We start from the raw sequence: 56,789 nt of genomic DNA, 5'->3' as shown, positions 1-56,789 counted from the left end.
ATTGCCGCGGCCATGGACAGCTTGCCTGACTGGCCCTGGCTGCAAGCACTCAGCTGGTTGTTCTGGCTGCTGTACGGCGGCGTGGTGGTTCTCATGCTGGCCTATGGGTTTGTTATTCTGGCGAATCTGATCGGGTCGCCGTTTTACGGCTACTTATCCGAACTGACCGAAAAACATCTGACCGGACAAGAGGTGGGGGTTGCCGGTGGCTGGGGCCAGATTGTGCGCGACGTTCCGCCAGCGCTGTGGCGTGAAGTGCAAAAAATAGCCTATTACCTGCCCCGGGCGCTGGGGCTTTTTATCATCGGGCTGATTCCCGTGGTTAACCTGGTGGCGGTGGTGTTGTGGCTAATGTTTAACAGCTGGATGATGGCCCTGCAGTACGTGGACTACCCGGCGGACAATCACCGCATGAGTTTTTCCTTGTTGCGGCGCCAATTGGCAAAGCGGCGCTTGGCCGCTCTGGGGTTCGGAGTGCCGGTGACTCTGGCAGCGATGGTGCCGCTGCTGAACCTGCTGGTGGTACCCGCTGCGGTGTGCGGTGCCACCGCCTTCTGGGTGCGCGAGCCAGAATTGTTATCAACCATGAAAAGTAATGGCCGGGAGGTTTTTTGAATACGTCAGATTTTGCAGTGGGTCAGCGGTGGGTGAGTCACAGCGACACCGGGCTTGGCCTGGGGATCGTTACCGAAGTTTCCGGCCGACGGGTGACCCTCGGATTCCCCGCCGCCGATGAAGAGCGGACCTATGCGATAGACAATGCACCCCTGGCTCGGGTGGTGTACCAGATCGGTGAGCAGATCGAGACTTTTGATGGCGACACCCTGACGGTGCGTGCGGTTGAAGACATGGACGGGGTGCTGTTGTACCACGCCGACGATGGCAGTGGTGACCTCAAACCGGTCTTTGAAGTCCGCCTCAGCAGCACGGTCAATTTTTCCGCGCCCCATCAGCGGCTGTTTGCCGGACAGTTTGATCGCAATGGCGCCTTCCGGTTGCGGGTCGCCGCCTTGCAGCATCTGGACCGGTTGCGCGCATCACCGGTGCAGGGGCTGATCGGAGCCAGGACCCAGCACCTGCCCCACCAGATCCACATTGCCCATGAAGTCGCCCGTCGGTACGCCCCGAGGGTATTGCTGGCCGATGAGGTGGGGCTGGGGAAAACCATCGAAGCAGGGCTCATTTTGCATTATCAGCTGCACACCGAGCTGGCCCGCCGGGTGCTGATTGTGGTGCCGGATTCCCTGGTGCATCAATGGTTGGTGGAAATGCTGCGGCGCTTCAATCTGCGCTTTGCGATCATCGATGAGAACCGTTACGCGGTGCCCCCCACCTCAGACGAGGACGTCGCCACTGCCGACGCCCAACCCCAGAATCCGTTTGAGACGGAGCAACTGGTGTTGTGCAGTCTTGGGTTCTTGAAAACCCATACACGTGCGCACCAGGATGCGCTGGCTGCGGGCTGGGATTTGATGGTCGTGGATGAAGCCCATCATCTGGTGTGGAGCCCGGAAGCGGTCAGTGAGGAATACCGGTTGATTGAGCGTCTGGCGGCGATTACCCGCGGGCTGTTGCTGCTGACCGCCACCCCTGAACAGGTGGGCGTCGCCAGTCACTTTGCACGGCTGCGGTTGCTGGACCCCGCCCGGTTTCATGACCTGGCCAGTTTCCTTGCGGAGGAAGCGAGCTATGACCAGGTCAACCAGGTGGTGCGACGGCTACTGGCAACCGGTACACCGGCGCCGGAAGACCTTGCGGTTCTGCACACCCTCCTGGGGGAGGATCTGGCGCCGTTACTGGCGTTGCCGGATGCCGCCACGCAGATCATTGAGGCTCTGCTGGACCGGCACGGGACCGGCCGGGTGTTGTTCCGCAACACCCGGGCGGCGATTCAGGGTTTCCCGGCGCGCGCACTGCACGCCTATCCGTTGCCGTGTCCGCCATTGTACAGCGACCAGGGAATGCGTTTCGGCCGCCCCGGGCTGACCCCCGAGCAGGCGGTGTCAGCCGAGCAATGGCTGGCCGAGGACCCACGGGTGGGCTGGTTGCGCCAACAATTGAGCAGTCTCAAACCCCACAAGGTTGTGGTGATCTGTGCGCGGGCGGAAACGGCGATGGCGCTGGAGGAGTATCTGCAGTTGCGCGCGGGCATTCGCAGTGCCGCGTTCCACGAGCACCTGAACCTGCTGGAGCGGGATCGTGCCGCCGCCTACTTCGCCGAAACCGAGCAGGGTGCCCAGGCGCTGATCTGCTCCGAGATTGGCAGTGAAGGGCGCAATTTCCAGTTCGCCCAGCACCTGATTCTGTTCGACCTGCCGGAAAACCCGGACTTGCTGGAACAGCGCATTGGCCGGCTTGACCGGATTGGCCAGTCCGACACCATTCATATCCATGTGCCCTATCTGCAGGATACCGCCCAGGCGGTGCAGTTCCGCTGGTTTGACGAAGGCCTGGGTGCGTTCACCGAAAGCTGTGCGGTGGGGGTGACGGTCAAGGGGCAGGTGGAGGACGCCTGGCAGGCGGCGCTTGCCGGCGATGAAACCGGGATGGAGGGACTGATCGAGCAGACCGCGACCCGTACCCGGGAACTGCAGGCCTTGCTGCATAAGGGGCGGGATGCGTTGATAGAAATCAACTCCTGCCGCCCGGACAGTGCCCGTGGGCTGATTCGCCAGATCGAGCAGGAAGAATCGTCCGCGCGGTTGCATGAGTTCCTGGTGGAGGCCTTTGATATTCTGGGAGTGGATATGGAAGACCACTCCGAGCACGCGGATGTGCTCAAGCACAGCGACCACCGTCAGACCGGTCATGTGACCGAGCTGCCAGACGAGGGGCTCACCGTGACCTGGAGCCGGGAGCAGGCGCTGCAGCGGGAAGACATGGCGTTCATGAGCTGGGAGCACCCGCTGGTGACCGGCATCCTCGATTCGGTCACCAGTACCGGGCTGGGCAAGGCAGCACTGGCGAGCATTGCGGTGAAAGGCCTGCCCGCCGGCACCTTGTTGCTGGAGGCGCTGTACACGGTGCATTGTCCGGCCCCGGACAGCCTGCAGTTGTCCCGTTACCTGCCCATTTCGCCGGTGCGGCTGCTGGTGGATGTCAATGGGCGCGATCTGACCGCCGCTTTGCCCCATGATCGGCTCAACGAACTCTGCGCCAACATCCGCCGCCGTACTGCGCAAGCGGTGGTGCCGAAAATACGCGCCGAGGTTGAAACCATGGTGGCCCATGCCGAACAACTGGCGGCACCTCAGCTGGAACCTCTGAAGGCAGAGTCTCAGGCGCGGGTGAGGGCGTTGCTGGAGGGTGAAATCCGCCGGCTGGAGTCGTTACAGCGCACCAATCCGTCGATTCGTGCAGAAGAAATCGAATTCTTCCGGGGGCAATTGGCTGCGGCGGAAGCGGCGCTGGAAAAAGCCAGTCTGGCCCTCGAGGGGGTCCGGGTGATTGTGACGGCCTGATCTTGGCAAGGTTGCAGCCAATCATGTAGTTTGCACGTAACGAATTGAAGTTGAGCAACGGTTTACCCATGAATGACAAAGAGAGTTTATGATGACGCTGATACTGTTGTTAATTGCCATTGCAGGGTTATTGGTGGTGATGCGCCAGGAAGGCGGCGCAAAGCAGGCGATCACGGTAATGGTCGTTGTCGGACTCGCGTCGCTGATATTCGCCTCTGGCATGCTGGCACTGATCTTGTTCATCGGTGCGGCGATCACCGCGGCAGCAGGTCTGCCTGGGTTTCGTCAGAGTTGGTTGACCCCCCGGGTGTTTGCATTATTCAAGAAAGTGGCGCCCAAGGTGTCCGATACGGAAAGAACCGCGCTTGAAGCCGGCACCGTGGGCTGGGACGGGCAACTGTTTACCGGCCGCCCTGACTGGCATAACTTGTTGATTAACCGCAATACCGGTCTGACCGCAGAAGAACAGGCGTTCGTCGACACGCAATGTGCCACCGCCGCAGGCATGTGCAACGCTTGGGATATTGCCTTTGAACGGGCCGACCTGCCTCCGGAGTTATGGGAGTTTCTGAAGCAGGAAAAATTCTTCGGCATGATCATTCCCAAAGAGTACGGTGGATTGGGCTTTTCCGCCAAGGCGCAATCGGCGGTGCTGCAGAAACTCTCCGTGAACGAAACCCTGATGGTCACCGTAGGGGTGCCCAACTCCTTGGGTCCCGGCGAGTTGCTGGTGAAATACGGCACCGAAGAACAGAAACAACATTACCTGCCGCGCCTGGCCGATGGCCGTGAGATTCCCTGTTTCGGATTGACCGGTCCCCGTGCCGGCTCCGACGCCACCGCCCTGCCGGACACCGGCATTGTCTGCAGGGGGGAGTTCGACGGCAAGGAAGTTTTGGGGCTGCGGCTGAATTTCGAAAAGCGCTGGATCACCCTGGCCCCGGTCGCCACCGTAGTGGGCCTGGCCTTTCGCATGTTCGATCCGGACGGGTTGCTGGGGGACACCAAAGATTACGGTATCACCTGCGCGCTGATCCCGCGCGACACTGACGGCATGGAGATTGGCCGTCGCCATTGCCCGGTCGGCAGTCCGTTCATGAACGGGCCGATTGTCGGCAAAGATGTGTTCATCCCGCTGGACTTCATCATCGGTGGGCAGGAAATGGCGGGGCAGGGGTGGCGCATGCTGGTGGAGTGCCTTTCGGTGGGGCGCAGCATCACACTGCCCTCGGGTGCAGCCGGTACCGCCGCCTATGCGCTCGCAACGGCGGGGGGCTATACCCGCATCCGCCGCCAGTTCAATGCGCCGGTGGCGGAGATGGAAGGGGTGCAGGAAGCGCTGGCACGGATTGCGGCGCACACCTATATCGCCCAGGCGGCGGTCAATCAGACCGCCAACATGGTGGATCACGGCGAGCAGCCGGCAGTGCCATCGGCCATCCTGAAATACCACCTGACCGAGATGCAGCGCCGTGTGCTGACCGATGCCATGGATGTCCACGGCGGCAAAACCGTGACCCTGGGGCCCCGCAATTATCTGGGCGTCAGCTACAGCGGATCCGCGGTGTCGATTACCGTGGAAGGCGCCAACATCATGACCCGCAGCCTGATGATCTTCGGTCAGGGGGCCATCCGCTGCCACCCGTATGTGCTCAAGGAACTGGCGGCCAAAGAAAACGACGATATCCACGCCTTTGATGAGGCCTTTTTCGGTCACGCCGGTCTGGTCTTCGGCAACGCCGCCCGTGCCTTCACCCAGGCCCTGGGTCTGGGCATGGCCGACGTGCCCTTTGGGGGTGTGGCCGGACGTTACGCCCGGGCTGTGGCTCGCTTCAGCGCCGCTTTCGGGTTATGCGCCGATGCGGCCATGACCACCCTGGGGGCGGAGCTCAAGATGCGGGAGCTGATTTCGGCCCGCCTGGGTGACATGTTGTCGAATCTGTACCTGAGCTCCATGGTGCTGAAAAACTGGTACGAAGCAGAACCGGTGGGCAAAGAGTGTGAATTGATGGAGTACAGTCTGGCGTTACTGCTGCACCGGGTGGAAGTCGCGTTGGACGGATTCCTGCAAAATCTACCCAACCGGCCGCTGGCCTGGGCACTGCGGGCCATCACCTTGCCCCTCGGCCGCCGCTGGCCCGAACCCCATGACGACCTGACCCGGGTGCTGGCCGGGGCCATCTCCACCGATACGCCGCTGCGGGCCAAATTGACGGCGGGCATCTGGACCGACGACAACGGAGCGGTCGATAATCCGATCGCCCGCTACAATGAGTTGTTGAGCGACTACGAGCACGCCGAATCGCTGTACCGCAAGGTCGCCAAAGCCTACGCTCAGGGCGAGTTGCCGATGGACGCGCTGCACCCCGAACAACGCTTTGCGGCGGCGCAGCAGGCGCAGGTATTCAGCGCGGAAGAAGCCGAATTTATGGCCCGCTATGAGGAAAAGGTGTTGAACATGCTGACCGTGGATGATTTTGCCTTCGACGCTTTTGCGCACAACAAAGACACCGTCGTCCACCACGCCAGCGACCGCTAGGGCGCCCCTGTGTGGCTGTCGGTGTGTGCGGTCAGTCTGGGGGCTGCGGTGGGCGCTAATGCCCGTTGGGCCCTGAGTCTGTGGCTCAACAGTGAGCAGCAAATGGTGCCTCTGGGCACCTTGCTGGCCAACCTGCTGGGCAGTTGGCTGGCCGGGTTGCTGATTGGCTATTTCAGTGGGCCAAGTGCGCTGGCCCCCGAGTGGCGGTTGTTTGCCATCACGGGGCTGTGCGGGGCCTTGACCACCTTCTCCACCTTTTCGCTGGAAATGTTTGCCGCCATCCAGAACGGCAAATGGATGGCGGCCTTGGCAGGCGGTCTGGTTCACGTGGCCGGCACCCTGCTGATGGTGGCGCTGGGGCTCTATACCTTCAGTTTGCTGCGGGGCTGAGCAGAGAATCGGCACACTGTGTAACTGTACTTATCGCTTAAAAAATACACTTGGCAAGCCCGGCAACTAATAGTAGAGTCGGTCTTGTAGGAGAAATTCAGCAAAGCAGTTCATGAATAAGACGTATACCGCTGTAGTATGCCGTGCACCGTCCTGTTTTTGATTCCGCGAGTACTGTATTTCCGTAAACGCTGTCCACATGCAGTGGCGGCAGATAAATGATTGATTGCAGGAATATTCATAGTATGTCTACTACTACCGGTACCGTTAAGTTCTTCAACGAAGCAAAAGGTTTTGGTTTCATCACTCGCGAAGGCGGCCCGGACGTTTTCGTTCACTTCAGCGCCATCCAGGGTTCAGGGTTCAAAACTCTGGCTGAAGGCCAGCAGGTCGAGTTCACCGTCACCCAGGGCCAAAAAGGACCTCAGGCGGAGAACGTTGTTGCTCTGTAAGTAGCAGACAACAGCACTTCAAGAAAGGCAGCCTCGGCTGCCTTTTTTTGTGTCTGGCGGGTGGCCGTCAGGCACGCTGACCGGCATCAACACCGGTATTGGGCAGGGGGCGGCATGAGCGCTAAACTTCAATGTTCAAGCAGCCGCGGTGCGGCAGACGTCCCGGCCACTATAGGAGGTTGTATGAAACTCATCGGTTCCACCACGTCTCCCTACGTGCGGCGCATTCGCCTGTTGCTGGGTGAGACGCAGTACGAATTTGTTGATCTGGACATCTACGACGAGGGCCGTGACCACTTGCGGCGCTGCAGCCCCGTCTTGAAGGTTCCCGTATTGATTGACGGGGCCCGGCATATCTATGACTCGCGGGTGATCGCCCGCTACCTGAGCGCCCTGGCAGGCGCGGCAACCTTGACCTGGGAACAGGAAAATCAGCTCACCGTGATCGATGCCGCCAACGATGCCGCGGTCATTTTACTGCTGTCCAAACGATCGGGACTGGAGGTCGGGCAGGATGTGCTCTTTTATCGACTGCAGCGTGAACGCCTGCAAACCACCTTGCAGGTGTTGGCGGATGCCGTGACCCAGGGGCAATTCAGCCGCTGGGACTACCCGGCCATGTGTCTGTTTTGTCTGGTGGACTGGCTCGACTTTCGCCAGGTGGTCAGCTTTGACGGTCTGCAAACGTTGCTGGAGTTCCGGGATGCCAACAGCAGTAACACCAAGGTGGCAGCGACCGACCCCCGGCAGGGCTGAGCAAGTGAAACGGACGCTTGCAAAGGGCCCATTATACCGGCGCACCGCCCGGCCGGCACTGGTATAGTAGCGGCACAATGGGTTCGCGCCTGGGAATCATGTCAGTGCGCAGGGTAAGGGAACGGGAGTGTCGGTGATAGCATTTAGAGGGTGGTTGGCAGTGGTGTTGGGGGTGTTACTCATCCCTCAGGTTCTGGCGCAGACTGCCGGGCCGAATCTCGCTTCTGTGCAGGCGGCGGTGGCCGAAGTGGGCGCACAGACCCTGATGTACGGCAAAAATGCGCAACGCCCGGTGCCGGTGGCGTCCATCACCAAACTGATGACCGCGCTGGTGGTGATGAATTCCGGTGCGCCACTGTCGGAGCGGCTGGAGTTTTATCCACGGCACAAGGAAGCGGCAGCGAACGCTTACACCCGCATTCGGGTGGGCTCAACCCTGTCACGGGCTGACATCCTGCGTATTGCACTCATGTCGTCGGAAAACTTTGCTGCTTACACGCTGGCCCGCCACCACCCCGGTGGGTACGACGCGTTTGTCACTGCCATGAATGACCAGGCCCGGGCGCTGGGCATGACCCAGACCCGTTTTGTCGATCCGACCGGGCTGTCGGCGCACAACCGCTCCACCGCCGCCGATCTGGTGCGGCTGGTGGAAGCGGCGCTGGCGTACCCGGCGATCATGGAATACTCCACCACCGGGTATTTTACCGCACGTTTCCGTCAGCCCCGCTACGATCTGGCGTTTGGCAACACCAATGTACTGGTGCACCGGGGCAACTGGGATGTGCGCCTGAGTAAAACCGGCTACCTGAAGGCCGCGGGACGCTGCCTGGTGATGGTGGCGGACATGAATGGCAAACCCGTGATCACGGTGTTGCTGGACTCGCTGGGAACCCGCTCCCCGCTGGGGGATGCCGGTCGCATCCGGCGCTGGCTGGCAAGCGGCGAATCCGGCCAGGTTGCGGCGGCGGCCAAAGCCTACGAGCAAAGTAAGAATCTTCAGTATGCGGCGCAAAAGGTAACGCAATGATAGAAATTGTGACCACGGGTGGCACCATCGACAAGGTCTACTTCGATGCCAACAGCGAATTTGAGATCGGTGACAGTCTGGTGCCCGAATTGCTGGCGGAAGCCAACATAAACGATGACTATGTGATCACCGGGTTACTGCGTAAAGACAGCCTGGAAATGACCGATGAGGACCGTGAGCGCATTGCCACCGCAGTGATTGCCAGTCCGCACCGATGGATGCTGATCACCCACGGGACCGACACCATGGTGCAGACAGCGCAGGCCATAACCGCTCGAATGGCGGAGTACAAGGCGTTGGAACCGACCCAGAATCCGGACAAGACGGTGGTGCTGCTGGGCTCCATGCAACCGGCGCGGATGCGCCGGAGCGACGCGGTCTTCAATCTGGGTTTTGCGACCGCCGCGGTCAAGCTGCTGCCCGCGGGGGTGTATATCGCCATGAACGGTGAAGTGTTTACCGCCCACTCGGTGCACAAGAACCTCAAGGCCCAGCGCTTCGAGCGGCTGTGACCCCGGCATCCCCGGCGAAACTGGATACTTCGTCGGGGCTCAGGTCGCGGAATTCTCCGGGTGCGAGCGACGGGTCCAGCCAGATATCCCCGATGCGCCGGCGGTGCAGCGAAACGACATGGTTCCCCACCGCCGCCAGCATGCGCTTCACCTGATGATAACGCCCCTCGGTGATGGTCAGATCGATAACCGTCGCCGACACCGGCGTCAGCTGTGCGGGCTGAGTGGGCCGGGGGTCACCTTTCAACAGGACGCCTTGAGTCAAGTGTCTGGCCGCCGATTCTTCCAGGGGGGCGGCGAGCCCCACCCTATAGGTCTTGGGGCACGCACGTCTGGGGGAGGTAATACGATGCGACCAGTGCCCATCGGTGGTGAGCAACAGCAGGCCGGTGGTGTCCAGGTCAAGTCGCCCGACCAGATGCAGCTTGCTGCGCCACTGGGCAGGTAACAAACTCAACGCGGTCACGTGTTGCGGATCGGTGGTGGCGCTGACCACCCCGGCAGGCTTGTGCAGCATGATATAGCGCTCTTCCGGCAAGGTGAGCAGCTCACCATCGAGACTGACCTGGTCGGTGGGGGCCAGATGGGTGGCGGCTTTGCGGCACACCTGGTCACCGATGCGCACCCGCTTGCTGCGGATCGCCACCCGGGCTTCCTTGCGTGACAGCGGCGAGGCGTTGGCCACAAAATAATCGAGCCGCATCAGTCAGCCTCTGCCATGACGCCCAGCGCGTCGAGCAAGGCCCGGTCCGGGTAACCGTCTGCGGTCAGCCGGTTGGCGCGCTGGAAGCTGCGGATGGCCTGCCGGGTGGCAGGGCCGAGGATGCCGTCGGCGTTGCCGGCAGCGAAGCCTTGCTCGGTGAGAGTGGCTTGCAAGCGTTCAATGGTGTCGCGACTCAGCGCCGGGGTGTCGGTCGGCGGTGGATTGGTCAGGCCGCCGGCTCCGGCAATGCGATCGGCCAGATGGCCCACCGCAATGGCGTAAAATTCGGAACGGTTCCAGCCCATGATGACATTGAAATTGTGGTAGGCCAGAAACGCGGGCCCGCGATGGCCGGCGGGCACGATCAGGGCGGCCTGAATGTCGTCGTCCGCCAGCGCCTGGCCGAACGCGTCCTTCACCCCCAGCTCGCGCCATGCGCGGAGGGAGCGTTTCTCGCCTCCCGCAACGGCGTAATCGAACCCCGGCGGCAACAGCACTTCACGTCCCCAGCGGTAATCGCCGTCCCACCCCAGACTGTTGAGAAAATTGCCGGCGGACATCAGGGCGTCAGGCAGACTGTTCCACAGATCGCGGCGGCCGTCCCCGTCGGCATCCACGGCGTAGCGCAAGAACACCGATGGCATGAATTGCACGTGACCCATAGCGCCGGCCCAGGAGCCCTCCATGGATTCCGGGGCGATGGCGCCTTCCTCGATGATCTGTAAGGCCGCGATCAGTTCCGAGGTAAAATAGTGGCCACGACGGCCGTCGCAGGCCAGGGTGGCCAGGGAACTGGGCACCGACATGCGGCCAAAGTAGCTGCCGTAGTTGGTTTCCAGCCCCCAGAAGGCGAGCAGGTAAGCGGGCGGCACACCGGTTTGTGCGCTCACCCGGGCCAGCAACTCGTCATGCTCCTGCAACAGTTTGCGGCCTTGTTCGATTCGGCGTTTGTTGACACGCCGGTTCAGATAGTCCGCGAAGGTCGTGGTGAACTCGGGTTGCCGCCGGTCCAGCTCGATGACCCGATCCAGGTGGGCAACCTGGCTGAGCACGTCTTCGGCGACCTGGGGAGAAACGCCGTTGCTGATTGCCCGGGTTTTCAGGTCGGCCACGCATTGACCGAAATCGGCAGTCGGTGCTGCCTGTGCGAAAGGGACCATCAGCAATCCGGCGAGGCCAGCGACCGCCTGCCAGCGGGAAACAACAGGACGCCGAAGGCGCCGGGTAAGTATGGATGTCACAGGAACCTCACGTCACGGTGCAAGAATCGTCAGGCCCCATGGTAGCGTGTTTTGCAGCGCTTTGAACGCCTATCTGAACGGCAGGTAATGACAAATCAGTAAGGCCGCCGCCGGCGACAACTGGCGTGCGGGGCTGGCGCGTCGGGCCGGCCTAGTCGGCACCTCGGGCCACCAGACGGTGCGGGGGGAAGTGGCAGGTAAAAGTGCTGCCGGCTCCGGGTTGGCTGTTGATCTCCAGATGGCCGTCGTGGTTCAGCAGGGCGTGCTTCACAATGGCCAGCCCGAGGCCCGTACCGCCGCTGCCCTGATGACGACTGGGGTCGGCCCGGTAAAAGCGCTCGGTCAGCCGGGGGATATGCACCGGGTCGACACCGACACCGGTGTCGCTCACGGATAAATGCGCCCCGTCGCGGTCCGTGTACCAGCGCACCGTGATCCGCCCCTTGGCGGGGGTGTAGTTCACGGCGTTGAAGATCAGATTCGAAAACGCACTGGTCAGTTGGCTTTCATCCCCTCTCAGCTCGCAGGGTCCGGCGATGTCGAGGTTGAACCGATGCTGCTGGTCGCCACTCAGGGCCTGGCCGTCGCGACACAGGTCTTCCAGCAGGGCACGCACATCCATCACCCGGTCGGTCAGCGTGTGTTCGCCGGTTTCTATTTTGGACAGCAGGATCAGATCCGCAACCAGCGCTTCCATCCGCGCCGACTGCTGCGTCATGGTGGTCAGCGCGCGCTGCCAGGGGGGCGGCAGGTCGTCCCCATGATCGCGCAAGGTTTCCAGATAACCACTGATCACGGTGAGCGGGGTGCGCAGCTCGTGGGACACATTGGCAACAAAATCGCGGCGCATTTGTTCAAGCTGATGCAAGCGGGTGACATCCCTGGCCATGATCAGCCGCTCGCCGTCCCCGAACAGGCTGATTTGCACCAGCAGATGCAAATGGGGGCGGGCAGGCGAGTGCATGGCCAGGGGCTCCCGGTAATCGCAGGCATCGAAATAGGCTTTGAAGCTGGGGGTGCGAATCAGGTTGTGGATGTACTGCCCCCGGTCACCGGGGTGCTGAAACCCCAGCAGGTGTTCGGCGGCCCCGTTCCACCATTCCAGAGCGCCTTTGGCATCGGTCATCACGACCCCGTCACGCATGGAATTGGTGGACTCCTGAATCCGGCTGAGTTGCTCCACCAGACGGTCGCGGGTGCGCTTGTGGCGCTGCTGCTGCTTGTGCAGGCGGTCAAATATGTCGCCCCACAGACCCACACTTTCGGGGGCGGTGCTGTGGCTGTGGTGCAACCAGCGATGCAACTTGCCAACCTGCAGCAATGACCACCCCAGATAGACCGCCAACCCTGCCGTTAATCCGGCCAGAGGCTGGTCAACAAGCACGCCGAGCCCAGTGGTGATCAGCAAGAAAACGAGGATCCGGCGCAGATACCGTAACAGGCTGTAATGCATCAGGAGGTTCGCGTCGAGAAACGGTAACCCGCACCGCGCACCGTCTGCACCAAGTGGCTGTGATCGTCACCGAGGGCTTTGCGCAGGCGGCGAATATGCACATCAACGGTGCGCTCTTCCACATACACGTTGCCACCCCACACCCGGTCCAGCAATTGCGCCCGGGAGTAGACCCGTTCCTGGTGGGTCATGAAAAACTGCAACAGGCGGAATTCTGTCGGCCCCAAAGAAAGCTCCCCGTGTGCGGTGGTGACCCGATGGCCGCCCGGGTCGAGGGTGAGGCCGCCTGCTGCCACCGGGGTGTCGATGCCCGGGGGGGTGGTCCGCCGCAACACCGCTTGCAGGCGGGCGACCAGTTCCCGGGGGGAGAAGGGTTTGGTGAGGTAATCGTCGGCGCCGACTTCCAGGCCCTGGACCTTGTTGTCCTCGTCCGCCTTGGCCGTCAGCATGATGATGGGCAGTTCTGCGGTGGTGTCCGTTTGTTTGAGCCGGCGGGCCAGTTCGATCCCGCTGGTACCCGGCAGCATCCAGTCCAGCAACACCAGATCGGGCCGGTGATCAATGATCAGCGCGTGGGCTTCCCGCGCATCGGCCGCTGCCAGGCAATGATAGCCCGCCATCTCCAGGGCGACGGTGATCATTTCGCGGATCGGCGCTTCGTCGTCCACAATCAGCACGGTTTTTCCAGTCATGGCACAACCCTGTATTACATCGAGTTTTATTGCAGTGGTATTACACCCGTCCAATGTGACAGCTGTATGACAGTCCCACCGCGACTCAGAGCAGCGTGTCCACCAACAGGCCAATGAAGACAGCCAATCCCGCCCAGTTGTTGTTCAGAAATGCCTGGAAGCACCCCTCGCGGCTGCGAAACCGGGCCAAATGCTGCTGGTAGACAAACAGCGAGGCCATGGCCGCCACCCCAAGGTAGTAGAAACTGCCCAGTTCAGCCTGCCTGCCGGCGAGGATCAGCACCAGAACCACCAAAGCCTGCAGCATCGCGATGATTGCGCGGTCGCCGTCGCCGAACAGGATGGCGGTAGATTTGACGCCGATTTTCAAATCGTCATCCCGGTCGACCATGGCATACAGGGTGTCGTAGGCCACCGTCCACAACAGGTTGGCGGTGAACAGCAGCCAGGCCAGTTGGCTCACCTCGCCGGTTTCTGCCGCCCAGGCCATGGGGATGGCCCAGGAGAAAGCGGCACCCAGAAACAGCTGGGGCAGGTGGGTGTAGCGTTTCATGAAGGGATAAATAAACGCCAGCAGCAGGCCGCCGAACGACAGGTACAGAGTGAGCCGGTTGGTAAACACAACCACCAGCACGAAGGCCAGCAACGCCAGCCCAACAAACAGGGCGACCGCTTCTCGCGGGTGGACCCGGCCGGAGGTCAGGGGGCGGTCTTTGGTGCGTTTGACGTGGCGGTCGATGTCCCGGTCGGCAAAATCGTTGATGGCGCAGCCGGCGGCACGCATGAGAAATACGCCCAGGGTGAAAATAATCAGATTGACCAGGCTGGGGAGGCCTTCCGCCGCCAGCCACAGGGCCCAGTAGGTGGGCCACAACAACAGCAACGCGCCGATGGGACGGTCGAGCCTCAGCAGGGTGGCGTAGTCTTTGAGACGAACTGACATGGTGGCGGGCATCGTGAACATGGCAAAGCGCTCTGGGTGACGGATGAACCCCGGATTATAGCCAATGAAATCCGTGGCGTAAGGTCGGGGGGGGGCGGTGTGGGCACCGGGCTTAGCGCTTGAGTAAGGCCGGCAGGAAGTACTCGGCGACCAGCAGCGCGTGTCCACGGGTCTGAAAGCAGGAGCGCCGCGCATAACTGGGCTGGGCGGCGTGGTCAGGGTGGCAGTGGCCCGGAAGGATGGGGCCGCGCCGCCATTCCCGGCGACTGAACAGGTAGCTGCCCAGCGGTTTCTGGCCCAGGTGGCGCAGCCTGCGACCGGACCCGGTTAAACTCGCTTGGGGAATCACCGTGCGCGCCAGCACCCAGGGCTCACCGTCGCCACACAGCTGCACCTCCCGGATCCAGGCCGTCTGGCGGGGTGGAATTTTCAGCACCCGGGCTTCATCGGGGCGCGGCAAGGCGAAGCCCTCAGCGCGCACGTCTACCTGCAGTCGTTGTTGGCAGCGCTGTTGCAGGGCCCGCGTCAGCGAGCCGGTTTGTTGCAACCACACGTGGGCCACCTCGTAAGGCAGCGACCCATGCAGGCCTGCTGCGGCGAAAGAGGGGTACCAGTCCGTGCGGGGGATGGCCAGACCAGGCCCGCCCTCAGAGACCCTTGACGGCATATATTCCCGGTGCGTTACGCCAGTAGCCCTTGTAATCCATGCCATAGCCAAACAGAAAACGGTCCTCAACTTCCACACCGGTGAAGTCGGCTTTTAAATCCGGACGCGCTTTGCGGTCGTGCTGCTTGTCCACCAGCACGGCGGTCAATACCTCGGCTGCGCCCTGGCTGCGGCAAAAGTCGGCGATGGCGTCCAGCGTGGTGCCTTCATCGAGAATGTCGTCGACGATCAGCACGGTGCGTCCTTTTATGTCGGCGTCGGGTTTCAGTTTCCATTCCAGCAGGCCGCCGGTCGTTTCCTGGCGGTAGCGGCTGGCGTGCAGATACTCCGCCTGCACGGGGAAGTGCAGCTGGGTGAGCAGCTGGCCGGTGAATATCAGGCCGCCGTTCATCACGCAAAACAGCAAGGGATTGCGGTCTTTTAATCGATCCGTGATAGCTTTGGCCATATTCTGTATGGCAGCCGCGATCTGCTGCTCATTTACCAGGCAGTCTGCCTCTTGAAACACCTGATTCATCTCGGCGACGGTATCGGTCATAACGGTCGGATCCTGTCGTAAAACGACGCATTATACCGAAGCCGAGGCCTCTTAGGGAGGTCATAATTCCACCCGGATGGCTGGTTTGCTGGCGGAGTGACCCAAAAAGGAGCTGGCAGCAACCCGGATGGCGTTGGTCTCGCCCGGCGTGATGGGTATCATGGGCGCCCGCCCGACCGGAGGTGCCGACATTGGCACCAGCCGGCACGGGCGCTTTGATTGAACTGAGCGTGTGAACAATTTCGGAGCATGATGATGAAAAAGTGGCAGTGTGTAGTGTGTGGCTGGATTTACGATGAGGCTATGGGCTGGCCGGAAGACGGGATTGCCCCGGGGACCGCCTGGGACGACGTACCCGAGGACTGGCTGTGCCCGGATTGCGGCGTCGGCAAAGAAGACTTCGAAATGATTGAACTGGCTTGATGCCATTGCAGGTCGAGGGTTTTCGTTGCCAATTACAGCCGCTTGCGGTAGAACTTTCTCCACCTTGGCCAATTACTTGACGCAGGAGCAGGCATGCTGGAAGTCACCAGAAAACTGGTAGAGTTGCTGGACGTATCACCCACCGGTGGTGACCACTTTCAGGGCGACAGTGAAGACGTCGGTTTCCCGAATCTTTTCGGCGGGCAGGTGCTGGGGCAGGCGCTGATGGCGGCGACCCGCACCGTGGATGACCGCATGCCCCACTCCATGCATGCGTACTTTCTGCGTCCGGGTAACCCCCGATTACCGGTGGATTACGAAGTCCAGCGGGTGCGCGATGGCGGCAGTTTTTCGGTGCGGCGGGTGAGTGCCCGGCAGGAGGGGCGTGAAATACTGACCTGTGCGGTGTCGTTGCAGATCGAGGAACAGGGTCTGGAGCACCAGTTTGACATGCCCGAGGCACCGCCGCTGGACACGTTGCGCTCCGACCAGGATCTGTTCAAGCCGATGGCCTCCCGCCTGCCGGAAAAACTGCGACATCTATGGGAGCGGGAACAACCGATTGAATTCCGCACCACCGAGCCGCAGGATCCGCTCAACCCTCAGGTCAAGCCGCCTTACGCGCAAAGCTGGCTCCGGGTGCAGGGCGAGCTGCCCGATGACCCGATCCTGCATCGTTGTCTGCTGGCGTACCTGTCGGATTTCACCTTGCTGGCGACCTCACTGAAACCCCATGGCTGCAGCTTGTTGGTGCCGGACATGCAGATTGCAAGCCTGGATCACGCTCTGTGGTTCCACCGGGAATTCCGCATCGACGACTGGCTGCTGTACGACAAGGACAGCCCCAGCGCCTCCGGCGGGCGCGGTCTCACCCGCGGCGCCTTCTTCAACCGCGAAGGCGTATTGGTGGCCTCGGCCGCCCAGGAAGGGTTGATCCGCAAGCGGGGCTGAGCGGCCGCGCCCTGAGGGGGGGGCGGCAGGTCTGGGCTCAGACGGAGATCAGGGACACCCAGTTTCTTGCCCAGGCGACCGCCTCAGCCGTGGCCGCGGCGCCAACGGTCTCCAGGGCGTCCACTTGCAGGGTATCGCCGACTTTGTGGGCGCCGGTTTCAAGCAAGGCCTCTTCCAGCAACTCGCCCGCCCCGCAGAAGGTGTCCCCAAACGAACTGTCGCCAAACACGATCACGCCAAACGGGCGGCCGGGTTGTTGCGGCAGTTGCTCGCGCAAACTAAGGTAAAAAGGCAACAGGTTGGGCGGGATCTCGCCCTGTCCGGTGGTGGATGAGCAGACGAGCAACGGGCACGCTGAGCTGCTGATGTCCTCGAGGCTGGCCTTGTCCAGCACCTGCACGTTATGGCCTTGCTGTTCGAGTGCCGCTTTGATGGCGTTGGCACTGCGCAGTGCCCCCCCGTAGACACTGCCGACTAGAATCTGGATGGAAGCCATAACATGCCCTGATTAAATGAATTGCGGGCAACATGGTAGCGTCTGCGTTGAGGAGCCTCAAGTGCCTGCCAGCAAAGCCATTGAGACAGAAAACGCCCCCGCGCACCGCGGTTTTGACCCGGGGTTGAGCCGGTCGGGGATCGAACCAGGTTGTCATTTTGGCGGTAAAAAAATTATAGTGGCCGCCTTGATTCAAAGTGCACGAGAGCGGTTCTGATATGGCAAAGGCCAAAGGTTACCTTGATACACTCCTCTCCAGTCGGTCCACGGAACGGTATCGTATTGGTTTTAGTCTGTTTTTCCTGCTGGGGATCTGGCTGACCGTAGGGCAGTTGAGCAGCGAAATGCCCAACGGCATGTTATTGATGGCGGCGGCGGTCATCGGCGGCTACATGGCGATCAATATCGGCGCTAACGACGTGGCTAACAACGTGGGCCCGGCGGTGGGGTCCGGGGCCCTGTCCCTCGGTGCGGCGGTGTTGCTGGCGGGCGTGTTTGAGGCGGGTGGCGCACTGATCGCCGGTGGCGAGGTGGTTTCAACCATCAAGAACGGCATCATTGCTGCCGATCGCCTGACCGACACCCAGGATTTTGTCTTCTTGATGACCGCCGCGCTGCTGGCCGGTGCTCTGTGGCTGAATCTGGCCACCTGGTTGGGCGCGCCCGTGTCCACCACCCACTCCATTGTCGGGGGCGTGCTGGGGGCAGGCGTGGCCGCCGGGGGTTGGGGGATTGCCAACTGGCACGTGGTGGGCGCCATCGCCGCCAGTTGGGTCATTTCGCCGGTGCTGGGCGGGGTGTTCGCCGCGCTGTTTCTGTACCTCATTAATCACACGGTGTTGTATCGTCACGACCTGATTCCGGCGGCACGCCGGTTTGTGCCCTTGTTGGTGGCCGTACTGGCGTGGGCCTTCGGCACTTATCTGATGCTCAAGGGCGTCAAGAAAATTGTGAAGGTCGATTTTGTGGGCGCCGCTCTGGTCGGTCTGGGCTTGGCCGTGGCGGTGTTTTTTGCCATGCGCATGTTGGTGGCCAAACGTTCGTCCACCATGGAAAACAGCCCGGAAGGGGTCAATACGCTGTTCACCTGGCCGTTGATCGTCGCCGCCGCCATGCTCAGCTTCGCCCATGGCGCCAACGACGTGGCCAACGCCATCGGTCCGCTGGCGGCCATTAACGACGCACTCTCCGCCGGCAAGGTGGTGACCTCGGCCAGCATTCCTTTATGGGTGATGTTGATCGGGGCGCTGGGGTTGGCGGTCGGACTGATGCTGTTTGGCCCCAGGCTGATCAAAACCGTGGGCTCGGAAATAACCGACCTCGACAAAACCAGAGCCTTCTGCATTGCCCTGTCGGCGGCGCTTACGGTCATCATTGCCTCACAGCTGGGGCTGCCGGTCAGTTCGACCCACATTGCCCTCGGCGGGGTCTTCGGGGTCGGCTTCTTGCGTGAATACCTCAAATCCAATTACGCCAGCCAGTTGCACACCATCATGGAAAACCACGATGAGGAGAGCCGCGCCAGCCTGAAACCCTTCCTGGACGATTTCCGCAATGCGACCGTGGAAGAAATGGAAAAGCTGCTGAAGTGGGCTAAAAAACACAAAAAAGAACTGCCATTGTCGAAAAAAGAGCGCAAGCGTCTGAAGAAAATTTACAAGGAAGAGCTGGTCAAGCGCTCACACCTGACCCGTATCGTGGCGGCCTGGGTGATTACCGTACCGGCTTCTGCTGCGATGGCTGCGGTGGTGTTTTACGCCCTGCGCGGCTTTATGATGTGATGGAGTGGACCGCCCTGGTGGCATTACCTTTGTGGAGAGAACCAAGATGAGCACAGTAACAGTGAGTAGTCAGGCGCGGGTGATCAGTGAACTGCGGGTGTTTATCAAGAAGGTGCTGAGCGACCCGACCGTTGCGGTAAAATCTGTCGAGATTGCACGCAAGTATCGCAACCAGCCCGGAGCCGAAGAATTGATCGCCCGGGAAATCAGTGCCAACACCACGGTACGGATTCCGGAAAACTGGAGCGAAGCCGATCACATGTTTCTGGAAATTCTGTACGAAGTGCTGGACGACGAAGCCGCGTTGTATTGAGCGGGGCACCGCACCGGCGGTGACGCCCGCAGGCCCCGGTTACCCGGGCTTGCCGGCGCGTTGCGAGGTTGCGGTGGCGCCTGCGGTCAGCTGATGCAGGATGTTGATTTCGTCCTCGATCTCCGGGTCCTGCGCCAGCTCCCGTTGCTCACTGAGGATGTCCCGCAGTATATCCAGGGTGGTCAGCGGGTTTGCCAGCACCACCCGGAACACGATGCAGGGAAAATGATGGTGCAGCTCCGGCTCCAGACGGGTTCTGGAGACGAAAGCTTTGCCACGCTCCCGCTGGGTTTTCTGGATAAACTTGGTGATGCGATTCAGGCTGGTGTTGATCCGTTCAGCCTGAAGGGGGTCGGCCTGGCGGAGTGCCTGCTGCACCGGAGCCGGGCAGTAGCGGTAGGTCAGGATGTTGAGTTCCGGGCGGGTGACCAGTTCGAAATCTGCCTCGCTGGCGATCATCTCGGCAAAATTGCGGGCTTTTTCTATTCCCTGATCGATCAGGATCTCGTAGCCTTCGCGGGCCAGAATCTTGAGCCCGGAATGAATCAGCATGGCCATGCCGGGGCGAGAGCCTTCCAGAGTGGTGCTGCCGAGGTCCCGTGATCCTTTGCGGATGATGTACTGGGCGTGGTGCTCGACGGCATTGGCCATGGCCGGATCCCGGAAGACCACCAGGCCCGCCCCCATGGGCACATACAGCTGTTTGTGGGCGTCAAAAGTCACCGAGTCGGCCTGCTCAATCCCGTTAAGCAGATGACCGTAGCTGCGCGAGAACAGCGTCGGTCCCCCCCAGGCGGCGTCGACGTGGAAATGGGCGCTGAATTCCCGGGCAATATCCGCCATGGCCTCCAGCGGGTCTATGTTACCGGTCTCGGTGGTGCCGGCGATGCCGCAAATTGCAATGATCTTGATCTTTTGCTTCTGCAGTTCCAGACATTTATTGCGCAGCTCATCCGTCAGAATTTTGTTGTCGTCGTCGGTGGGGATGCTGATCAGGGATTCGCGCCCCAGTCCCAAGACGTCCGCCGCTTTGCTCAGGGAATAGTGCCCCCGCTTGGACACCAGAATGGCCGCACCTTCGTGGCCGTAGTACCGCAGCGCCCGGAACAGCCCCTCCTGATGGAGTCCGCGGAAACTGCCTTCCGCCGGGAAAGCCCGGTTGCGGGCCACCCACAGGGCGGTCAGGTTGGCGACGGTGCCTCCGGAGCACATGGCGCCGAGGGAATAGCGGGGGTTGTGCATCCATTTTTTATAGAACGCCCGGTCTTCCTGATACACCAGTCGATGGATCATGCCGAGAACCTGCCGCTCCAGTGGCGTGAAGGCCTTGGAAGTTTCGGTCTTAACCAGATTCTGATTGAGGGCAATCATGATCTTGGACAGCGGCAGCATGAAATAGGGCAGTGCCGAGGTCATGTGGCCGACGAAACTGGGCGAGGCCGTGTGCACCGAATTGGCCACCAGCTTGTCCATCAGGAACTGGGCCTGCTCGGACACAAAAACGGGTTTTTCGGGAATGGCCGCGTCGGAAAAATTTTTCTCAACGTCGCTCAGGTCGCGCTCAACCGCGACAATGTGCGCCTGCAGGAAGCCCGCAAGGTTGCTGGAAATGTCCTGGTCAATCCTGCTCAGCGTGGAATCCGGTGCTTCAGGCACCGTGAACACGCGATACATGGTCTCGAGCGAGGCCTTGGCGGTTTTTTTCTTGTCGGTCATAGCTACCCTACTACTACCTGTGGCCAGCCGGATTCTGGCACCCATGAGGACGCGTAGTATACGGGCTCACCTGCACGCGTGCCACAATCGCTCTGCACCGGACCGGTAACAATGCGAGTCAGAGCAATTCCTTGTGGATGTCCAGGACCGGGGCATCAATGCGTTCGGCAATGGCTTTTTCGAGCAGGTCAAGACGCTGTGCAATGGCCTGCGAGGACCCGCCCAGAATCGCCACGGTCCAGGTGGCGCAATCCAGGGCGTCCTGGTCGGCGGTTTCGGCCACCGCCACATCGGACTCTTTTCCCCACAGGGCCCGCAGGGGCGCAAACACCTTGCGTTTGGCTTTCAGATCCTCGCACCCGTACAGCTGAAAATGCAGGGTCATGATGCCGACGTGGGGGGTGATGGCGGCGCGCGGTTCCGCACTGTTGATGAGACGTCTCAGAACATCTGACATGGTTGGGTACCTTGAGAGTTGGGGGCTCAGTCAACGACGGGAGTCGCCCGCTGAATGATGGCGCCGGCATTGGTTCCTGCAGGCAAGTTACCATAATTCATGCCGGTGTGGGGGTGCAGGCGGGCTGCGCAAAAGGCGTCGGCCACCGCGGCACTGGAATAGCGCACCAGCAGCGAAGCCTGCAGGGCCAGTGCCAGCCGGTCCATCAGGTTGCGGGCGCGGTACGGCAACTCCTGGCGGTCGCTGAAATCGTCCTTAAGGGCGGCGAGGAACCGGTCAAAACGGCGGTCGGCACCGCCCGCCAGCGCGGTCTCCTCAAAAAACGCGTCCAGCGTGTCGGGGGCGTTTTGCAGGGCCCGCAGGGCGTCGAGGCACTGCACGTTGCCGCTGCCCTCCCAGATGGCGTTGACCGGCGATTCCCGGAACAGGCGCGGCATGATGCAGTCTTCCATCACCCCGCTGCCGCCAATGCACTCCATGGCTTCATAGGCGTGATTGGGGGTGCGCTTGCAGATCCAGTACTTGCCCACCGGGGTGGCCAGGCGAGCCAGCAAACGCTCGTGTTCCAGATGCTGCTGATCCAGGGCGCGCGCCATCCGCAGGCTGAAAGCCAGGGCAGCTTCGCTTTCCAGAGCCAGATCCGCCAGCACATTCTGCATCAGCGGTTGCGCCGCCAGTGGCTGGCCAAATGCGCTGCGGTGGCGGCAGTGGTGGAGCGCCTGGGCAGTGGCCTGGCGCATCCCGGCGGAACTGCCAATCATGCAGTCGAAACGGGTCAGCGCCACCATGTCAATGATGGTGGCCACCCCACGGCCGTCCTCTCCCAGCATCCAGCCCAGCGCGCCGCGTAACTCCACTTCGCTGGAAGCGTTGGCAACATTGCCCATTTTGTTTTTGAGGCGCTGGATCTGCCAGGGGTTTTTGCTGCCGTCCGGCCGCCACCGGGGCATCAGAAAACAGGACAAACCCTTCGGGGTCTGCGCCAGGGTCAGGAAGGCATCGCACATGGGGGCGGACACAAACCATTTGTGGCCCACCAGTTCATATGCCTGACCCGGCCCCGGTTGCCCCGTGGCAAAGGCGCGGGTGGTGTTGGCACGGACATCGCTGCCGCCCTGTTTCTCGGTCATGGCCATGCCAATGGTGACCGAGCTTTTCTGGCTGTCGGGGAGGTTGCGGGGGTCGTACTCATTGGCGAGCACCTTGGGCTCCCAGACTTGCGCCAGGGCGGTGTGTTTGCGGATCGACGGAATCGCTGCAAAGGTCATGGTAATGGGGCAGCAGTGGGCCGCCTCGACCTGTGCGTGCAGGTAATATTTGGCAGCGCGCAGGGTGTGCGCCCGGGGGTCGCCGCTGACCCAGGGACTGCTGTGCAGGCCCTGCGCCATGGCGGTGGTCATCAGCTGATGGTAGGCCGGATGGAAACTCACCTCATCAATACGGTGACCAAACCGGTCATGGGTGTGCAGTCGGGGTGGGTGCTCGTTGGCGGCAAACCCCAGGGCGATGGTGTCGGCCGCCCCGGCGATCGCCCCAAAGGCGGTCAGGTCGGCAAGGCCATGCCGGGTGTCGTCGCGGCTGAGCGACTCAAGCAGCGCCTGATCCTGCAACAACAGGTTGTAGTTTTCCAGCGCTGGCGGCTGATTGAAGACGTCATGGGTATTGGCAAGGTACGGGTCGCCGGCGGTGGGTGCCTGCGGTATGGGGGCCGGGGTGGGGTGCGTTGCGGTCATGACAGTCTCCCGCTACCGGTCGGGTGTGGCGATCGCCGCCCGACGCTAGCCGTGCTCAGTTATGGGGGCGGTAATACCGGGCAGGGCGCGGGTGCTGAGCCGCTGGCCCTTCCTGGCAATCAGTGAATCAAGCCTGTGGTACGGTGTCAAGCGCATGTACGCAGTTGTCCCGCTGCCGCAAGCCCCGTGGCCGTGTATCATGGAGGGCAGTTTCCCTCAACCCTTCAGGAGATGTTTTGTGTCCTCATTTCATCATCGTACCTTTCCAGTCACTCGCCTGCGTCGCAATCGGGTTGACGACTTTACCCGCCGGCTGGTGCGTGAAAATACATTGACGGTGGATAATCTGATCTACCCCGTGTTTGTCCTCGAGGGTGAACAGCAGCGTGAAACCGTGCCGTCCATGCCCGGCATCGAACGTTTGAGCATCGATCTGCTGGTGGAGCAGGCGCAGGAAATGGTCGCACTGGGCCTGCCGGCAATCGCCTTGTTCCCGGTGGTGCCCGCTGAGTATAAGAGCCTGACCGGCGCCGATGCCTGGGATCCACAGGGGCTGATCCAGCGGGCCATCCGGGCGCTGAAAGCGGCCTGTCCGGAGCTGGGGGTGATTACCGACGGAGCGCTGGACCCCTACACCACCCACGGTCAGGACGGCATCATCGACGAGCAGGGCTACGTGCTGAACGAGGCGACGGTGGAGGCGCTGGTGAAACAGGCGCTGTCCCACGCCGATGCGGGGGTGGATATCGTGGCGCCTTCTGACATGATGGATGGCCGCATCGGTGCGATTCGTGCGGCTTTGGAAGCCGCGGGGCACATCAATACCCGCATCATGGCGTACTCGGCCAAATACGCGTCCGCCTACTACGGGCCGTTTCGCGATGCCATCGGCTCCGCCGCCAACCTGGGCAAGGGCAGCAAGGCCACCTATCAGATGGATCCCGCCAACAGTGACGAGGCGCTGCACGAAGTGGCGATGGATCTGGCCGAAGGGGCCGATATGGTGATGGTCAAGCCCGGGATGCCGTATCTGGATGTGGTGCGCCGGGTCAAAACCGAGCTCATGGCGCCGACCTTCGCCTACCAGGTCAGTGGTGAGTACGCCATGCACATGGCCGCTGCCGAGAACGGCTGGCTGGATGGCGATGCGGTAATGATGGAGAGCCTGATGGCCTTCCGGCGCGCAGGCGCGGACGGCATCCTCACCTACTTTGCATTGCGGGCCGCACGGTTGCTGAAACAGAGCTGACCGGCGGCTGTTACCCGAATTCTGATATAGGGCTGTCACGGATGAATACAGAGTACCCCAACCCCACGCCGGCTCACGACACGGTGGGCCGGTCGGCGGAACTGCCGCTGGCGCTGCCGGCCATAGACCCGCTGGCCCATGAGAACTATTTCAACCGGGAATTGAGCCATCTGCAGTTCCATTACCGGGTGCTGCAGCAGGCCCTGGATGAAGCCCACCCGCTCATCAACCGGCTGATGTTTTGCTGTATTTTCAGCAGCAACATGGATGAGTTCTTCGAGATTCGGGTGGCAGGCCTGCGCCAGCAGCTGAAATACGGTCGCGAAAGCGTCGGACCGGACGGCATGCTGCCCGAGCAACTGCTGCATGAAATCAGCCGGGTGGCCCATGAATACATCCGCGAACAGTATGACATCCTCAATAATGTACTGATTCCGCAGATGGAGCAGGAAAACATCCATTTCGTGCGGCGGCGCAACTGGACGCCGGAGCAGAAAACGTGGATCCGGCGTTATTTTGACGAAGAAATCCTGCCGGTGGTCAATCCCATCGGCCTGGACCCCTCCCATCCGTTCCCGCGGCTGATCAACAAGAGTCTGAACTTCATCGTCAAGCTGGACGGCACGGATGCCTTCGGGCGGGCGACGGGCATGGCCATTGTGCCCGCGCCGCGCTCGTTGCCACGACTGGTGCGCTTGCCCGACGACGTCTGCAGCGGTGGCGATAATCTGGTGTTCCTGTCGTCCATGATCCACGCCCATGTGGAGGAACTGTTCCCGGGCATGGACGTCAGGGGGTGCTACCAGTTCCGGTTGACCCGCAACGCCGACCTGGAACTGGAGGACGATCTGGAAGATCTGGCCTCGGCCTTGCGGGGGGAATTGCTCAGCCGGCGCTTCGGGGACGGCGTGCGGCTCGAAGTGGCGGACAACTGCCCGGAAGATCTGGTGCAGTTCCTGTTGCAGGAGTTCGGCCTGACCGAGCGCGATCTTTACCAGGTCAACGGACCGGTAAACCTCACCCGTCTGAAGGCGGTCAGTGGTCTGGTGGATCGTCCCGATCTGGTGTACCCGGGGTTTTCTCCGGCGGTTCCCAAACAGATACGCACCACGGAAACGGTGTTTGATGCCATCCGTGAACAGCCGATGCTGTTGCTGCACCCCTATGAAAGTTTTACCCCGGTGATCGATTTCTTGCGACAAGCGGCCAAGGACCCGCAGGTGCTGGCCATTCGCCAGACCCTGTACCGGACCGGGGCCGACTCGGAAATTGTCGAGGCGCTGATGGACGCGGCCCGTCGCGGCAAAGAGGTCACCGCGGTGATCGAGTTGCGGGCCCGCTTCGACGAGGCGGAAAACCTGGAGCTGGCCAGTCGCCTGCAGGAATCCGGGGTGGTGGTGGTGTATGGAGTGGTGCGCTACAAAACCCACGCCAAGATGATCCTCATCATTCGCCGGGAAGAAGGGCGCCTGAAACGCTACGTGCACCTGGGCACCGGCAATTACCACGCCGGCAACGCCCGCCTGTACACCGATTACAGCTTGCTGTCCGGCGACGATGCGCTGGCGGACGACGTCAACAAACTGTTCCAGCAGCTGACCGGTATGGGCAAGGCGCTGAAAATACAGAAAATGTTTCACGCGCCCTTCACCCTGCACGACAAGCTGATCGAGCTGATCGAGCGCGAGGCCAGCCACGGTGCCCACGGCCACCTGATCTTCAAGATCAACGCCCTGGCGGATCCGGATGTCATGCAAGCGCTCTATCGGGCGTCTCAGGCGGGGGTCCGTGTGGACCTGATTGTGCGCGGTATCTGCAGCTTGCGTCCCGGGGTCGCCGGGTTGTCCGACAACATCCAGGTGCGCTCCATCGTCGGGCGTTTTCTGGAGCATACCCGGGTGTATTACTTTGCCAACAACGGCAACCCCGAGGTGTTTTGTTCCAGCGCCGACGCCATGGTGCGTAATCTGGTCAATCGGGTCGAAGTGGCCTTTCCCGTCGAAGACCCGCAGTTGGTGAACAGACTGCGGGAAGAGCTGGATGCGTACCTGACCGACAATTGTCAGAGCTGGGTGTTGCAGCCGGACGGTCACTACCTGCAGAATCAGCCCGCAGAAGGCGAAGAGCGCTTTGCTGCCCAGTGGGTGCTGTTGGATCGGCTGGCGGGAAACTAACACTCGGTGCGTCCGGTACGGCCGAAGACGGGAGAAGGGTACGTGAACAAAGTATGGACAGTCGTTGGTGGTACGGTGTTGACCGCCGCCGTGTTGGCCCCCTGGGGGGTTGGCGTGCTCACCGAGCAACAGTGGCAGGGGGTCACCCAACGGATAAACGACGCTCAGGCATTCATTCAGTTTGAGCCGGTGCGGTACGAGCGCAGGTTTTATGGCGCCACCATCCATGGGGTTGTGCGGATGGTGGATCCGGTTTCGGGTAGCGCCGAGTCGCTGCCCTATGAAGGGAGCGTCAGCCACGGACTCACCGGCAGCAGGATCGATTTCGCGCTGGCCGAGGAGTTCGCCACTGTTGCGGCCTCCGAGCTGGCCAGGGTGTTCCCCGACGCGCAGCCGAGCCTGACGCTGGCGGCCAAAGTGTGGGGCACTGCGACTCTGGAAGCCCGGGTGCCCGCGATCGACTACACCGATGCCGCCGCTGCGGAAGCCTTCCAGCTGGCGCCCAGCTTTGCCCGTCTGGTGGTTTCGAATGGCGGCGAGACCGCCGAACTCAGCGTTCGTGGCCCCGCACTCACGCTGAGCGTGGGTGTGCCCACCGCCTTGCACCTGGCCCTGGAGGATGTGCGTGTCGATCAGACCATGAGCCTCGAGCGGGGGCGGCTGTGGACCGGCGAGGGCGAAATGGGCGTGGCGCGCGCCGAGTTTCGCGAGTCCGGCAGCGAGCCGTTGGTTGTCGAAAACTTCCAGCTCAGCAGTCAGACCTGGACCGATACGGCAGACAGTTTCAATACTGCCACGGTGGCCAGCGTCAGCCGGCTGACGGCGAAGGGGGCAAGCAACGGCCCGCACCGGGTGGAATTCGCCGCCAACGAAATCAACATTGATGCGTGGAACGAACTGGTGACCGCGGTCACGGACTTGCAGGCATTGTCGGCGGGTGGCGGTGAAACCAACCCCCAGTTGGCCTTTCAGCAGCAGATGATGCTGTTGGCCCAGGTCGGTGAATCTGCGAAAAAGCTGGCGGTGAACGGCGTGTCCGCCGGTTTTCCGGCCATCAGCCTGGCCTCTCCGGAGGGCGCGGTACAGGGCCGGTTGCTGCTGAGCCACCCGAAGCTGGGTGCGGCGGAGCAAAATCAGATGCATCTGCTCACCCGTAAGCTGGAGGGCGTCATGAACCTCAGCCTGCCGGTGGCGCTGGCGGAACGCTACCCGCACGTGCAGGAGCAACTGTTGCCGCTGCTGGATCAGGGGGTGGTGATCGAGGACAATGGCGCCTACCGTGTGGACGCACGACTGGAAAACCTTACCCTCGACGTCAACGGTCGCAAGTTTCCGTTGCCACCGTTGATTTAAACCTCAGCCGCCCGTCAGCTGGCGGTACTTTGCCATTAACTGCGCGTCGCTTTCGATCCGTGCCGGGTCGACCGGGATGCAGTCCACAGGACACACCAGCTGGCACTGGGGTGCGTCGTAGTGGCCTACACACTCGGTGCACCGGTCCGGGTCAATCACGTAAATCTGGTCACCGGGTGAGATCGCCTCATTGGGGCACTCCGGTTCGCAGACGTCACAATTGATGCATTGGTCCGTAATGAGTAACGCCATCGCCGGGGCCTGATTAATCCTGTGCGGTGGCAAACTTTTGCTGCAGCGCCAGCTCGACCGCCGGATGCACAAATTCGGACACGTCCCCACCCAGCGCGGCAATCTCTCGGATGAGGGTGGAGGAAATATAGGACAGGTGATTGGAGGGGGTAAGGAATACGCTTTCCACCTCGGGCGCCAGCCGGCGATTCATGTCGGCCAGTTGAAACTCGTACTCGAAATCGGAAACCGCGCGCAGCCCCCGCAGTATGACGCTGGCGTTCTGTTTGCGCACAAAGTCTGCCAGCAGGTTGCTGAACCCGGTAACCCGCACATTGTGCAGATGCTTGGTGCACTCCTGTACCAGGGCGACCCGCTCGTCCAGCGCCAGCAGCGGTTGCTTTTTGGGGCTGTAGGCGACGGCCACGATGACCTGGTCGAACAGCTTGCCGGCGCGCTCGATCAGATCGGTGTGGCCGTTGGTGATGGGGTCAAAGGTTCCCGGATAAATAACGTTTGGCATGCAAGAGCTCCTTCAGATGCGGTTGCGCACAGGATACCAGTATCCGGCCAAAGAACGAGTGACCCGTGACCAAATGAGCCAAATGTCGATTGTCAACGGGTCGGCCGGCTAACGGATAAACAGCTTGTACACAAGACGGTGCATGGCGGTGCCGTGGGGCGGGTACACGAATTTGCCGCTGTTGAAGCGTTGTTTGGCGAAGATCGCGCGGGCGTGGGAGAAGGTCAGAAACCCTTCTTTGCCGTGGTAGTGGCCCATGCCCGAATCACCGACCCCGCCGAACGGCAGGTCATCCTGAGCCACGTGCATGAGGGCGTCGTTGATACACATGCCCCCGGAAATCGTGTTGTCGGTTACCCGGCGTTGCTGCGCCTTGTCATAGCCGAAAAAATACAGCGCCAGGGGGCGGGGGCGATCGTTGACGTACGCAATGGCGTCGTCCAGCTGCTCGTAGCCGATCACCGGCAGCAGCGGTCCGAAAATTTCATCCTGCAGCACCTGCATGTCGTCGGTGGCGTTCAGGATCAGGGTCAGCGGCATTTTGCGGGTACCCGGGGCCAGATTCTCGGCACCCGGATTGAGCTCGATGAGGTCGGCGCCCTTGGCCCGGGCGTCGTCGAGGAGGGCGGTCAGCCGCTGGTACTGGCGGTCGTTGATGATGGCGGTGTAATCGGGGTTGTCCCGCAGGGTGGGGTACATGGCCGCAAACTGGCGGCGGACCTGGTCAACAAACGCCGCCACCCGGTCAGCGGGGCACAGCACGTAGTCCGGGGCAATGCAGGTCTGACCGGCATTGAGGGCTTTGCCGAACACGATGCGTTGGGCGGCGTCCGCCATGGGCACATCACGGGCGACAAGGGCGGGCGACTTGCCCCCCAGTTCCAGCGTCACCGGAGTCAGGTTGTCGGCGGCCGCCCGCAACACCAGCCGCCCCACGGAGGTTGCCCCGGTAAACAGCAGGTGGTCGAACGGAAGGCGGGAAAACTCGGCGGCCACCTCGGCCTCGCCCTGCACGACTGCCACCAGATCTTCCGGGAAGGTTGCGGCGAACAATTCGTGCACCAGGGTTGCGGTATGCGGGGTGTACTCGGACATTTTGATCAGCACCCGGTTACCGGCTGCCAGGGCGGCCACCAGCGGGCCGACCGTAAGGTAGAGTGGGTAGTTCCAGGGCACTATCACACCGACCACCCCCTTGGGGTGATAATGCACCCGGTTGCTGGCCGGGCGGAACAGCACAGACACCTGGCGCCTGCAGGGTTTCATCCAGCCACCGAGATGCCGGAGGACATAGTTGATGCTCTGCACGGACGGCATGACTTCGGCCAGCCGGGACTCGTCATGGGAACGTCCGCCGAAATCCTGATCGATGGCGGCCGCCAGGCGGGTTTGGTTGTCCAGCAGAACACGTTTGAGCCGGTTGAGGTTGTCCGTCCGTTGTGACAGGGAGGGCAGAGGGTGTTGGCGAAATGCCTGCTGCTGCGCGCTGAAAATACGGTGCATTGTGTGGATGTGGGTGTGGCTTTCTTGCAGCGGAACCTCAGGGGCGCCCATGACTGACCTCCGGACCTGACCCACGGTGCCCGTCGTGCGGGCTGGCGGGGGCATTGGGATTGCACGTGGAGCTATTATTAGAGTATATACTCTAGCCGGTCAAGCGGATGAAAATGCGGATCACGCCATGAAAACGAGAGACAAGATACTGCTGACCAGCCTGGACCTGTTCAATCAGCGGGGCGAGCGCAACGTAACCACCAATCACATAGCCGCCCATCTGGCGATCTCACCGGGGAACCTGTATTACCATTTCCGCAACAAGTCCGACATCATCTACGAAATTTTCCTCCAGTACCAACGCCTGGTGGGCAGCTACCTGCAGATCCCCGACTCCCGGCCGCTGACTCTGGACGACATGATGTGTTATCTGGAATCGGTGTTTGACGGGCTCTGGCGCTACCGTTTCTTGCACCGGGATCTGGAATACCTGCTCGATACCGATGAGCGTTTGCGCCTCAATTATCGGGATTTTACCAATCGCTGCCTGATCGCCATGGAACGCATCTTTGAGGGGCTGGTGGCGGGCGGCGTTCTGGTGCCCCTCTCCGCCGGGTTTCGTACCGCTATGGCCCTGAACGTGTGGCTGGTGGTGACCAACTGGATGGCTTTTCTGAAGACGGCGCACGGCGACCAGCGCGAAGCCGGTGTGAGTGAGGTCAGGCTCAAGCAGGGGATTTACCAGGTGCTGACCATGGAACTGCCCTATGTTACCGACACCTACCGGGAGGCGGTGGTGGCACTCCGGGAGCAATACCGGCCGGAATGGCCGGGCGGCCTGCCGCGGCCCGTGTGCTGACGGAACTATCTGCCGCACAGGGTGTCTCAGTAACTGCCCCAGGCACACAGGACGTTTGGGGATGCCGGGTGTCTCCCGGCTTCAAGTTCGTCGCAAACCCTGACGATTTGCCGGCCGAAAGTCTTCCGCTGCCGGCTTTTTTTGTGGCGGTTCAGCCCGCTTCCGGGTGTTGCTCCAGCCAGTGGTTCAAACCCTGCCGGCATTCGTCCACGCCCTGTTTGGAGGTGGCTGAAAACATGATCACATGTTGGACGAAGTTATAGGGTTTCAGTTTGGCGCGAATACCCAGCAGGGCGGTTTTGGCCTGGCCGAATTTCAGCTTGTCCGCTTTGGTCGCCAGAACCATCAACGGTAACTGGTTGTGCTCACACCAGGACACCATCATCTGATCAAAATCCGTCAACGGGTGACGGATATCCATCACCAGCACCAGGCCGCGCAAGCTGCGCCGCTGGGACAGGTACTGGTCCAGATGCCGCTGCCAGTCGTCTTTCATGTCACGGGACACCCGGGCGTAACCGTAGCCGGGCAGGTCAACCAGACGGCGTTGGGGACGGTTCAGCGAAAAAAAGTTGATCAGGCGGGTCCGGCCGGGGGTCTTGCTGGTGCGCGCCAGCTTGCCGATGGCGGTGATGCTGTTGATGGCGCTGGATTTTCCGGCATTCGAACGGCCGGCAAAGGCCACTTCGGTGCCAGTGTCTTCGGGACATTCCTGCAGTTTGGAGGCGCTGATCAGGAAGCGGGCGCTGTTAAAAGAAATTGGTTTGGGCTGCGATTCATCCATCACGGAATATGGTTTTCCTATTGGATTTCAGTTGTCAGGGATTAATGTATAATGCTACACCAAATCCGGGCAGCGCGCGCTGTGTGTTGCTGCTCTCAGCCTCGGTTTGAGCCTCCTCGGCCTGTGCCAGCCGGCTGCATACGAACAACGTTTATGAATAGAGCGGAGCGAGCATGAAGAAATTGATCGCAGGAGTGGTTCTGGGCGTCAGCTTGACAGCTTTGGCGCATGGAGCAGGAGACCCTGCAGCTGGTGAGCAGAACGCGGCAACGTGTGCGGCCTGCCATGGCCCGGGGGGCGCACAGCCCATCATGGGTAATTACCCCAAACTGGCGGGCCTGGGTGAGGCCTATCTGGCCGCCCAGTTGCGGCTCATAAAAAGCGGTGAGCGCGCGGTTCCCGAAATGACCGGCCAGCTCGACAACTTTGATGAGCAGGATCTGCAAAACCTGGCAGCTTATTTCAACCAGCAGCCCGCCGGCGGTGGTCAGGCCAACCCGGACCTGGTGACCCGGGGGCAGGCCCTGTACCGCGGTGGTAACATGGCCTCCGGTGTGCCGGCCTGTGCGGCCTGCCACAACCCTCAGGGCAAAGGCAACGAGCCGGCCGGCTATCCGCGTCTGAGCGGTCAGAATGCCGATTACGTGGCCAAGCAGTTAAAAGCCTATCGGGATGGCACCCGTGGCGGCGGCAACAACGCCCAGCTGATGACCGATGTGGCGTCACGCCTGACCGATGCCGAAATCGAAGCGGTCGCCAGTTACGTGAGCGGACTGCACTGAGCGGCCGCACGCGCTGGCTGATCCCGTCAAACCCTGCTTCGGCAGGGTTTTTTGTTTTCTGGCAAAGTGTGGCACTGTGGGGCGCGACTGTTCATAATCATGGGCTTGTACATCGAACTTTTTGTCTGATCGGCAGTCCCAAGCGGTCGACGGGGCCCTCGGGGCCTAACCAGAGACGTAATACCATCGGAGCAACAGTATGAAGAGTGTGGCTAGGGCAGTAGTGACAACGGTGCTGACCGCGTTTTTTGCGGTCTCAGCGCTGGCAGCGTCTTACGAAGAGGGGCGCCACTATGAAACATTGAGCAATCCTTTGAGAACGGAAACCCCGGGCAAGATCGAAGTGGTCGAGGCCTTCTGGTACGGCTGTCCGCACTGTTACACCTTCAAGCCGCTGATCGAGTCGTGGGAGCAGGGGCTGGCAGACGATGTGGCCTTCAGCATGCTGCCGGCCGCGCTGGGGCGCTCCTGGGAGCCCCATGCGCGTGCGTTCGTCACCCTCGAGGCGCTGGGTCAGCTGGATAAGGCCCACGATGCCCTGTTTACCGCGCTGGCGAGCGAGCGCCGGCCGCTCAATACCCCGGAAGCCCTGGCCGATTTCGTGGCCCGGCATGGCGTGGATGCCCGGGAGTTTCTGGACACCTACAATAGTTTCGGGGTGAACGCCAAATACCAGCAAGCTCAGGCAAAGCTTCGCGGGGCGCGGATCAGTGGCGTGCCCACCATGCTGGTCAATGGCAAATACAAGGTCAGCGCCAGCACCGCCGGCGGTCATGAGCAAGTACTGAAGGTGGTGGATTACCTCATCGAAAAAGAGCGGGCCGCTGCGGCTCGGTAACCCGGGGGGTGAACGGCCGGTGAGCGCCCCGGTGCAGGGGTGACGGGGGAGCGCTTTTATGTACAAGCGAATTCGCAAGCAATTGGCGCAACGGCAGGGGGGCGACTCGAAACGCCGGGGCGCCTGCTCCGGTGTGGAGCATGTGCCGGTCTTTGAGCCTCAGCGCCATATCCGCTTGCTGACCTTCAACATTCAGGTGGGGATCAGTACCTCGGCTTACCGGCATTACGTCACCCGCAGCTGGCAGCATTTTTTTCCGCACCGCAACCGCATTGAAAATCTCGACCGCATTGCCAGTCTGCTCAGTGGTTACGATGTGGTGGCGCTGCAGGAATGCGATGGCGGCAGTTTGCGCAGTAATTACATCAATCAGGTGCAGTACCTGGCCGAGGCGGCGGGGATTCCCTATTGGCATCAGCAGCTTAATCGCAATTTGGGCCCTATGGCGCAGCACAGCAACGGGCTGTTGAGCCGTTTTCGTCCGCTGGACGTGACCGAGCACCGGCTGCCGGGCCTGATTCCCGGACGCGGCGCCATTGTGGCCCGCTACGGTTCACCGGAGGACCCGCTGGTGCTGGTGATCATGCATTTGTCGCTGAGCAAATCCGCGCAGGAGCGTCAGTTAGGCTATATCCAGTCGCTGATCGCAGCTTATCGCCACGTGGTGCTGATGGGTGACATGAACACCCACGCCGAGCACCTGCTGGAACAGACGCCGTTAAAGCACAGCAATTTGATTCCATTGCCCGCCTCTGCGCACAGTTTTCCCAGCTGGCGTCCGGAAAAGGCATTGGATCATATTCTGGTGAGTCCGAGCCTGCAGATCCGTAATTCCGGAGTGGTGAGCTATCCGATGTCGGACCACTTGCCAATCGCGATGGACGTTGCCTTGCCGGAAGGGTATCTGGAAACGTTCTGACGATTTTGGAGCACAAAAAAACCCGGCCAGGTGCCGGGTTTTTTTGTGCAAGATCGGTGTTACTTGATCTTGGCTTCTTTGTACGCAACGTGCTTGCGAACCACCGGATCGTACTTGCTCAGTTCGATTTTTTCGGGGGTGTTACGCTTGTTCTTCATGGTCGTGTAAAAGTGACCAGTGCCTGCTGTTGAGACCAGCTTGATTTTTTCGCGCATGATACGGCTCCTTATACTTTCTCGCCGCGGGCACGAATGTCGGCCAGAACAGCGTCAATACCTTTTTTATCGATGATGCGCATGCCTTTGGTGGACGTGCGCAGCCTGACGAAGCGTTTTTCAGATTCAACCCAAAAGCGCTTGCTTTGCAGGTTGGGCAGAAAACGACGACGGGTGTGGTTCATCGCGTGGGAAACATTGTTACCGGTAATCGGACGCTTACCCGTTACCTGACAAACTCTGGACATAATTGCCTCCGACCTGAGCAGTGGTCTTAAATATTCAAATTCATTTAATTGCGTCTCTGGGTGCGTGCTACATGCCAGATGCCGCCAGAAAGGGAGGCTTTTATACCAGAACCGCGAGGGCAACGCAAAAAAAATTGTTGAGATTTTGCCCAGGTTTTTTTCACATCAACCCTCGCTCCGCCAGCGACACAACGTCTCCGTGGCCGACCACCAGATGATCCAGAACCCGGATGTCAACCAAACCGAGCGCGTCTTGCAGGCGCTCGGTCAGCGCAATATCGGCCTGGCTGGGCTCGGCCACCCCCGAGGGATGATTGTGAGCAAAAATAACCGCTGCTGCGTTGTACTCAAGCGCCTGCCGCACCACTTCACGGGGATAAACCGCCGCGCCGTCTATGGTACCACGAAATAGTTCCTGGTATTGAATGATACGGTGGCGGTTATCGAGAAAGAGTCCGGCAAATACTTCGTGGGGGTAGGTGCCCAGCCGGCTCCGCAGGTAAGCCCGGGTGTCGTCCGGAGAGGTCAGCGGTTCGCCCTGGCGCATGGGTTCGTCCATCACCCGGCGCGCCATTTCCATGGCCGCCTGCAGTTGGGCGTATTTGGCGGTGCCCAGACCGCGCACACTGCAAAAGCGCTGCCGGGACGCGGTCATCAGGCTGCGCAGGCCACCGAAGGTGTCCACCAGGTGGCGGGCCAGGGCCAGCACCGGCGTACCGCGTGTGCCGGTGCGCAGAAAGATGGCGAGCAATTCGGCATCGGAAAGGGATTGGGCGCCGTGGGCCAGCAGGCGTTCCCGGGGACGTTCGTCCAGCGGCCAGTGGTTCTCAGACATTGTTGAATCCTTTCAATAAACTATCAGGGTATTGGTTCGTGTGTCCTACACTGAACTCAGGGGTGTTACGCGCAAAGCGGGCTGTCGGCCGATTGCGAGCAATGCTATCGTATCAGCTTTTGTTTCGGGGCGTGTCTGTGTTGACTGGTAAGGAATCAAGTATGGCGCAACAATCCATCCTCCTCGGCATTACCGGAGGTATTGCCGCCTATAAAAGTGCCGAACTGGTGCGGTTGCTGAAAAAGGCCGGGCATCAGGTGCGGGTGGTGATGACCGCGGGTGCCGAAGCCTTTGTGCGGCCGATGACGTTCCAGGCACTGAGTGGTGAAGCGGTCCGCACCTCTTTGTTGGACCCGGAAGCAGAGCTGGGCATGGGGCACATCGAGTTGGCAAAATGGGCGGATACCATTCTGGTGGCGCCGGCATCCGCCGACTTTATCGCCCGGCTGGCTCACGGCATGGCCGACGATCTGTTGACGACCGTGTGCAGCGCCACCGAGGCCCCGATAGTGCTGGCACCCGCAATGAACCAGGCCATGTGGCGCAATGGCCGTACGCAACGCAATATCGGACTGCTGCAGGCCGACCCCCAGATCAGCATCTGGGGGCCGGATGCCGGTGAGCAAGCCTGTGGCGACACCGGCCCCGGACGCATGCTGGAACCCGAGGAACTGTTTGCCCGCCTGACCGGCGGGGCGAACCGCGGGGCACTCGCCGGTCGCCGGGTGGTGATTACTGCGGGCCCGACCCGGGAAGCGATTGATCCGGTGCGTTACATCACCAACCACAGTTCGGGTAAAATGGGGTATGCGCTGGCAGAGGCTGCCCGGGAGGCCGGCGCAGCGGTGGAGTTGATCAGCGGGCCGGTGAGTCTGAGCGCCCCCTTCGGGGTGCGGGTACGCCCGGTGGTGACCGCCGCAGACATGCTGGCGACCTCGATGGCCGCGGTCGACACCGGCTGCGATATCTTCATTGCCAGCGCCGCGGTGGCGGATTACCGACCGGCCACCTGCGCCGGTCAGAAAATCAAGAAGTCGGCCGATGACATGACCCTCGCCCTGACCCGCAACCCGGATACCCTGGCCACGGTCGCGGCGCGCCCCGATGCTCCGTTTACGGTGGGGTTTGCCGCTGAGACCAACGATGTGGCCAGGTACGCCATTGCGAAAATGCAGCAGAAACACCTCCGCATGATCATCGCCAACGACGTGTCCCAGCCGGGACTGGGTTTCAACAGCGATGACAACGCGGTGACCGCCTTCTGGGCCGATGGCCAGCAGACCTTTGCGGCGGCGGCCAAGCGGGAACTGGCCGGGCACCTTATCGACCTGATTGCGGCGCAGTACGCCAGGAATACCCCCGGCGCCGGCCGGGCGACCACAGACGAATCGACTAGCAACGAGGAAGATGCATGACCAGGCAAAAGTTTCAGGTGCGGGTACTGGATCCGCGTATCGGCGACAGCATTCCGTTCCCCGAGTATGCCACCGGGGGGGCCGCCGGACTTGATTTGCGGGCCTGTCTGGACGCACCTCTGACCCTGGCGCCGGGCGCGACCGAGCTGTTGAAAACCGGCTTGTCGCTCCATATTGGCGATCCGTCTCTGGCCGCCATGATCTTGCCCCGCAGCGGGTTGGGCCATAAGCACGGCATAGTATTGGGCAATCTGGTCGGCCTGATCGATTCCGATTACCAGGGGGAGCTGATGGTGTCCTGCTGGAATCGCGGCGATACGGCGTTCACCGTGGAGGTGGGTGAGCGCATTGCCCAGCTGGTACTGGTGCCGGTGGTGCAGGCCGATTTCGAAATCGTGGACAGCTTCACTGCCAGCGACCGGGCTGAGGGTGGGTTTGGTTCCACCGGCACCCACTGATCGGGCTTTGAACGTTCAGGTATCGAAAAAAAGACTAACCGTCCTGTAGGGTTAACTATGAAACTGGGCAAAAAGAAAAAACAGAACGATGCGCCCCAGCAGGCTGAGTCCAAGACGCCGGCGTTGAAACAATTGACCGGGGTGGCGCTGTTGCAGTCCCTCGTGGTGGTGATGGCCGGGGCGGTGGCAGCGGCATTGATGCTGGTGATCGTGGTGCAGCCCGCCACTGAAACTCAGGCGCAGCAACAAATCCACCAGGCGGCGGCACAATCCCGGTTCCGGGTGGAGCAGCAGCTGACCTTGCTGGAAGACCTGTTGGCCGGCGTGGCCGCGCAACCCGCAGTCGTGGACGGGTTGCAGGATCCGGCTCTGCGCAAGGAGCTGGAGTCCGGGCTGACCGATCTGTTGCCCGGCATGCGTCAGGTGGCGCTGGTGCCGTATGGCGAGGTTCCACGCACGGCGGACAACGCGGCCGGGCTGGGCTTCGCCAGCCTGGAACTGCTGCGCCGTGCTGAGACCGGGCATCAGGTGCACGCGGACGCATTCCCCCGCGACGGGCAATGGTTTGTGCAGCTGGCAGCGCCGGTGCGCCATCCCGCCACCGAGGCCCTGGTCGGCAGTATGCTGTGGGTGCTCGATGGAAATCTGCTGATGCGCCTGCTGACCCATGAGGATGCCGGAGCCGCACGGCTTGCTCTGGTGCAAACCGTTGCCGGGAACGCCAATACCCTGGCCAGTTTCGGTACGGGGGGCGGGGCGCCCGTCGTGTTGGAGCTGAGCACACCTAATTGGGCGCTGCATTACGCCCCGAGCCCGACCACCACGCCTGCGCTCAATACGGTGTGGATGATTGCGCTGATCGTCGGTTCGTCGCTGCTGGCGGCGGTGTTGGTGTGGGTTTTGTCTGCCGGTGCCCAGAAGGCGTTGCGCAGGGAAGCGAGCGCCCTGACTCAGTGGGCGCACAAAGCGTTCTCCGGAGAGCGCGCCACACTGCCACAATTGCATTGGGGCCTGATGGCATCGCTGGGCGAGGTGTTGCAGCGCCTGGCTCAGGTTGCCGACAAACGGGCGGAAAGAGTGATGGCTGCGCCGCTTGGTGCGGCAGCGTCAGCGGCCGCCCGGGGGCCCGGCAGCCTCGAGGAACCCATGTTTCAGGAGAGCGATCTGCTCGGCATCGACATGCTGGACGGCGACGATGACGTACTCGGCCTCGACGATGAGCCGTCGCCCGGCGAGTTAACAGCAGCGGCGGCTCCCGATGCACCGGCGACACCGGCTCCGGTGGTCGCGGAGGTGGCCGCTGATATATTCCGCGCTTACGATATCCGCGGCATTGTGGACGAGACCCTCACAACCGAAACGGTCGAACTGATCGGTCGGGCGGTGGGCAGCGAGGCGTTGGCGCGGGGACTCGACACCTTGTGCGTCGGGTGGGACGGGCGTCATTCCAGTCCGCAGTTGGCGGCGGCCCTGTCCCGGGGGGTTGATGGCCACCGGTTGCCATGTCATCAAGGTGGGCGCGGTGCCCACGCCGGTATTGTATTTTTCCACCCACCATCTCGACACCGGTTCCGGCGTGATGGTGACCGGCAGCCACAACCCGGCCAACTATAATGGCCTGAAAATGATGCTCGGCGGCGAGACCCTGTCCGGTGACGCCATTCAACAATTGCTGCAGCGCATCCAGGCGCAGGATTTTGTCAGCGGTCAGGGGAACCTGTCCGACGCCGACGTTCGCCGGGCCTATCTCGATCGCATTGTCGGTGACATAGCGGTGGCCACGTCCCTGAAGGTGGTGGTGGATGCGGGCAATGGCATTGCCGGCGAACTCGGTCCCATCTTGATGGAAGAATTGGGGTGTGAGGTCGTCCCGCTGTTCTGTGAAGTGGATGGCGATTTCCCCAACCACCACCCGGACCCGGGCAAACCGGAGAATTTGGACGCACTGATTGCGAAAGTACAGTCAGAGCAGGCCGATCTGGGGCTGGCGTTTGACGGCGATGGCGATCGTCTGGGGGTGGTGACCAACAGCGGCCAGATTATCTGGCCTGATCGTCTGCTGATGCTGTTTGCCCGCGATGTGGTGTCCCGCAACCCCGGAGCCGACGTCATCTACGATGTGAAGTGCAGTCGCCGGTTGGCCGGGGTTATCAGCGAGGCGGGCGGTCGCCCCATCATGTGGAAAACCGGGCACTCATTGATGAAGGCCAAAATGCGTGAAACCGGAGCCCTGCTGGCGGGCGAAATGAGTGGGCACGTGTTTTTCCAGGAGCGCTGGTACGGTTTTGACGATGGCCTCTATACGGCGGCGCGGTTGCTCGAGATACTGGGCATTGAAGACCGGCGCAGCGACGAGGTGTTTGCGGACTTCCCGGACGACATCAGCACGCCGGAGCTGACGGTGGAGGTGACCGAAGCCACCAAATTCGGGCTGGTGAACGCTCTGATGACCCACGGGGAATTCGGTGAAGGCAATGTCACCACCATCGATGGCGTGCGCGTTGATTACCCCGACGGTTGGGGGTTGTGCCGCGCGTCCAACACCACACCGGTGCTGGTGTTGCGGTTCGAAGCCGAGACGGCGGACGCACTGGAGCGGATCAAGACCGTGTTCCGGACAGAATTAAACAAGGTCGCCCCCGATGTGGTGGTGGGCTTCTGAATATGACGAGATCTTAAACAAGGCGCATTGCATGACACTGAAACGCGAAACAGCAATCCAGGTAGCCGAAGTACTGAGCCAGGGATTGCCCTATATACAGCGATTTACCGGCAAAACCGTGGTCATCAAGTACGGTGGCAACGCGATGGAAAACGAGGACCTGAAAAGCAGCTTTGCCCGGGATGTGGTGCTGATGAAGCTGGTCGGCATCAATCCCATAGTGGTGCACGGCGGCGGTCCGCAAATCGGCGAGTTGCTGGAGCGGCTGCAGATCCAGTCCCGGTTTGTCGATGGCATGCGGGTGACCGACGCTGCCACTATGGATGTGGTGGAAATGGTACTGGGCGGACAGGTGAATAAACAGATAGTCTCGCTGATCAACCGTCACGGTGGCATGGCCGTAGGCCTGACCGGCAAAGACGCCAATCTGATCCGGGCGCGCAAATTGCAGGTGTCCAGCCCTGCGGCGGCGGTGCAGCCTACCGAGATCGTGGACATTGGCCATGTGGGTGAGGTGGCGAGTGTGAACGTGGAGGCCATTGACATGCTGACCCGGAGCAATGTGATTCCGGTGATTGCGCCGATTGGCGTCGGTGCCAACGGTGAATCCTATAACATCAATGCGGATCTGGTGGCGGGGAAGGTCGCGGAGGCCGTACAGGCAGAAAAACTGATTCTCCTGACCAACGTGTCCGGGCTCAAGAGCAAGGCCGGCGAGGTGCTGACCGGACTGACCGCCAGGCAGGTCAATGAACTGATTGACGACGGCACCATCCACGGCGGTATGCTGCCGAAAATCCATTGTGCGCTCAGCGCGGTGGAAGAGGGTGTGCGTACCGCGCATATTATTGATGGCCGCGTCGCCCACGCCTGTTTGCTGGAAATCTTTACCGATGAGGGTGTGGGTACGCTGATTTCCCGGAACTGATCGCTGGGTCTGACGTGTTCAAGGGGCGGGTGCGCTGGAGACGGGTATGAGGAAACTGTTGTCTACCTTGTTGGTTTGGGGGCTGATTGCGTACGCCGCGTTCAAGGGGGGCGTGTGGTGGCTTGCCGACCGGGGGCTTGAAGAGGCTCGTCTGGCGCTGGCGTCCGAGGGGGTGCTGGCGCGTGGCACCATCGGTTCCAGCGTGGCTGGGGGGCTGACCTTGAGCGCCCCCAGCTACCAGCCGTTCCGTCTGACTCAGGCCTTCCACGCCGACCGGCTGACCTACACCACGGACAGCCCGCTCGCCCTGTTAATGGCCCTGTGGCAGCCGCACAAATTGCCCGCTTCCTGGCACCTGGAAGCCATGGGCGCCAGCCTTCAACTCGATGCTGCGATGTTTCGCAATTGGGTGACCGCCACGGACAGTGAAGCGCCCAACCTGTTTGCCCCCGTGTGTGGCCCCGACCACCGCCAGCGTCTGGGCAGTGGCGATCTGGTGCGCCTGGGGATCACCGAAATCACCGGAGAGGCCATACTGGCGCAAACGCCCGCCGGTCTGCACGCCGAGCTCAGTACCGCCGGCAGTGGCAGCATCGAGCTTGACTGGCCGGGGGCACGACTGTCCCTGCCGGGGTTTGCCGAGCTGCAGGTCAGCTCCGCACAGCCGCTGACGCTGACCTTGCGGGATGGCGGCGTGATGCGCAAGGTTGCCGCCTATTGCGCCCGTGAATCCGGGGTGGCGGTGAACGAGTGGACCCGGATTGTGATGGACGCTTTCAGAGAGGGTTTGCAGAACAGCGGCTATGCTCCGAGTGAGCAATTGCAGGCGCTCTATCGGCAGTGGCTCACTGAAGGGGGCGAGGTGGTCGTGCAGTTGCGCCCGCAGGCGCTGCTTTACGGTGTGGCCGTCGCCCCTGCGGCGGAAGACGGGGTGGAGTGGCCGGTCAGTTATAACGGGGCCCGGGTGCCCGGGGTGTTCTTGCGGAGTATCGAGCCAACCTTGCAAGCCACTCCGGCGGAGGCGCGGGAACCGGTGGTGATGGCGGCCGCCGCTGCCTCCGGAGAGGGTCCGGGCTGGGTGGCGGCGGAGCCCGGCCAGGCCGCGCACTGGGCCGGCTATCGGGTCAGGGTTACCCTCAGCAGTGGTCGGGTTGCGGTGGGTCGGCTGGAGACGGTGACCGAGACCCACCTTGAGGTAGCGCGCATGGTTGACGGCGGAGAAGTGACTTACCCGTTGGCGATCAGAGCGGTTACCGGGTTCGAAGTGTGGCGGCGTAATCACCGCCTCTAGTCAGCAAGCCTTGTCAGGGAGAGCGACACATGCCAGCCAGTCAGAGGTCCAGACAACTGCCACCGGGGATCCGTGAAATGATGACCCGGCTGATCAGCATCCCGTCCATCAGCAGTGCATCGGCGACCTGGGATCAAAGCAACGAGCCGGTGGTGCATGCCCTGGCGGAGTGGCTGGAGCCCATGGGGTTCCAGATTGACATCATGCCGGTACCCGGGGTCGCCGGGAAATTCAACCTGTTGGCCACGCTCGGGCAGGGCACCGGGGGGCTGGTGTTATCCGGGCACACCGATACGGTACCCTACGATGAGCAACGCTGGCACAGCGACCCGTTCACGTTGACCGAGCGGGACGATCGCTGGTACGGCCTGGGCACCTGCGACATGAAGGGGTTCTTTGCGGTTGCGATTGAAGCCGCCAAAGTATTTGTGGATCAACCCCTGCAGCAGCCGCTGATTATTCTGGCCACCGCCGATGAAGAAAGTTCCATGAGTGGCGCCCAGGCGCTTGCCGCAGCCGGGCGGCCACAGGCGCGCTACGCGGTCATTGGCGAGCCGACCGGGTTGAGACCGGTGCGCATGCACAAGGGCATCATGATGGAGCGCCTGGTGTTCGAGGGGCAGTCCGGCCATTCCTCCGATCCCGCGCTCGGGCGAAATGCTCTGGAGGGCATGCACGAAGCGATCGGTGAACTGCTGGGGTTGCGCAGGCATTGGCAGGAGCGGTACCGGAATCCGGGGTTTGCCGTGCAGGTCCCCACCCTGAATCTGGGGTGTATTCACGGGGGGGATAACCCCAACCGGATCTGTGCCCGGTGTGAATTGCAGTTTGATCTGCGCCCCCTGCCCGGTATGGATATGGCGGAGCTGCGCCGGCAGATTCTGGAGCGCGTGCAACCCATTGCCCATTCACGTGCGCTGGCGTTAACCTTCGAGCCCCTCTTTGAGGGGGTACCGCCTTTTGAAACCCCCGCACACGCCGAACTGGTGAGGGTGTGCGAAACGTTGACCGGGCACCCCGCGCAGGCGGTCGCCTTTGCAACGGAAGCGCCCTGGTTGCAACAGTTGGGGCTCGAAACCCTGGTGATGGGCCCCGGGTCCATCGATCAGGCGCACCAGCCCGATGAGTATCTGGCGCTGTCCCAGCTGCAGCCGGCGGTCGCTATCCTCCGGCAGCTGATCGAGCGGTTCTGTGTGCACGGTGGTGTGTCCCGGTAAACTTAACGACCTGTTGAACGGAGAGAGTATTTGAAATCCACCGACTGGCTTCATGGCTTCCGCCATTCATCACCGTACATCAACGCCCACCGCGGGCGCACGGTGGTGCTGACCCTGAGCGGTGAGGCAATCGCCGACGCCAATTTCATCAATATCATTCATGATATTACCCTGCTCAGCAGCCTCGGGGTGCGTCTGGTGGTCAGTTTTGGCGCGCGCCCACAGATCCAGCAACGGCTGGAAAGTGCGGGGCAACACTCGCAGCTGGAACGGGGTGTGCGGGTGACCACCGAGGAGCATCTGCCACTGGTGCTCGAAGCGGTCGGGGCATTGCGGGCGCACCTCGAAAGCCAGCTGTCCATGGGGCTCATCAACTCGCCCATGCACAACGCCCGGATTCGCGTCAGCAGCGGTAACTTTGTCACCGCCAAACCCGTTGGTGTCCTCGGCGGAATCGATTTCGGCTATACCGGCCGGGTCCGTCGCGTGGATGTCCAGGGTATCGACAGCTTGCTGGCACTTGGCCATATCGTGTTGCTGCCACCCCAGGGCTACTCGCCCACCGGGGACGCCTTCAACCTGAGCCATGAGGATGTGGGCAGTCAGGTCGCCGCGGCACTGCAGGCGGAAAAGCTGATCGTTTACACGCCCCACGCCGGGGTGCTGAATTCCGAAGGCCATCTCATCCGGGAACTGTCGGTACGGGAAGCCCGGCAAAAATTACGGGACCCCGCCCTGCCGCTGCAGGACGTTGAACGGTTGCGGGCCGCCTGTGAGGCCTGTGAGCGCGGGGTAAGGCGTACTCATATCATCAGCTTTGCCGAGGATGGCGCACTGCTGGAAGAGCTGTTCACCCGTGACGGGGCTGGCACCCTGGTCAGCGGAGACACCTACGAACAACTGCGATCCGCACGCGCCGAAGACATCGGCGGCATCGTCGAATTGATTCAGCCGCTGGAAGAACAAGGCATTCTGGTGCGCCGATCCCGGGAGTTGCTGGAAACCGAGATCAACCGGTTCGTGGTCGCCGAGCGTGACGGCACCATAGTCGGCTGTGCGGCTCTTTACCCTTACCCGGAAGAACAGGCGGGGGAGCTGTCGTGTTTTGCCGTGGATTCGGCATACCGGCGGGCCGGGCGGGGGGATGAGATCCTCAGCTGGGTGGAGCAACTGGCGATCAAACAGGGTATCCAGCGGCTGTTTGTGCTGACCACCCAGACCGAGCACTGGTTCCGGGAACGCGGCTTCCAGCCGTCCACCGTGCAGGCGCTGCCGGGTCCAAAACTGGCGGAGTACAACCCCCAGCGCAATTCAAAGGTATTCGTGAAAACCCTTGGCTAAGTCTTGTAACCGCGCGCGGCGCGAGGCCTCTGGCTGTTGCGCCAGCCCCCGGACTGCCTGGTAAAACGCCTCAAAATCGTAGTGGTGTTGCTGCAGCAAACGCCGGAAACCCGGCACGTACTGATGGTACTGCCGGAACAGGGCAAGGTGGGCGTTGTTCAGGGTGGTGGGGTCGCTGCCCAGGGGCCCGGGCCGGTTCCAGATGCGCACCAGCGCCAGATACTCCCGGCGCAGTTGCTCGAACACCGCTGTTTTTTGCGCCCGCATCGCTTCCTTCGGAAGATCGGTGCGGGCGTACAGACTGGCCAATTCGCGACTTGCCGCGGTCACCAGGGCCTGGGTTTGTGAGCGCTGTTGCTGGCCTTCCTGGGCGCGCTGAAAATCCTCGCTGCGGCCCTGCTCAGCAAGCCACAGTCGCAGCCCTTCAAGTTCCACCGCGGTGGCAAAGCTCTCGTTGAACGCGGTGTCGCCCGCAACATACACCACCTTGTGGCTGAGTTCGTGGAATATCAGCGCGGCCATCCGCTCGTCCGGCAAGCGGGTAAAACCGCTGTGCAGGGGGTCATTGAACCAGCCCAGCGTGGAATAGGCGGTGACCCCGGCAACCACCGTATCAAAACCTTGCTGCTGCCACCGCCGGGCTTCCTGACGGGCGTCGCCGGCATCAAAGTAACCGCGATAGGACTGGCAGCCGATGAGCGGGTAACACCACCGATGCGGGGTGAGCGCAAATTCCGGTACGGCGACCACATTGACGACGACATGATTCCGGTCGAGTGACGCGTACTGGCTGAAGGTGTTGCCTACCGGCAGGGCCAACCGGTCGCCGGCGAAGGATTTGATGGCAAGCGCTTGCCGGAGTTGCTGCTTGAGCCCGGGGGGCACCCCGGGGTCGGCCAGCAGGTTGGACACCGGCTCGGCGGAGCGCATCAGCGACCATTGTCCGGCCAGGGCCTGGCTGTAGTAAGCGGTGGTGGCACAGGCACTCAGGGCGCACACCAGTAGTAAAACATGACACATGCATATAAGCTGTCGCATAGTCATTATGCGCTTTGTTTACGTGTGGAGTACCACTGTAGCCGCTATACTCCGCTGTATAAAATGGAATTGTGTTCATTTGGTAAGTATCAGCGAACATTAGGGTTGTTCATGGAATCGAAGGATCGTCGTGCCAGTGTCCGCCAGCCAATCGAGCTCGAAGCCCTGATAGGGCTGCATGAGCAAAGATTATTTCCCTGTCAAATCACGGACTTTTGCGCCGAAGGTCTGTTCATTCAGTATCCCCGCGAAACGGAACAGCAGCTGGCGGTAGCGCTGGAACACCACGATGGCACACCGCTGCGGGTGAGTTTTCGCACCGCAGCCCAACAGGCTCCGTATGAGCTGGATGTCAGGGTGGCACGCCGGGTGGCCGGGGCCATCGGGGTGGCGTTTGCCCGCCCGAATACCGCCGCCATCGCCGCCATGCTCCAGTTGTGCGGTGCCGAGGGAGGGGTGGGTAAGTCGGCGCTCACACCGCCGGACGATCGGGTGCAGTTTGTGCTGCACCAGTGTGCAAAGACCATAGTCCAACATCTGGAACCGCTGATGGCGCAGTGTTTGACGGCGATGGTAAGTGCGCTGGAGGAGGCCGCACAGCGCGCCACCAGCGATCAGCAGGCCGCCGACTACATGGACTCGTCCGGACAGCTCAAGGTTCGGGGAAAACTGATCTGGCAGCAGATGGCCGCGACCCTGGAGTCACCCCTCAAACCTGCCCGCAAGCCGATTCCGGAAATCGAGCTGTCGCTGGTGGAAAAAAACGAGTTTGAAGACTGGCTGACCATTCGGGTGATGGTCACCAAGGCCGATACACTGTATCGCGGTGATTTGCTGAAACTGAAGTTACGGCTGGACAAACTGGGCGTCAACAACACCACCGGCCACCAGAATCCGCTGGGACCGGCGTTAATCTGCGATGCGTTCCACGCCGGACTGGGTCACCTGCAGCCGAGCCGCAATGTGGCCAAGGTGTGCCTGAAAACCTTCGAGACGGACGTGCTGCTCCATCTGGAGCCCCTGTTTCACGAGCTGAATCAAATTCTGATCCGCCAGGGGGTGCTGCCGGATCTTGATCTGAGTCGTTATCTCAGTCAGCGTAACCTGCAGAAAGATAAAGAAAAAACCGAGAGTCCGGAACCGGGCACGACTGCCGAGGAGGCCGCGCCGCCGCCCCAGTCCACCACCCCGTCCCGTCGCGCCGAACCGGCGCCCCCGCCCCCGCCGCCGGAGGCGACCCCGGCCGCCAGATTCGACCGTTACAGTCAGGCCGCGCAGTCGGCTTTCGCCACCGTGAGTAACCTGCTCGATACCCTGGCAGCCAGTCGCGCCGCAGCGGGGGACGCACCGTCCCCGGAATTTCCGGCCGATGCGACCCCGCTGTCTGCGGGCGAACTGCAGCGGGAATTGCAGCAGTTGCAGACCGAGCCCGTCGCCGAAGCCGACACGGTGACATTGAAAGAACGGGTTGTCAGCAAGATAAAAGCCAATCCCGAACAGCGTCTGGACGATGAACACCACAGCACGGTTGATGTGGTGGACCGGTTTTTCAACAGTGTCAATGCCAGCCCGCGTCTGAGCGCAGTGGCGCAGCGGCAATTACGACATCTTGAAGTACCCGTCCTCAAGGTGGTCATCAGGGATCCGGGCTTTTTTGATGACAGCGACAGCCCGGTGCGTGGGGTGATGAACCGAATTGCGCAGCTGAGTGCGAAGGACGCCCGTGAAAATCCGGTGCTGCAGCGCCGGGTGGACGAACTGATCGAACGAATCGTCAATGACTTCGAACAGGACACGGCGGTGTTCGAAAAGGCCGTGACCGAGCTGGATGTGCTGGTTGAGCGTCAGCAGCGCATCTATCGGCGCAACGTTGAGCGGGTCACGGCGGCGGCCGAGGGTGCACAGAAGGTGGCCGACTCCAAAGCGGCGGTGGCCACCGAACTGGATCGGCGGCTGGCTGGACGGCGGGTGCCCAAGGCGGTTGTCAGCCTGCTGAACGCCGGCTGGCGCGATCTGCTGTCGCTGACCTGGATCCGCCAGGGGCCCGACAGTGAACTCTGGCTTGATTATCTGACCGTGATCGATTCCTTGCTGGCCTTCGGCGACGATCCCCAGGTGGAACTGGATCTCGCCGCGCTGCTGGTCCTTATTCAGAACGGGCTGGCGTCGATCTCCAGCAATAATATGCCGCCCGCCCCGATCCGTGATGAGCTGAAGGCGTTTCTGGTGCGCACCGCCCCGGAACAAGTGGAGACCGTCGAGGTTCCGCCGTCCCGGCCCGCTGAGGCAGAAGAGCGGAGCGCGGCCACCGCCAGAGAACAACGCAGCCTGCAACGATGGTGTAAGCGGGCCCGACAATTGCGCACCGGCGACTGGCTGCGTGATCAGCAGAACCCGGACCAGCCGCAGTACATGCGCCTGGTCTGGATTGCCAGGGAGTTCAGCCGGTTTGTATTCGTCAACCATCAAGGTATGCGAGTCGTGGAACACCCCCTGAACGAGCTGGCCCGACAAATGCGTGCCGGGATCATTGTTCCCGACAGTCACTACGATCAGCCCTTAGTGGATGCCAGCATCGACCACATGGTGCGCAAGGCCTACGACCAGTTATCCTGGGCGTCGACTCACGACGACTTGACGCGGCTGTTGGGACGGCGCGAGTTTGAGCGCACTTTGGAACAGCAGTTGAGTCGCCACGAAGATGAACGCGTACTGGTGCGGCTGGACCTGCGCCAGTTTCGCTTGCTGAACGATACCGCCGGCTACCAGGCCGGGGATGACATGCTCAAAGCCGTCGCCGAGACGCTGCGCGATCAGGTTCCGGACGGCATGCCAATTGCGCGTCTGGGCGGTAACGAATTCGGGTTTCTGCTTCCGGCCGAAGATGCCCAGCGCGCGGTCGCCGACGTGATCCACACCGTTGAGGCGATGGCACCGGAGTACGAGGGGCGCCGTTATCGACTGTCCGCCAGCGCAGGCGTCGCACCCATGTTGCCGGCGCTGACCAGCGCCGAGCGCTGGCTGCGGGCCTCGGAATCGGCCTGCAAAGATGCCAAACAGCTGGGCAATGGCCGGGTGGTGGTGTATTCGCTGACTGAAGGGGATCAGGCCCGTCAGGAGCAGATTACCCAAAAAGTGGCGACTCTGGGGGGGCTCGATGACGAGCGCATGTTGTTGCGCTGTCAGAAGATAATACCCTTGCATGCCAAAACACTGATGTCGGCGCAGCTGGAAATACTGATCAGCATGTATGACGATGCGGGTACCTTGATTACCGGCCGTGATTTTATCCGCATGGCGGAGCGCTACAACCGGATTCAGGCGGTGGATCGTTGGGTGGTCGGCCACATGCTGGACTGGTTGCGGGCTCAGGAGGGTGGCCCCAACGAAGCCTACGGGGTGTGCATCAATCTGTCGGGCTACTCACTGAACGACGAGTCCTTGCTGGAGTTTATTCACGCCCGGCTGAGCGAGAACCATGCCCCTCTCGATCGCTTGTGGTTTGAAATTACCGAAACCGCAGCGATTAACGACCTGCCCGGCGTGGCCGGGTTTATTGCCGAGATGAAGGCGCAGGGATGCCGGTTCTGTCTGGGTAATTTTGGCAGCGGCCCCACCTCATTCGAATACATGCGCACGCTGCCGGTTGATCTGATCAAGCTGGACGGTGCCTTTGTACGCCAGCTGGACAGCAGCGATACCGACCGTGCGATGGTGCGCTCGATGGTGGACATGGCCCATTACATGGGGCGGGAAGTGATCGCCACCCAGGTGGAGTCCCGGGAGGTGCTCGATGTGCTCACCCAGCTGGGCGTGGATTACGCCCAGGGGTTCGCCATCGAAAGACCGCGCCAGCTCAGCACCCTGGGCTGAGCTGATCGGGCCCCTCAGGTCACGTTGCGCGAGTAGAAGATTTCCAGCATTTCACGCCGCAGACGCTCTTCGATGGAGCGCGCCTGGACCGGATCCAGATCGCTCGCACTCATCCCGAACACGTAGTTGTCCAGATTGAAATCTTTGAGCATCATTTTGGTGTGGAACAGGTTCTCCTGATAGACGTTGACGTCAATCATCTTGTAGGCGTTCTGGGTATCCTCGGTCAGATAGTTCTGAATCGAGTTGATGTCGTGGTCGATGTAATGCTTGGTGCCGTCTACATCGCGGGTAAAGCCGCGGACGCGGTAATCGACGGTGACCACATCCGAATCAAAGCTGTGAATCAGATAGTTCAGCACTTTCAGGGGTGAAATCAGGCCGCAGGTAGACACGTCAATGTCCGCCCTGAAGGTGCTGATGCCTTCATGGGGGTGGCTCTCGGGGTAGGTGTGCACGGTGACGTGACTCTTGTCGAGGTGGGCGACGATGGTATCAGGCAGCGGTCCGGGTGACTCTTCATTGTTCGCCTGCTCTTCGGTCAGCTCGTGTTCGGCAATCAGCATGGTGACCGAGGCACCATGGGGATCGTAGTCCTGGCGGGCAATGTTGAGGATATTGGCGCCAATGATCTTTACCACATCCGACAGAATCTGGGTGAGGCGCTCGGCATTGTACATTTCATCGATGTAATCGATGTACGCTTTCCGCTGCTCTTCCGTTTGGGCAAAGCAGATATCGTAGATATTGAAGCTCAATGATTTGGTCAGATTATTGAAGCCGTGTAATTGCAGCTTGGATTCCATGCTCAGCCCCCCAGACGTTGGAGATGAATAATTAGGATGTAAGCGGGCCGGATTGGTTATCTTTTACCCAGTCCGGCAAAAAGGGTGCGTATTATGCACACCGTCATAGCCGTTGAACAGAGCTGTGCGACACATTTTCATCCCCTCGGCCGGCTCCTCACTCACCCGGTCCCGGCCTCCCCGCATCCGCGCCGTCAATCAGCCGGGTGGAGCTCGTAACTGTGGCTGATCTCGACCCCGCCCTGCTGGAGCATGATGGACGCGGAACAGTATTTTTCCGCCGACAGGTTCACCGCCCGTTTGACCAGATTTTCTTTCAGGGCGTGGCCTGTAATGGTGAAATGCAGGTGGATTTTTGTAAACACCGCCGGGATGGCGTCGGCGCGTTCCGCGCTGAGTGCCACTGTGCAATCGGTCACGTTTTGGCGACTTTTTTGCAAAATGCTCATCACGTCAAAGGCGGAGCAGCCCCCCAGTCCCATGAGCACCATCTCCATGGGGCGCGGCCCGAGGTTCTGCCCGCCATGGTCGGGGGGGCCGTCAAGCTGCACACTGTGCCCTGAGCCGCTGGTTGTTTTGAAGCTGGCGTTGCCAGTCCAGGTTACGGATGCTTTCATGTTGGTTCTCACTCCAGGTCCCAAAGCCTGGGATGCTAGCATAATTGGGGTGGAGGGCCGATCTTTGTCCCGTTCAGCGGTGGGTGTGAATTTGCCCATTCCAGGGGTTCTTGTTATAAGTTGCGGTGTTATTGCACATCTATGTATTTTCGGTAATAAAATAAACTCGAAGGGTCCATGCGGCCCAAAAGCCCGCACCACAAGCCGGGTTATTATAATAACACTGGTACCTGCCAGTATTACGGAGGCGTGTCACGCACTATGGCAACTATCGTCAAGCCGGTTGATCAACAGAGCAAGTATCTGGATTCATTCCTTTCCGAATGTCACCGCAGGCGCTACCCGGCAAAAAGCACCATCATTTATGCCGGCGACAAGAGCGACTCATTGTTCTATATCGTCAAGGGATCGGTGACCGTGGTCATCGAAGACGACGACGGTCGTGAAATGATCATGACCTACCTCAACACCGGGGATTTTTTCGGTGAAATGGGGTTGTTTGATGAAATGGATTCCCGCAGCGCCTGGGTGAGGGCCAAGACGGAATGCGAAGTAGCCGAAATCAGCTACGCCAAATTTCGCGAAGTTGCTCAGCAAGACCCGAAGATTCTGTATTTCCTCGGCAAACAGATGGCCACGCGGCTGCGCCAGACCACCCGAAAGGTGGGAGATCTGGCGTTTCTGGATGTCACCGGACGGGTGGCAAGAACCCTGCTGGATCTGTGCAAAGAGCCGGACGCAATGACCCACCCTGACGGTATGCAAATCAAGATTACCCGCCAGGAAATAGGTCGTATCGTCGGCTGCTCCCGGGAAATGGTCGGGCGCGTGCTCAAAACCCTCGAAGAGCAGGGGCTGGTGCACGTGAAAGGCAAGACCATGGTGGTCTACGGCACCCGCTAGTCAGGCACACCCCCCCAGCGCGGGTCATTCCACGATCGCCACGGATTTGACCTGCAGCCAGACCGCTGCGCCCGGGGCCAGCTCCAGCTGGCTGACCGAGCGGCTGGTCAGCCGGGCCAGCAGGGGCGTTGCGCCGGCCATCAGTCTGACCATGGTCATGGCCGGATGGCGCTCCGGGGTCAGCGCCGCCAAAGTGGCCGGCACCAGGTTCTGGATGCTTTGATGGTCGTGCCGCTGCAACGCGACGCTGACGTCACTGGCCATCACCCGCAGGCGCACCGCAACCCCGACGCCGGCACCGGGAAAATCCCTCACCCACAAGCTGCCCCCGTCAAAATCCGCACGGCACAAATGCCATTGCGGGTCTACCAGGCCAATCCGCGCCTCGATGATCACCCCGGCACTTTCTTCCGCAAGTACCGGTAAATCCAGGCGGGCCAGAGTCGCGGCCAGTGGACCGTTCGCGACCACCTTGCCCCGCTCCATGATGACCAGATGGTCCGCCAGGCGAGCCATCTCCCCGGTGGCGTGGGTGACGTAGAGCATCGGGATCGCCAGCTGGTCACGCAAGCGCTCCAGATAAGGCAGAATGTCGCGTTTGCTGGACTGGTCCAGGGCGGACAGGGGCTCGTCCAGCAGCAGCAGTTTGGGGCTGGTGAGCAACGCTCTGGCAATGGCAACGCGCTGCCGTTCGCCCCCTGACAGACGCACCGGCATGCGCTCCAGCAAGCCCTCAAGACCCAGCCAGTGAATGGCCTGAGCGGGCTCGATCCGTCGCTGTGCCCGGGGCACACGGCGGTAGCCATAGAGCAAATTGCGTCGCACGGACAAATGGGGAAACAGACTGGTTTCCTGAAACACATAGGCCAGCGGTCGTTGGTGCACCGGCAGGGACTGGCCGGGCTGTTGCCAGCGTTCCCCCGCCACCGTCAGTTCACCCTCCGCCTGCTGCAATCCGGCTATACAGCGGAGCAAGGTGGTCTTGCCGCACCCGGACCGGCCGAAGATGACGCTGACGCCCTGGGCTGGCAGACGTACATCGACATCCAGTGAAAAGTCACCGAAAGACGTCTGAAAACGAGCGTGGATGCCGGCAACGCTCATGTGGTCAGATTCCCGGCGCTGCCACCCAGGCGCCCATTGATCATATAGAGGGTCAACAGAACAAGGAACGAGAACACCAGCATGCCCCCTGCGAGCCAGTGAGCCTGGGCGTATTGCAGGGTCTCGACGTGATCATAAATCGCCACCGAGAGCACTTTGGTTTGGCCGGGAATGTTGCCGCCAATCATCAGGATAACCCCGAATTCGCCGATGGTGTGGGCGAACGTGAGTACGGCCGCGGTGAGAAAGCCGGGCCGCGCCAGGGGCAGCACCACGGTAAAAAACCGGTCCCAGCCAGACGCGCGCAGGGTGGCAGCCACCTCCAGCAAGCGCTCACTGACGGTGCTGAAGGTGTTTTGCAGGGGTTGCACCGCAAAAGGCAGCGAGGAGATCACCGAGGCGACCACCAGTCCCGGAAAGGTGAACGGCAAGGTATTCAGCCCCAGTTGGAGCATGAGTTCGCCGATCGGCCCCTGGGGGCCGAGCAGCACCAGCAGGTAAAACCCCAGCACCGTAGGCGGCAGCACCAGTGGCAAGGCCACGATCGCCGCGACAGGCTGGCGCAGCCAATGACGGGTGCGGGCCAGCCACCAGGCTATGGGGGTGGCGATGGTCAGGAGCAGGGCGGTGGTCAGTCCGGCCAGTTTGAGTGTCAGCCAGACCGCCTGCCATTCTTCAGGGTTCATTCGGTGTCGTAACCATAGTTGTGAATCAGTTCGCGGGCCGGTTCACTGCGCAGATATGCCAGCCAGGCACGGGCCGCCGGGTTGTGTTCACCTCGCGTCAGCAGAATGGCTTGCTGGCGGATGGGGGCGTGGTAATGGGCCGGTATCTGCCAGGAGGTGCCATGCTGAGCGTGCCAGCCCCGTACTTGCGATAGCGCCACCAGACCGGCCTCGGCGTTGCCGGTGGCGGTGAACTGAAAGGTTTGCGAGATGGAGTCCCCACGCACCAGTTTAGCCTGCAGAGGGTGCCACACCTGCAATTTCATCAACACCTGCTGCGCCGCCCGGCCATAGGGGGCCGTGCGCGGGTTGGCGATGGCCAGATGGCGGAGCCGGGCATCGGTCAGGTACTTCCGGCCATCGGTGAACAGGTGGGGCTGCGGGCTCCACAGCACCAGCTTGCCGCTGGCGTAGGTGAAGCGGGTACCGGGTACGCCCAGACCGTTGGCTTCGGCCATTTGCGGGCGCTCACTGTCCGCGGCCAGAAACACCTCAAAAGGGGCCCCGTGTTCAATTTGCGCGTAGAGTTTGCCGGTCGAGCCAAAGCTGATCCTGGTGCGGTACCCGGTTTGCCGGGTAAACCGGGCTGCCAGCTCGCGCGTCACCTCGGTAAAATTGGCGGCGACCGCGATGGTGACTTCGCCTGCCTGGCTGACGGTTGAAACGATCAGCAACACCAGCATGCCGGTGAGCGAGACCCACGGTCGTCTCATGGCCGGCACGCTCCCACGAAAGCACCGGCGGGAGGCAGGTGCGGGCAAGGGACTGGGTCGGCACGGCCGCAGGGGTTGGGCATGATCGGGTTTACTCGGTCGACGGGGATGGGTGGCTGCCAGGCATTCTGCCAAGAAAGCCGCCGTGCGGCAATGTGGCGGCGGCCAGGTCCTGGGTTAAACTCTGCCCATGGCGCCCGCAATAATTCCGTTGTGGCGGCGCTACAAAGGGGATAAGGAGGAGCTGTGTTGGTTCGATATACCCAAACGCTGGCGTTGTGGCTGGTGGCCGCGCTCTGGTTGGCCGCTTGCGCGACCCCTCACGGGCCGCTGGTGGACGCCCCCGCCCCGGGTGCGCAGGCGAAGTTCGAGATCAGTGGCTCAGTGCTCTACCGGGAGCGTATCCTGCTGCCGCCCGGCAGCGTGGTAACCGTGTCGCTGGAAGACCTTGGCAGGGCCGGTGCGCTGCCGGAGCGACTGGCGGTACAGCGGCTGGTGACCCGGGGCGAGCAAGTGCCCATTCCGTTTGTCCTCGCGGTGCCGCAAGGCGTGTTCGAGCCCACAGGCCGCTACACTTTACGGGCCACCATCCACGATACCGGGGGCACCCTGCGCTGGGCCACCGACACTCTGAACCTGATCGATCCCCGGCGCACCGGCGCCAACATGGACCGGGTGTTGCTTATCATGACCGCGATGGGCTTTTAAGCACCGCGGTGGGCCGTATACAGCGCCTGCAGTTTGTCCAGTAAGGGTCGGTGGGTGTCGGCCCAGTGCATCATCTCGGCGGGCAAGCGCTGGCGGTCGGGCCAGGGCACCGGGTAGGCTGCTGGCTGGAACAGCGGCGCCAACAGCGCTGCTGCCGTCAGATCCGCCCGGGAGAACTGCTCGCCCACCAGGTACTCACGGTGCTGATAGGCTGCGGCCAGCTCCGTCAGCAGGGTGTCGAGTGTGTCCCGCGCCTGTTGAGCGGTGCGTTCGTTGATCTTCATCCACTCGCGCATGGTTTCCTCAATGCGACTGAACCCCAGGCGGATGATGATTTTGTTGTAGAACGGGGTCTGCGCCGCCAGCAGAGGCGTGACGATTCTCGGGCGCTGCAGTAGGTGGTGGTAGCAATAGCAGCGCACTGCCGGGCCAGCTACAGTGTCCAGGCGTTGTTCCCAGGCGCGGGCTTCGTTCTGTCCGGCCGGGTCTGCCGGGGTTAGCGGGTGTTCCGAAAAAGTGCTGTCCAAATAGTCGATAATTGCCGCAGACCCTTGGACGATGGTGCCGTCGTGATCGATCACCGGCACCGAACTCTGCCCAGTCAGCGCTTTGATGGTGTTGATGTGGGTGCCTGGAAGCAGAAAGACCGGCTCATAGGCCAGGGCCTTGTGGGCCAGCGCCCAGCGGATTTTCTCGGAGTAATGAGAAATGGCGAACTGATAAAGTTTGATGGCCATAACACCTTGCTCTGAATGAATGATGGCGTAAGCGTAATCTTTTTCCCGCGTATTGGTAAGCACTTGCCGCTACCATGCCCGAACCAGCCCACAGGGGGACCCTGAAATGAAAGGATTGTTACCGTTTGGAATGGCTGCACTGGGGGCGGTGGCCCTGCTGTCCGGCTGCGCCGCACCCGGGCCCACGGTGGATGCTACGGAGGGTAGCCGTGCCATCTTGATGGAGTGCGGGCAGCTGAATGTGGCGCTGGCGTTCGAAGGGGACGAGTTGCTCCTGGACGCCGCCGGAGAGCGCTATCGGATGGCGCGGGTGAGCGCGGCTGCCGGCAGCAAATATCAGCTTGCGGACGATCCGGCTACCAGCCTGTGGCGCACGGGCAATCGGGCTACCCTGACCTTGGGTGGCAACTCACTGCCGGAATGCCGGGTGGTTGGCGCCCTGGTTGAACCCTTCGTGGCCGGTGGCAACGAACCCTTCTGGCAGCTGCGGGCGGAAGACGGC

54 protein-coding genes and 1 pseudogene (2 of these 55 cut by a window edge) are annotated in these 56,789 nt (G+C 61.5%); 30 read left to right on the top strand and 25 right to left on the bottom strand.

Features of this window, described 5'->3' with window-relative positions; translation table 11 throughout:
• The 8 genes from cysZ to BG841_RS04400 form a co-directional block, all read left to right on the top strand.
• Positions 1-615 carry the 3' portion of a sulfate transporter CysZ gene (gene cysZ / locus BG841_RS04435; protein WP_070056547.1) on the top strand. 162 nt of this gene lie to the left of the window's left edge, so 615 of the gene's 777 nt are visible here — the last part of the coding sequence; its start codon lies beyond the left edge, outside the window; it ends in the stop codon at positions 613-615.
• Complete coding sequence (gene rapA / locus BG841_RS04430; RefSeq protein WP_070056546.1) at positions 612-3,461, top strand: RNA polymerase-associated protein RapA; 2,850 nt, start codon at positions 612-614, stop codon at positions 3,459-3,461. The genes cysZ and rapA overlap by 4 nt, the downstream gene beginning before the upstream one ends.
• Before the next feature lie 91 nt (positions 3,462-3,552).
• Entirely contained in the window at positions 3,553-6,000 is a 2,448-nt protein-coding gene (locus BG841_RS04425; protein WP_198929209.1) for an acyl-CoA dehydrogenase, read from the top strand.
• A 9-nt stretch (positions 6,001-6,009) separates the two neighbouring features.
• A complete protein-coding gene (gene crcB / locus BG841_RS04420) occupies positions 6,010-6,390 on the top strand; it encodes a fluoride efflux transporter CrcB (protein WP_070056544.1) in 381 nt (126 codons plus the stop codon).
• Between the two features lie 245 nt (positions 6,391-6,635).
• Positions 6,636-6,842 carry a cold-shock protein gene (locus tag BG841_RS04415; RefSeq protein ID WP_070056543.1) on the top strand — a complete coding sequence of 69 codons (207 nt, stop codon included), beginning with the start codon at positions 6,636-6,638 and terminating at the stop codon, positions 6,840-6,842.
• A 183-nt stretch (positions 6,843-7,025) separates the two neighbouring features.
• On the top strand, positions 7,026-7,598 hold the full coding sequence (locus BG841_RS04410; protein WP_070056542.1) for a glutathione S-transferase family protein: 573 nt from the start codon (positions 7,026-7,028) through the stop codon (positions 7,596-7,598).
• 133 nt (positions 7,599-7,731) lie between these two features.
• Positions 7,732-8,628: a D-alanyl-D-alanine endopeptidase gene (pbpG, locus tag BG841_RS04405; protein WP_141737056.1), complete on the top strand. Its 897-nt coding sequence runs from the start codon at positions 7,732-7,734 to the stop codon at positions 8,626-8,628.
• Complete coding sequence (locus tag BG841_RS04400) at positions 8,625-9,140, top strand: asparaginase domain-containing protein (protein WP_070056541.1); 516 nt, start codon at positions 8,625-8,627, stop codon at positions 9,138-9,140. Before pbpG ends, BG841_RS04400 begins: the two co-directional genes overlap by 4 nt.
• Here BG841_RS04400 and BG841_RS04395 read toward each other — a convergent pair.
• The 7 genes from BG841_RS04395 to BG841_RS04365 all read right to left on the bottom strand — a co-directional run bounded on the left by BG841_RS04395 (position 9,112) and on the right by BG841_RS04365 (position 15,377).
• Positions 9,112-9,843: a pseudouridine synthase gene (locus tag BG841_RS04395; RefSeq protein WP_070056540.1), complete on the bottom strand. Its 732-nt coding sequence runs from the start codon at positions 9,841-9,843 to the stop codon at positions 9,112-9,114. The two genes, BG841_RS04400 and BG841_RS04395, sit on opposite strands and share 29 nt — an antisense overlap.
• Positions 9,843-11,084, bottom strand: a complete 1,242-nt coding sequence (locus BG841_RS04390; protein WP_416202613.1) for a lytic murein transglycosylase — start codon at positions 11,082-11,084, stop codon at positions 9,843-9,845. The genes BG841_RS04395 and BG841_RS04390 overlap by 1 nt, the downstream gene beginning before the upstream one ends.
• Positions 11,085-11,235: 151 nt before the next feature.
• Positions 11,236-12,537, bottom strand: a complete 1,302-nt coding sequence (gene phoR, locus BG841_RS04385) for a phosphate regulon sensor histidine kinase PhoR (RefSeq protein ID WP_070056539.1) — start codon at positions 12,535-12,537, stop codon at positions 11,236-11,238.
• Positions 12,537-13,229, bottom strand: coding sequence for a phosphate regulon transcriptional regulator PhoB (gene phoB / locus BG841_RS04380; protein ID WP_070056538.1), 693 nt, complete (start codon positions 13,227-13,229; stop codon positions 12,537-12,539). The genes phoR and phoB overlap by 1 nt, the downstream gene beginning before the upstream one ends.
• Before the next feature lie 85 nt (positions 13,230-13,314).
• On the bottom strand, positions 13,315-14,172 hold the full coding sequence (gene ubiA / locus BG841_RS04375; protein WP_228141596.1) for a 4-hydroxybenzoate octaprenyltransferase: 858 nt from the start codon (positions 14,170-14,172) through the stop codon (positions 13,315-13,317).
• 112 nt (positions 14,173-14,284) lie between these two features.
• Positions 14,285-14,839 (bottom strand): chorismate--pyruvate lyase family protein, encoded by a 555-nt coding sequence (locus BG841_RS04370; RefSeq protein ID WP_070056536.1) that lies wholly within the window; start codon positions 14,837-14,839, stop codon positions 14,285-14,287.
• Positions 14,820-15,377 carry a hypoxanthine-guanine phosphoribosyltransferase gene (locus tag BG841_RS04365; RefSeq protein ID WP_070056535.1) on the bottom strand — a complete coding sequence of 186 codons (558 nt, stop codon included), beginning with the start codon at positions 15,375-15,377 and terminating at the stop codon, positions 14,820-14,822. Before BG841_RS04365 ends, BG841_RS04370 begins: the two co-directional genes overlap by 20 nt.
• A 255-nt stretch (positions 15,378-15,632) precedes the next feature.
• Between BG841_RS04365 and rd the strand changes: the two genes are divergently transcribed.
• Together rd and BG841_RS04355 are read left to right on the top strand one after the other, a co-directional pair.
• Positions 15,633-15,800 (top strand): rubredoxin, encoded by a 168-nt coding sequence (gene rd / locus BG841_RS04360; protein WP_070058681.1) that lies wholly within the window; start codon positions 15,633-15,635, stop codon positions 15,798-15,800.
• 93 nt (positions 15,801-15,893) lie between these two features.
• Positions 15,894-16,751 (top strand): acyl-CoA thioesterase, encoded by an 858-nt coding sequence (locus BG841_RS04355; protein WP_070056534.1) that lies wholly within the window; start codon positions 15,894-15,896, stop codon positions 16,749-16,751.
• 37 nt (positions 16,752-16,788) lie between these two features.
• Here BG841_RS04355 and BG841_RS04350 read toward each other — a convergent pair whose 3' ends face one another.
• The gene (locus BG841_RS04350; RefSeq protein WP_070056533.1) at positions 16,789-17,247 is read right to left on the bottom strand and encodes a flavodoxin domain-containing protein; all 459 of its coding nucleotides are present in this window, start codon (positions 17,245-17,247) and stop codon (positions 16,789-16,791) included.
• Between the two features lie 218 nt (positions 17,248-17,465).
• Here BG841_RS04350 and BG841_RS04345 point away from each other — a divergent pair, with 218 nt between their 5' ends.
• The gene (locus BG841_RS04345; protein WP_070056532.1) at positions 17,466-19,028 is read left to right on the top strand and encodes an inorganic phosphate transporter; all 1,563 of its coding nucleotides are present in this window, start codon (positions 17,466-17,468) and stop codon (positions 19,026-19,028) included.
• 46 nt (positions 19,029-19,074) lie between these two features.
• On the top strand, positions 19,075-19,341 hold the full coding sequence (locus BG841_RS04340) for a hypothetical protein (RefSeq protein WP_070056531.1): 267 nt from the start codon (positions 19,075-19,077) through the stop codon (positions 19,339-19,341).
• Positions 19,342-19,380: 39 nt separating this feature from the next.
• Here the strand turns inward: BG841_RS04340 and panP are convergent, their stop codons facing one another.
• The 3 genes from panP to BG841_RS04325 form a co-directional block, all read right to left on the bottom strand.
• The gene (gene panP / locus BG841_RS04335; RefSeq protein WP_070056530.1) at positions 19,381-21,057 is read right to left on the bottom strand and encodes a pyridoxal-dependent aspartate 1-decarboxylase PanP; all 1,677 of its coding nucleotides are present in this window, start codon (positions 21,055-21,057) and stop codon (positions 19,381-19,383) included.
• A gap of 118 nt (positions 21,058-21,175) precedes the next feature.
• Positions 21,176-21,514: a DUF503 domain-containing protein gene (locus tag BG841_RS04330; RefSeq protein ID WP_070056529.1), complete on the bottom strand. Its 339-nt coding sequence runs from the start codon at positions 21,512-21,514 to the stop codon at positions 21,176-21,178.
• Between the two features lie 26 nt (positions 21,515-21,540).
• Positions 21,541-23,247, bottom strand: a complete 1,707-nt coding sequence (locus tag BG841_RS04325; RefSeq protein ID WP_070056528.1) for an acyl-CoA dehydrogenase family protein — start codon at positions 23,245-23,247, stop codon at positions 21,541-21,543.
• A 238-nt stretch (positions 23,248-23,485) separates the two neighbouring features.
• Here BG841_RS04325 and hemB point away from each other — a divergent pair, with 238 nt between their 5' ends.
• From hemB to BG841_RS04310, 3 genes are read left to right on the top strand one after another with little or no spacing between them, the layout of a single operon-like run.
• The gene (hemB, locus tag BG841_RS04320; protein ID WP_416202612.1) at positions 23,486-24,496 is read left to right on the top strand and encodes a porphobilinogen synthase; all 1,011 of its coding nucleotides are present in this window, start codon (positions 23,486-23,488) and stop codon (positions 24,494-24,496) included.
• Between the two features lie 41 nt (positions 24,497-24,537).
• A complete protein-coding gene (gene ppk1 / locus BG841_RS04315; RefSeq protein WP_070056527.1) occupies positions 24,538-26,670 on the top strand; it encodes a polyphosphate kinase 1 in 2,133 nt (710 codons plus the stop codon).
• Between the two features lie 42 nt (positions 26,671-26,712).
• On the top strand, positions 26,713-28,023 hold the full coding sequence (locus BG841_RS04310; RefSeq protein ID WP_070056526.1) for a DUF945 family protein: 1,311 nt from the start codon (positions 26,713-26,715) through the stop codon (positions 28,021-28,023).
• 3 nt (positions 28,024-28,026) lie between these two features.
• On the opposite strand, the gene BG841_RS04305 is transcribed toward BG841_RS04310, so the two are convergent.
• From BG841_RS04305 to BG841_RS04295, 3 genes are all read right to left on the bottom strand, one after another.
• Positions 28,027-28,275 (bottom strand): YfhL family 4Fe-4S dicluster ferredoxin, encoded by a 249-nt coding sequence (locus BG841_RS04305; protein ID WP_070056525.1) that lies wholly within the window; start codon positions 28,273-28,275, stop codon positions 28,027-28,029.
• A 13-nt stretch (positions 28,276-28,288) separates the two neighbouring features.
• A complete protein-coding gene (gene coaD / locus BG841_RS04300; RefSeq protein ID WP_070056524.1) occupies positions 28,289-28,777 on the bottom strand; it encodes a pantetheine-phosphate adenylyltransferase in 489 nt (162 codons plus the stop codon).
• A gap of 108 nt (positions 28,778-28,885) precedes the next feature.
• Entirely contained in the window at positions 28,886-30,331 is a 1,446-nt protein-coding gene (locus BG841_RS04295) for a coniferyl aldehyde dehydrogenase (RefSeq protein WP_070056523.1), read from the bottom strand.
• A gap of 127 nt (positions 30,332-30,458) precedes the next feature.
• On the opposite strand from BG841_RS04295, the gene BG841_RS04290 reads away from it, so the two are divergent.
• A complete protein-coding gene (locus BG841_RS04290) occupies positions 30,459-31,130 on the top strand; it encodes a TetR/AcrR family transcriptional regulator (protein ID WP_070056522.1) in 672 nt (223 codons plus the stop codon).
• Between the two features lie 151 nt (positions 31,131-31,281).
• On the opposite strand, the gene yihA is transcribed toward BG841_RS04290, so the two are convergent.
• On the bottom strand, positions 31,282-31,914 hold the full coding sequence (gene yihA, locus BG841_RS04285; RefSeq protein ID WP_070056521.1) for a ribosome biogenesis GTP-binding protein YihA/YsxC: 633 nt from the start codon (positions 31,912-31,914) through the stop codon (positions 31,282-31,284).
• A gap of 173 nt (positions 31,915-32,087) precedes the next feature.
• Here yihA and BG841_RS04280 point away from each other — a divergent pair, with 173 nt between their 5' ends.
• The 3 genes from BG841_RS04280 to BG841_RS04270 all read left to right on the top strand — a co-directional run bounded on the left by BG841_RS04280 (position 32,088) and on the right by BG841_RS04270 (position 34,453).
• On the top strand, positions 32,088-32,696 hold the full coding sequence (locus BG841_RS04280) for a c-type cytochrome (protein WP_070056520.1): 609 nt from the start codon (positions 32,088-32,090) through the stop codon (positions 32,694-32,696).
• A 199-nt stretch (positions 32,697-32,895) separates the two neighbouring features.
• Positions 32,896-33,534 (top strand): thiol:disulfide interchange protein DsbA/DsbL, encoded by a 639-nt coding sequence (locus BG841_RS04275; protein ID WP_070056519.1) that lies wholly within the window; start codon positions 32,896-32,898, stop codon positions 33,532-33,534.
• 58 nt (positions 33,535-33,592) lie between these two features.
• Positions 33,593-34,453: an endonuclease/exonuclease/phosphatase family protein gene (locus tag BG841_RS04270; protein WP_070056518.1), complete on the top strand. Its 861-nt coding sequence runs from the start codon at positions 33,593-33,595 to the stop codon at positions 34,451-34,453.
• Positions 34,454-34,512: 59 nt separating this feature from the next.
• On the opposite strand, the gene rpmG is transcribed toward BG841_RS04270, so the two are convergent.
• From rpmG to radC, 3 genes are all read right to left on the bottom strand, one after another.
• On the bottom strand, positions 34,513-34,668 hold the full coding sequence (rpmG, locus tag BG841_RS04265; RefSeq protein WP_070056517.1) for a 50S ribosomal protein L33: 156 nt from the start codon (positions 34,666-34,668) through the stop codon (positions 34,513-34,515).
• A gap of 11 nt (positions 34,669-34,679) precedes the next feature.
• Positions 34,680-34,916, bottom strand: coding sequence for a 50S ribosomal protein L28 (gene rpmB, locus BG841_RS04260; RefSeq protein ID WP_070056516.1), 237 nt, complete (start codon positions 34,914-34,916; stop codon positions 34,680-34,682).
• Positions 34,917-35,076: 160 nt separating this feature from the next.
• Positions 35,077-35,751 (bottom strand): RadC family protein, encoded by a 675-nt coding sequence (radC, locus tag BG841_RS04255; RefSeq protein ID WP_070056515.1) that lies wholly within the window; start codon positions 35,749-35,751, stop codon positions 35,077-35,079.
• Positions 35,752-35,912: 161 nt separating this feature from the next.
• Here radC and coaBC point away from each other — a divergent pair, with 161 nt between their 5' ends.
• The 7 genes and pseudogenes from coaBC to argA all read left to right on the top strand — a co-directional run bounded on the left by coaBC (position 35,913) and on the right by argA (position 45,063).
• Positions 35,913-37,166 (top strand): bifunctional phosphopantothenoylcysteine decarboxylase/phosphopantothenate--cysteine ligase CoaBC, encoded by a 1,254-nt coding sequence (gene coaBC, locus BG841_RS04250; RefSeq protein WP_083260172.1) that lies wholly within the window; start codon positions 35,913-35,915, stop codon positions 37,164-37,166.
• Complete coding sequence (gene dut / locus BG841_RS04245; RefSeq protein WP_070056514.1) at positions 37,163-37,624, top strand: dUTP diphosphatase; 462 nt, start codon at positions 37,163-37,165, stop codon at positions 37,622-37,624. The genes coaBC and dut overlap by 4 nt, the downstream gene beginning before the upstream one ends.
• Before the next feature lie 57 nt (positions 37,625-37,681).
• Positions 37,682-40,286, top strand: a pseudogene (locus BG841_RS17690) (phosphomannomutase/phosphoglucomutase).
• A 31-nt stretch (positions 40,287-40,317) separates the two neighbouring features.
• Positions 40,318-41,214, top strand: a complete 897-nt coding sequence (gene argB / locus BG841_RS04235) for an acetylglutamate kinase (protein WP_070056513.1) — start codon at positions 40,318-40,320, stop codon at positions 41,212-41,214.
• Positions 41,215-41,260: 46 nt separating this feature from the next.
• A complete protein-coding gene (locus BG841_RS04230; protein ID WP_070056512.1) occupies positions 41,261-42,505 on the top strand; it encodes an acetylornithine deacetylase in 1,245 nt (414 codons plus the stop codon).
• A gap of 29 nt (positions 42,506-42,534) precedes the next feature.
• Positions 42,535-43,722 carry an acetylornithine deacetylase gene (argE, locus tag BG841_RS04225; RefSeq protein ID WP_070056511.1) on the top strand — a complete coding sequence of 396 codons (1,188 nt, stop codon included), beginning with the start codon at positions 42,535-42,537 and terminating at the stop codon, positions 43,720-43,722.
• Between the two features lie 30 nt (positions 43,723-43,752).
• Positions 43,753-45,063, top strand: coding sequence for an amino-acid N-acetyltransferase (gene argA / locus BG841_RS04220; RefSeq protein WP_070056510.1), 1,311 nt, complete (start codon positions 43,753-43,755; stop codon positions 45,061-45,063).
• Here the strand turns inward: argA and BG841_RS04215 are convergent.
• Positions 45,034-46,083, bottom strand: a complete 1,050-nt coding sequence (locus BG841_RS04215; RefSeq protein WP_228141595.1) for an aminopeptidase — start codon at positions 46,081-46,083, stop codon at positions 45,034-45,036. The genes argA and BG841_RS04215 overlap by 30 nt on opposite strands.
• Positions 46,084-46,212: 129 nt before the next feature.
• Between BG841_RS04215 and BG841_RS04210 the strand changes: the two genes are divergently transcribed.
• Entirely contained in the window at positions 46,213-49,974 is a 3,762-nt protein-coding gene (locus BG841_RS04210; RefSeq protein ID WP_070056508.1) for a DUF1631 family protein, read from the top strand.
• Positions 49,975-49,988: 14 nt separating this feature from the next.
• Here BG841_RS04210 and speD read toward each other — a convergent pair whose 3' ends face one another.
• Positions 49,989-50,780, bottom strand: coding sequence for an adenosylmethionine decarboxylase (gene speD / locus BG841_RS04205; protein WP_070056507.1), 792 nt, complete (start codon positions 50,778-50,780; stop codon positions 49,989-49,991).
• Between the two features lie 194 nt (positions 50,781-50,974).
• A complete protein-coding gene (locus tag BG841_RS04200; protein WP_070056506.1) occupies positions 50,975-51,397 on the bottom strand; it encodes an OsmC family protein in 423 nt (140 codons plus the stop codon).
• A 261-nt stretch (positions 51,398-51,658) separates the two neighbouring features.
• On the opposite strand from BG841_RS04200, the gene crp reads away from it, so the two are divergent.
• A complete protein-coding gene (gene crp / locus BG841_RS04195) occupies positions 51,659-52,300 on the top strand; it encodes a cAMP-activated global transcriptional regulator CRP (protein ID WP_070056505.1) in 642 nt (213 codons plus the stop codon).
• A 24-nt stretch (positions 52,301-52,324) separates the two neighbouring features.
• Here crp and modC read toward each other — a convergent pair whose 3' ends face one another.
• From modC to modA, 3 genes are read right to left on the bottom strand one after another with little or no spacing between them, the layout of a single operon-like run.
• A complete protein-coding gene (gene modC / locus BG841_RS04190) occupies positions 52,325-53,404 on the bottom strand; it encodes a molybdenum ABC transporter ATP-binding protein (RefSeq protein WP_070056504.1) in 1,080 nt (359 codons plus the stop codon).
• The gene (gene modB / locus BG841_RS04185) at positions 53,401-54,090 is read right to left on the bottom strand and encodes a molybdate ABC transporter permease subunit (protein WP_070056503.1); all 690 of its coding nucleotides are present in this window, start codon (positions 54,088-54,090) and stop codon (positions 53,401-53,403) included. Before modB ends, modC begins: the two co-directional genes overlap by 4 nt.
• Positions 54,087-54,842: a molybdate ABC transporter substrate-binding protein gene (gene modA, locus BG841_RS04180; RefSeq protein WP_070056502.1), complete on the bottom strand. Its 756-nt coding sequence runs from the start codon at positions 54,840-54,842 to the stop codon at positions 54,087-54,089. The genes modB and modA overlap by 4 nt, the downstream gene beginning before the upstream one ends.
• Positions 54,843-55,088: 246 nt before the next feature.
• Between modA and BG841_RS04175 the strand changes: the two genes are divergently transcribed.
• Entirely contained in the window at positions 55,089-55,550 is a 462-nt protein-coding gene (locus BG841_RS04175) for a YbaY family lipoprotein (RefSeq protein WP_070056501.1), read from the top strand.
• Here BG841_RS04175 and BG841_RS04170 read toward each other — a convergent pair.
• The gene (locus tag BG841_RS04170) at positions 55,547-56,350 is read right to left on the bottom strand and encodes a glutathione S-transferase family protein (RefSeq protein ID WP_228141594.1); all 804 of its coding nucleotides are present in this window, start codon (positions 56,348-56,350) and stop codon (positions 55,547-55,549) included. The two genes, BG841_RS04175 and BG841_RS04170, sit on opposite strands and share 4 nt — an antisense overlap.
• A gap of 43 nt (positions 56,351-56,393) precedes the next feature.
• Here BG841_RS04170 and BG841_RS04165 point away from each other — a divergent pair, with 43 nt between their 5' ends.
• Positions 56,394-56,789 carry the 5' portion of an META domain-containing protein gene (locus BG841_RS04165; protein WP_070056500.1) on the top strand. Its footprint extends 564 nt past the window's final position, so only the first 396 of its 960 coding nucleotides appear in the window; it begins with the start codon at positions 56,394-56,396; the stop codon falls past the right edge of the window.

Source organism: Marinobacter sp. X15-166B (assembly GCF_001752365.1).
Taxonomy (GTDB): domain Bacteria; phylum Pseudomonadota; class Gammaproteobacteria; order Pseudomonadales; family Oleiphilaceae; genus Marinobacter.
The sequence above is the reverse complement of the archived record's forward strand: the minus strand, read 5'-3'. Positions and strand labels throughout refer to the sequence as shown.

Bases quoted from the DNA above. Each gene is read 5' to 3' on its own strand.
- radC (WP_070056515.1), bottom strand. From the start codon at position 35,751: ATGTCTGAGAACCACTGGCCGCTGGACGAACGTCCCCGGGAACGCCTG.
- phoR (WP_070056539.1), bottom strand. From the start codon at position 12,537: ATGCATTACAGCCTGTTACGGTATCTGCGCCGGATCCTCGTTTTCTTG.
- rd (WP_070058681.1), top strand. From the start codon at position 15,633: ATGAAAAAGTGGCAGTGTGTAGTGTGTGGCTGGATTTACGATGAGGCT.
- BG841_RS04305 (WP_070056525.1), bottom strand. From the start codon at position 28,275: ATGGCGTTACTCATTACGGACCAATGCATCAATTGTGACGTCTGCGAA.
- BG841_RS04355 (WP_070056534.1), top strand. From the start codon at position 15,894: ATGCTGGAAGTCACCAGAAAACTGGTAGAGTTGCTGGACGTATCACCC.
- BG841_RS04400 (WP_070056541.1), top strand. From the start codon at position 8,625: ATGATAGAAATTGTGACCACGGGTGGCACCATCGACAAGGTCTACTTC.
- yihA (WP_070056521.1), bottom strand. From the start codon at position 31,914: ATGGATGAATCGCAGCCCAAACCAATTTCTTTTAACAGCGCCCGCTTC.
- BG841_RS04215 (WP_228141595.1), bottom strand. From the start codon at position 46,083: ATGTGTCATGTTTTACTACTGGTGTGCGCCCTGAGTGCCTGTGCCACC.
- ubiA (WP_228141596.1), bottom strand. From the start codon at position 14,172: ATGTCAGTTCGTCTCAAAGACTACGCCACCCTGCTGAGGCTCGACCGT.
- BG841_RS04395 (WP_070056540.1), bottom strand. From the start codon at position 9,843: ATGCGGCTCGATTATTTTGTGGCCAACGCCTCGCCGCTGTCACGCAAG.
- BG841_RS04415 (WP_070056543.1), top strand. From the start codon at position 6,636: ATGTCTACTACTACCGGTACCGTTAAGTTCTTCAACGAAGCAAAAGGT.
- BG841_RS04275 (WP_070056519.1), top strand. From the start codon at position 32,896: ATGAAGAGTGTGGCTAGGGCAGTAGTGACAACGGTGCTGACCGCGTTT.
- modC (WP_070056504.1), bottom strand. From the start codon at position 53,404: ATGAGCGTTGCCGGCATCCACGCTCGTTTTCAGACGTCTTTCGGTGAC.
- BG841_RS04425 (WP_198929209.1), top strand. From the start codon at position 3,553: ATGACGCTGATACTGTTGTTAATTGCCATTGCAGGGTTATTGGTGGTG.
- panP (WP_070056530.1), bottom strand. From the start codon at position 21,057: ATGACCGACAAGAAAAAAACCGCCAAGGCCTCGCTCGAGACCATGTAT.
- BG841_RS04270 (WP_070056518.1), top strand. From the start codon at position 33,593: ATGTACAAGCGAATTCGCAAGCAATTGGCGCAACGGCAGGGGGGCGAC.
- argB (WP_070056513.1), top strand. From the start codon at position 40,318: ATGACACTGAAACGCGAAACAGCAATCCAGGTAGCCGAAGTACTGAGC.
- coaD (WP_070056524.1), bottom strand. From the start codon at position 28,777: ATGCCAAACGTTATTTATCCGGGAACCTTTGACCCCATCACCAACGGC.
- BG841_RS04200 (WP_070056506.1), bottom strand. From the start codon at position 51,397: ATGAAAGCATCCGTAACCTGGACTGGCAACGCCAGCTTCAAAACAACC.
- modA (WP_070056502.1), bottom strand. From the start codon at position 54,842: ATGAGACGACCGTGGGTCTCGCTCACCGGCATGCTGGTGTTGCTGATC.
- rpmG (WP_070056517.1), bottom strand. From the start codon at position 34,668: ATGCGCGAAAAAATCAAGCTGGTCTCAACAGCAGGCACTGGTCACTTT.
- BG841_RS04350 (WP_070056533.1), bottom strand. From the start codon at position 17,247: ATGGCTTCCATCCAGATTCTAGTCGGCAGTGTCTACGGGGGGGCACTG.
- coaBC (WP_083260172.1), top strand. From the start codon at position 35,913: ATGGCGCAACAATCCATCCTCCTCGGCATTACCGGAGGTATTGCCGCC.
- BG841_RS04325 (WP_070056528.1), bottom strand. From the start codon at position 23,247: ATGACCGCAACGCACCCCACCCCGGCCCCCATACCGCAGGCACCCACC.
- BG841_RS04230 (WP_070056512.1), top strand. From the start codon at position 41,261: ATGAGGAAACTGTTGTCTACCTTGTTGGTTTGGGGGCTGATTGCGTAC.
- speD (WP_070056507.1), bottom strand. From the start codon at position 50,780: ATGGAATCCAAGCTGCAATTACACGGCTTCAATAATCTGACCAAATCA.
- argE (WP_070056511.1), top strand. From the start codon at position 42,535: ATGCCAGCCAGTCAGAGGTCCAGACAACTGCCACCGGGGATCCGTGAA.
- modB (WP_070056503.1), bottom strand. From the start codon at position 54,090: ATGAACCCTGAAGAATGGCAGGCGGTCTGGCTGACACTCAAACTGGCC.
- BG841_RS04340 (WP_070056531.1), top strand. From the start codon at position 19,075: ATGAGCACAGTAACAGTGAGTAGTCAGGCGCGGGTGATCAGTGAACTG.
- BG841_RS04295 (WP_070056523.1), bottom strand. From the start codon at position 30,331: ATGGGCGCCCCTGAGGTTCCGCTGCAAGAAAGCCACACCCACATCCAC.
- BG841_RS04290 (WP_070056522.1), top strand. From the start codon at position 30,459: ATGAAAACGAGAGACAAGATACTGCTGACCAGCCTGGACCTGTTCAAT.
- crp (WP_070056505.1), top strand. From the start codon at position 51,659: ATGGCAACTATCGTCAAGCCGGTTGATCAACAGAGCAAGTATCTGGAT.
- ppk1 (WP_070056527.1), top strand. From the start codon at position 24,538: ATGAATACAGAGTACCCCAACCCCACGCCGGCTCACGACACGGTGGGC.
- BG841_RS04410 (WP_070056542.1), top strand. From the start codon at position 7,026: ATGAAACTCATCGGTTCCACCACGTCTCCCTACGTGCGGCGCATTCGC.
- BG841_RS04210 (WP_070056508.1), top strand. From the start codon at position 46,213: ATGGAATCGAAGGATCGTCGTGCCAGTGTCCGCCAGCCAATCGAGCTC.
- rpmB (WP_070056516.1), bottom strand. From the start codon at position 34,916: ATGTCCAGAGTTTGTCAGGTAACGGGTAAGCGTCCGATTACCGGTAAC.
- BG841_RS04365 (WP_070056535.1), bottom strand. From the start codon at position 15,377: ATGACCGATACCGTCGCCGAGATGAATCAGGTGTTTCAAGAGGCAGAC.
- BG841_RS04280 (WP_070056520.1), top strand. From the start codon at position 32,088: ATGAAGAAATTGATCGCAGGAGTGGTTCTGGGCGTCAGCTTGACAGCT.
- BG841_RS04330 (WP_070056529.1), bottom strand. From the start codon at position 21,514: ATGTCAGATGTTCTGAGACGTCTCATCAACAGTGCGGAACCGCGCGCC.
- BG841_RS04345 (WP_070056532.1), top strand. From the start codon at position 17,466: ATGGCAAAGGCCAAAGGTTACCTTGATACACTCCTCTCCAGTCGGTCC.
- BG841_RS04370 (WP_070056536.1), bottom strand. From the start codon at position 14,839: ATGCCGTCAAGGGTCTCTGAGGGCGGGCCTGGTCTGGCCATCCCCCGC.
- dut (WP_070056514.1), top strand. From the start codon at position 37,163: ATGACCAGGCAAAAGTTTCAGGTGCGGGTACTGGATCCGCGTATCGGC.
- phoB (WP_070056538.1), bottom strand. From the start codon at position 13,229: ATGACTGGAAAAACCGTGCTGATTGTGGACGACGAAGCGCCGATCCGC.